Annotated in this window: 38 protein-coding genes and 2 pseudogenes; 23 read left to right on the top strand and 17 right to left on the bottom strand. The window is 70.2% G+C overall.

Annotated elements, in window-relative coordinates:
• Nucleotides 1-1,364 precede the first annotated feature (1,364 nt).
• Nucleotides 1,365-2,522, top strand: coding sequence for a lactonase family protein (locus DN069_RS02605; protein ID WP_111499110.1), 1,158 nt, complete (start codon nucleotides 1,365-1,367; stop codon nucleotides 2,520-2,522).
• Nucleotides 2,523-2,609: 87 nt separating this feature from the next.
• Here DN069_RS02605 and DN069_RS41230 read toward each other — a convergent pair.
• A pseudogene (locus DN069_RS41230) lies at nucleotides 2,610-2,723 on the bottom strand (flavodoxin family protein); the annotation flags it as partial.
• 435 nt (nucleotides 2,724-3,158) lie between these two features.
• Between DN069_RS41230 and DN069_RS02595 the strand changes: the two are divergent.
• From DN069_RS02595 to DN069_RS02580, 4 genes are all read left to right on the top strand, one after another.
• Nucleotides 3,159-5,816, top strand: coding sequence for a winged helix-turn-helix domain-containing protein (locus tag DN069_RS02595; protein WP_243638853.1), 2,658 nt, complete (start codon nucleotides 3,159-3,161; stop codon nucleotides 5,814-5,816).
• Between the two features lie 56 nt (nucleotides 5,817-5,872).
• Nucleotides 5,873-6,094 (top strand): hypothetical protein, encoded by a 222-nt coding sequence (locus DN069_RS02590; RefSeq protein ID WP_111499106.1) that lies wholly within the window; start codon nucleotides 5,873-5,875, stop codon nucleotides 6,092-6,094.
• 566 nt (nucleotides 6,095-6,660) lie between these two features.
• Nucleotides 6,661-8,385 (top strand): MFS transporter, encoded by a 1,725-nt coding sequence (locus DN069_RS02585; RefSeq protein WP_207892027.1) that lies wholly within the window; start codon nucleotides 6,661-6,663, stop codon nucleotides 8,383-8,385.
• A 118-nt stretch (nucleotides 8,386-8,503) separates the two neighbouring features.
• Nucleotides 8,504-9,427 carry an NADP-dependent oxidoreductase gene (locus DN069_RS02580; protein WP_111499104.1) on the top strand — a complete coding sequence of 308 codons (924 nt, stop codon included), beginning with the start codon at nucleotides 8,504-8,506 and terminating at the stop codon, nucleotides 9,425-9,427.
• A 71-nt stretch (nucleotides 9,428-9,498) separates the two neighbouring features.
• Here the strand turns inward: DN069_RS02580 and DN069_RS02575 are convergent, their stop codons facing one another.
• The 3 genes from DN069_RS02575 to DN069_RS02565 form a co-directional block, all read right to left on the bottom strand.
• Nucleotides 9,499-9,735, bottom strand: coding sequence for a hypothetical protein (locus tag DN069_RS02575; RefSeq protein WP_111499102.1), 237 nt, complete (start codon nucleotides 9,733-9,735; stop codon nucleotides 9,499-9,501).
• A 131-nt stretch (nucleotides 9,736-9,866) separates the two neighbouring features.
• Nucleotides 9,867-10,250, bottom strand: a complete 384-nt coding sequence (locus tag DN069_RS02570; protein ID WP_111499100.1) for a limonene-1,2-epoxide hydrolase family protein — start codon at nucleotides 10,248-10,250, stop codon at nucleotides 9,867-9,869.
• Nucleotides 10,251-10,296: 46 nt separating this feature from the next.
• A complete protein-coding gene (locus tag DN069_RS02565) occupies nucleotides 10,297-11,205 on the bottom strand; it encodes an alcohol dehydrogenase catalytic domain-containing protein (protein WP_111499098.1) in 909 nt (302 codons plus the stop codon).
• A 117-nt stretch (nucleotides 11,206-11,322) separates the two neighbouring features.
• On the opposite strand from DN069_RS02565, the gene DN069_RS02560 reads away from it, so the two are divergent.
• Nucleotides 11,323-11,835 carry a MarR family winged helix-turn-helix transcriptional regulator gene (locus tag DN069_RS02560; RefSeq protein WP_243638852.1) on the top strand — a complete coding sequence of 171 codons (513 nt, stop codon included), beginning with the start codon at nucleotides 11,323-11,325 and terminating at the stop codon, nucleotides 11,833-11,835.
• A gap of 318 nt (nucleotides 11,836-12,153) precedes the next feature.
• Here DN069_RS02560 and DN069_RS02550 read toward each other — a convergent pair whose 3' ends face one another.
• Complete coding sequence (locus DN069_RS02550; protein ID WP_111499095.1) at nucleotides 12,154-12,786, bottom strand: TetR/AcrR family transcriptional regulator; 633 nt, start codon at nucleotides 12,784-12,786, stop codon at nucleotides 12,154-12,156.
• 73 nt (nucleotides 12,787-12,859) lie between these two features.
• On the opposite strand from DN069_RS02550, the gene DN069_RS02545 reads away from it, so the two are divergent.
• Both DN069_RS02545 and DN069_RS02540 read left to right on the top strand, forming a co-directional pair.
• Nucleotides 12,860-13,639: an MBL fold metallo-hydrolase gene (locus DN069_RS02545; RefSeq protein ID WP_111499093.1), complete on the top strand. Its 780-nt coding sequence runs from the start codon at nucleotides 12,860-12,862 to the stop codon at nucleotides 13,637-13,639.
• A gap of 67 nt (nucleotides 13,640-13,706) precedes the next feature.
• Nucleotides 13,707-14,573, top strand: a complete 867-nt coding sequence (locus DN069_RS02540) for an oxidoreductase (RefSeq protein WP_111499092.1) — start codon at nucleotides 13,707-13,709, stop codon at nucleotides 14,571-14,573.
• 67 nt (nucleotides 14,574-14,640) lie between these two features.
• Here the strand turns inward: DN069_RS02540 and DN069_RS02535 are convergent.
• From DN069_RS02535 to DN069_RS02505, 7 genes and pseudogenes are all read right to left on the bottom strand, one after another.
• A pseudogene (locus DN069_RS02535) lies at nucleotides 14,641-15,025 on the bottom strand (aldehyde dehydrogenase family protein); the annotation flags it as partial.
• 301 nt (nucleotides 15,026-15,326) lie between these two features.
• Nucleotides 15,327-16,568, bottom strand: coding sequence for a MalY/PatB family protein (locus tag DN069_RS02530; RefSeq protein ID WP_424556240.1), 1,242 nt, complete (start codon nucleotides 16,566-16,568; stop codon nucleotides 15,327-15,329).
• Nucleotides 16,569-16,895: 327 nt separating this feature from the next.
• Nucleotides 16,896-17,165: a hypothetical protein gene (locus DN069_RS02525; protein WP_111499088.1), complete on the bottom strand. Its 270-nt coding sequence runs from the start codon at nucleotides 17,163-17,165 to the stop codon at nucleotides 16,896-16,898.
• An 81-nt stretch (nucleotides 17,166-17,246) separates the two neighbouring features.
• Complete coding sequence (locus DN069_RS02520; RefSeq protein WP_111499086.1) at nucleotides 17,247-18,065, bottom strand: SDR family NAD(P)-dependent oxidoreductase; 819 nt, start codon at nucleotides 18,063-18,065, stop codon at nucleotides 17,247-17,249.
• Nucleotides 18,066-18,263: 198 nt separating this feature from the next.
• On the bottom strand, nucleotides 18,264-18,734 hold the full coding sequence (locus DN069_RS02515; RefSeq protein WP_111499085.1) for a nuclear transport factor 2 family protein: 471 nt from the start codon (nucleotides 18,732-18,734) through the stop codon (nucleotides 18,264-18,266).
• Nucleotides 18,735-18,810: 76 nt separating this feature from the next.
• Nucleotides 18,811-19,731 (bottom strand): MBL fold metallo-hydrolase, encoded by a 921-nt coding sequence (locus tag DN069_RS02510; protein ID WP_111499083.1) that lies wholly within the window; start codon nucleotides 19,729-19,731, stop codon nucleotides 18,811-18,813.
• Nucleotides 19,732-19,802: 71 nt separating this feature from the next.
• The gene (locus DN069_RS02505) at nucleotides 19,803-19,943 is read right to left on the bottom strand and encodes a hypothetical protein (RefSeq protein WP_207892026.1); all 141 of its coding nucleotides are present in this window, start codon (nucleotides 19,941-19,943) and stop codon (nucleotides 19,803-19,805) included.
• Nucleotides 19,944-20,034: 91 nt separating this feature from the next.
• On the opposite strand from DN069_RS02505, the gene DN069_RS02500 reads away from it, so the two are divergent.
• The 14 genes from DN069_RS02500 (at nucleotide 20,035) to DN069_RS02435 (ending at nucleotide 35,372) form a co-directional block, all read left to right on the top strand.
• Nucleotides 20,035-20,601 (top strand): TetR family transcriptional regulator, encoded by a 567-nt coding sequence (locus DN069_RS02500; RefSeq protein ID WP_111499082.1) that lies wholly within the window; start codon nucleotides 20,035-20,037, stop codon nucleotides 20,599-20,601.
• Nucleotides 20,602-20,674: 73 nt separating this feature from the next.
• Nucleotides 20,675-21,364 (top strand): NAD(P)H-binding protein, encoded by a 690-nt coding sequence (locus tag DN069_RS02495; protein ID WP_111499080.1) that lies wholly within the window; start codon nucleotides 20,675-20,677, stop codon nucleotides 21,362-21,364.
• Nucleotides 21,365-21,763: 399 nt separating this feature from the next.
• Complete coding sequence (locus DN069_RS02490; protein WP_243638851.1) at nucleotides 21,764-23,734, top strand: DUF8189 domain-containing protein; 1,971 nt, start codon at nucleotides 21,764-21,766, stop codon at nucleotides 23,732-23,734.
• 110 nt (nucleotides 23,735-23,844) lie between these two features.
• Nucleotides 23,845-25,131, top strand: a complete 1,287-nt coding sequence (locus tag DN069_RS02485) for an ABC transporter substrate-binding protein (protein ID WP_111499077.1) — start codon at nucleotides 23,845-23,847, stop codon at nucleotides 25,129-25,131.
• Nucleotides 25,128-26,069, top strand: coding sequence for a carbohydrate ABC transporter permease (locus DN069_RS02480; protein WP_111499076.1), 942 nt, complete (start codon nucleotides 25,128-25,130; stop codon nucleotides 26,067-26,069). Before DN069_RS02485 ends, DN069_RS02480 begins: the two co-directional genes overlap by 4 nt.
• Nucleotides 26,069-26,911 carry a carbohydrate ABC transporter permease gene (locus tag DN069_RS02475; RefSeq protein WP_111499074.1) on the top strand — a complete coding sequence of 281 codons (843 nt, stop codon included), beginning with the start codon at nucleotides 26,069-26,071 and terminating at the stop codon, nucleotides 26,909-26,911. Before DN069_RS02480 ends, DN069_RS02475 begins: the two co-directional genes overlap by 1 nt.
• Nucleotides 26,908-29,043: an alpha-galactosidase gene (locus DN069_RS02470; RefSeq protein ID WP_111499072.1), complete on the top strand. Its 2,136-nt coding sequence runs from the start codon at nucleotides 26,908-26,910 to the stop codon at nucleotides 29,041-29,043. The genes DN069_RS02475 and DN069_RS02470 overlap by 4 nt, the downstream gene beginning before the upstream one ends.
• Before the next feature lie 93 nt (nucleotides 29,044-29,136).
• Nucleotides 29,137-29,910: an SDR family NAD(P)-dependent oxidoreductase gene (locus tag DN069_RS02465; protein WP_111499070.1), complete on the top strand. Its 774-nt coding sequence runs from the start codon at nucleotides 29,137-29,139 to the stop codon at nucleotides 29,908-29,910.
• A 41-nt stretch (nucleotides 29,911-29,951) separates the two neighbouring features.
• Nucleotides 29,952-30,662, top strand: coding sequence for a FadR/GntR family transcriptional regulator (locus tag DN069_RS02460; protein ID WP_111499069.1), 711 nt, complete (start codon nucleotides 29,952-29,954; stop codon nucleotides 30,660-30,662).
• The gene (gene dgoD, locus DN069_RS02455; RefSeq protein ID WP_111499067.1) at nucleotides 30,659-31,807 is read left to right on the top strand and encodes a galactonate dehydratase; all 1,149 of its coding nucleotides are present in this window, start codon (nucleotides 30,659-30,661) and stop codon (nucleotides 31,805-31,807) included. The genes DN069_RS02460 and dgoD overlap by 4 nt, the downstream gene beginning before the upstream one ends.
• 4 nt (nucleotides 31,808-31,811) lie before the next feature.
• Complete coding sequence (locus DN069_RS02450) at nucleotides 31,812-32,690, top strand: hypothetical protein (RefSeq protein ID WP_243638850.1); 879 nt, start codon at nucleotides 31,812-31,814, stop codon at nucleotides 32,688-32,690.
• Between the two features lie 5 nt (nucleotides 32,691-32,695).
• The gene (locus DN069_RS02445; protein WP_111499065.1) at nucleotides 32,696-33,328 is read left to right on the top strand and encodes a bifunctional 4-hydroxy-2-oxoglutarate aldolase/2-dehydro-3-deoxy-phosphogluconate aldolase; all 633 of its coding nucleotides are present in this window, start codon (nucleotides 32,696-32,698) and stop codon (nucleotides 33,326-33,328) included.
• The gene (locus tag DN069_RS02440; RefSeq protein WP_111499063.1) at nucleotides 33,325-34,257 is read left to right on the top strand and encodes an SMP-30/gluconolactonase/LRE family protein; all 933 of its coding nucleotides are present in this window, start codon (nucleotides 33,325-33,327) and stop codon (nucleotides 34,255-34,257) included. Before DN069_RS02445 ends, DN069_RS02440 begins: the two co-directional genes overlap by 4 nt.
• The gene (locus DN069_RS02435; RefSeq protein WP_111499062.1) at nucleotides 34,254-35,372 is read left to right on the top strand and encodes a sugar kinase; all 1,119 of its coding nucleotides are present in this window, start codon (nucleotides 34,254-34,256) and stop codon (nucleotides 35,370-35,372) included. The genes DN069_RS02440 and DN069_RS02435 overlap by 4 nt, the downstream gene beginning before the upstream one ends.
• A gap of 130 nt (nucleotides 35,373-35,502) precedes the next feature.
• Here the strand turns inward: DN069_RS02435 and DN069_RS02430 are convergent, their stop codons facing one another.
• Entirely contained in the window at nucleotides 35,503-35,829 is a 327-nt protein-coding gene (locus DN069_RS02430) for a putative quinol monooxygenase (RefSeq protein ID WP_111499060.1), read from the bottom strand.
• Between the two features lie 106 nt (nucleotides 35,830-35,935).
• Complete coding sequence (locus DN069_RS02425; protein WP_111499059.1) at nucleotides 35,936-36,319, bottom strand: nuclear transport factor 2 family protein; 384 nt, start codon at nucleotides 36,317-36,319, stop codon at nucleotides 35,936-35,938.
• A 130-nt stretch (nucleotides 36,320-36,449) separates the two neighbouring features.
• On the opposite strand from DN069_RS02425, the gene DN069_RS02420 reads away from it, so the two are divergent.
• Nucleotides 36,450-37,268: a MerR family transcriptional regulator gene (locus DN069_RS02420; protein WP_111499057.1), complete on the top strand. Its 819-nt coding sequence runs from the start codon at nucleotides 36,450-36,452 to the stop codon at nucleotides 37,266-37,268.
• Between the two features lie 720 nt (nucleotides 37,269-37,988).
• On the opposite strand, the gene DN069_RS02415 is transcribed toward DN069_RS02420, so the two are convergent.
• The 3 genes from DN069_RS02415 to DN069_RS02405 form a co-directional block, all read right to left on the bottom strand.
• Nucleotides 37,989-38,870, bottom strand: coding sequence for an NAD-dependent epimerase/dehydratase family protein (locus DN069_RS02415; protein WP_111499055.1), 882 nt, complete (start codon nucleotides 38,868-38,870; stop codon nucleotides 37,989-37,991).
• Nucleotides 38,871-39,326: 456 nt separating this feature from the next.
• Nucleotides 39,327-40,442 (bottom strand): DNA alkylation repair protein, encoded by a 1,116-nt coding sequence (locus DN069_RS02410; protein WP_111499053.1) that lies wholly within the window; start codon nucleotides 40,440-40,442, stop codon nucleotides 39,327-39,329.
• Nucleotides 40,443-40,672: 230 nt separating this feature from the next.
• Complete coding sequence (locus DN069_RS02405; protein WP_207892025.1) at nucleotides 40,673-41,134, bottom strand: hypothetical protein; 462 nt, start codon at nucleotides 41,132-41,134, stop codon at nucleotides 40,673-40,675.
• Nucleotides 41,135-41,246 lie beyond the last annotated feature (112 nt).

Here is a 41,246-nt window from a genome sequence, read left to right as displayed (position 1 = left end):
TGGGTGGGATGTCCGTCTGGGTTCGGTCCCCTGGTGGGGGTGTGGGTAGTGCCGGACGGCACTACCGGGACGGGTGGTGCTGCTACCGGGGGAAACGTGTCACTTCCGGGGGCGGGCGGCAGCCCGCCCCCACCCCTCATGCGCGCGGATGCGCGGCCCCACCATCATCGGGCGCCCGGCAGGGCGCGCGGGCCTCAACTCGCCTACCAATATGAGAAGTTGATGCGGCCGCCTCCGGATGGGGCCAGGTCACTGGCGGTCGTCGGGCAGGACGACGAAGGCAGGCGTGCCGTCGGCGTCCTCGGGGAAGTGTCGAAGGAGACGGTGTAGTCCCCGAGTTCGGCGTACCGACCCTGAATGAATGACAGGGGAGCCGACGAGGAGCGACGCCTCGTCCTTGCGTGTACGCGGCATGATGACCTCCGATGTGCGATTGATGCCGTCACGCATAAGGCGTTAAAGCGCGGCGTCACACCGGGATCGGCGTCCACACACTGGCGGCGCTGCCGCAACCATTCCGGACCGCCCACCACGGTGCCCGTCGACGTCCTCGCTCGCACGATCGCCCCGTCACAATGCCTCCGTGTGCCGACGCACCGAACCACCTCGGAACGTGTGGGACCTGTCGGACCTGTGGCCCACTCCGTCGGGCGAACCCTCACTTACGCCTCCGAGGTCGTCGAGCGCGGCTTGGACCGTATGGTGATGCGCACCGCGCATAATCCGTTCGCAGGGGGACTCCACACGCCCGGGAGCCTGTCGACGCGACCCACGCCCGAATGGCGCTCCCCGACCGGAGTGGGTCGGCCGCGTCGCGAAGATCGCGGTGCCGAGGATGGGCGCAGCGGGAGCTTGGCCCAAAACGAAGTATCTGGCCGGCCGCAAGCCATTGCTCGAATCGGGCCGGGGCTGCTGACCGCCTGCCAGTCGCACCAGGTGTCCCGTTCAGCGAAAGACAGCGGATGCACCCACTACTCCCCGCCCGAACGGCGAGTTCGGCAGTGCCGCTGCCCACTCTCCGAACTGAGAGCCGGGCGAATCATCCATCCGCGCCCGGCGACACCAGCGACTCGGCGCGCGGGACCGTCGTTCGCCTGACGTGCTCGGATGGCAGGGACGGCAAGCCAAGTGATGAGAGGTCACGGCGTGCCCATCGCGGCACGCCGAGGAGACAGTGTCCGAATATCACCATTCTATGACGTATCGTCACTGAACGTACGCCGACATTGACCCCTCGATCCGGTGACGACACCGGAGTATCTGCGATCGCAGCACTCAAGGTCCTCGCCACGACGCCAGAGCAGTAGGGAACACACGCCCACGAGGACCCTCCACCCCTGCAACGCCGCCTGGAGGCCCTCAGCATGCCCGTTCTCCCTCGCCGCCTCGCTCTGTCCCTCGCGACCACTCTGGCCACGGCGTCCGCCCTGGCCATGTCTGCTCCCAGCGCCCCTGCTGCCGGCAACTCGGCCACACGCCAGGCCGACGCCTGGCACGCAGTCTTCGCCCAGACCAACAGCCTGTCCGGCAACCAGATCATCGCCTACGACCGCGATGCGCGGGGGCGGCTCACCCAGGCGGGCACCTACGACACCCACGGCCTCGGTGGTCAGCTGACAGGATCCGTAGCCGACCACCTGGCCTCCCAGGGCTCGCTGACCTACGACCGCGAACACCGTCTGCTCTACGCGGTGAACGCCGGCAGCAACACCGTCTCGGTCTTCGCCGTCCGCGGTGACCGACTGAGGCTGCGCCAGGTCGTGGGCTCCGGTGGCCGTTTCCCCGTCAGCGTCGCCGTCCACGGCAACCTCGTCTACGTCCTCAACGCTCTCGACGGCGGCTCCATCCAGGGCTACACCGTGGACGGCGACCACCTGCACAAGCAGGACCGCTGGCACCGCTGCCTCGGTCTCGACCCGAACGCCGCCCCGCAGTTCACCAACACCCCTGGCCAGGTCGGCTTCGCCCGCGGTGGTTCTCAACTGGTCGTGACCACCAAGGCCAACGGCAACAACCTCGACGTGTTCGCGATCGACGACTCCGGTGCCCCGTCCGACTCCCCGGTGGTGACCAACCTCCCCGGCGCAGTCCCCTTCGGCTTCGTCCCCAACGACCGCCGCGGCATCTTCCTTACCGAAGCCGGCCCCAACGCCTTGACGACCATCGACATCCGCCGCGACGGGACAGCACAGCAGACGGCCTTCGCCGCGACCGGCCAAGCGGCCACCTGTTGGGTGGTCGCCATCGGCGACCTGCTCTACACCTCCAACGCCGGCAGCAACAGCGTCAGCGGCTTCCGCGCCTCCGACCGTGGCCGCCACCTCACCGCCCTGGGCTACGCCAGTACCGACCCGGGCACCATCGACGCGGCGGCCTCACCCAATGGGCGCTTCCTTTACGTCCAGACCGGAGTCAACGGCATCATCGACGAGTTCACCGTCAACCCTGACGGTACCCTGACCCAGTTCGGCTCCGTGAACATCCCGGGCGGCGCCGGCAGCGAGGGTATCGCCGCCACCTGAACCCCATGCGTGACGTGCTGATGGGCGGGACCGCCTACCAGCACGTTCGCGCTGTTCGCATCGACCTGCGTCTCCGATCCGCGCGGATCAGCGGTGTTCGGGGTTGTCGGAATCGAATCGGCAGCCGGCGTCCCACTCGGAGCGCTCGTTGCCGTGGGCGGGGATGCCGCCGGCGTCCTTCAGGAGGCGCGCAGCGCGAAGGCCATCGTCTGGCCTCGGGCCCATGAGCCGTCCCGCCGTGCCACCCCGCTGACCGAGGCAGACGTACCCGGCGTCGCAGCCGGCGAGGGACGCCGTCATGTCGGCCGGCTCGCCCAGCCTCGTTGCGGACGCGCCACGAAGCGCAGGTGCCGTGGGTTGCTTTTGGCGAGCGCGTAGCGGAGGAGCCGGTCGAGCTGTGGGAACGCGCTGAAGACCCGCACCGGCGCGGTCTCGTCTTGAATACCCCCCGGGGTGGACCCTGGCCAGGCGATCAGTGCGCCCATGCTTGTTACGATGCAGGTGAGAGGTCGTCACTGGGTCTCCATGGTGCACCGGGGCGGTGAGGCGCTGGCCGGAGGCCGAGGCGGAAGGCGCCGGGCCGCGGCCGGTACCGGGGTGTCGGGCACAGGCAGACATCAGGACAGGAGTGTGACGGTGGCTCCAACACCCCCACGGCTGATCGACCGGGGTGACCTTCTCGCGGCCCTGGACCGCGCGGTGGCGAGCAAGGTGACGATCATCTCGGCTCCGGCCGGCAGCGGGAAGACGTCACTGCTGCGCGCCTGGGCCGGCCGCCCAGGCCGCATGGACGGCCTCGCGCTTGTGCAGGTGCAACGCGACGCGCGCGACGCCCAGCAGTTCTGGCTGGCTGTGTTCGACGCGATCCGTCGTGCCACCGGCTCGAACAGCGGCGCGCAGGAGCCGACTACTGCGACGCCCGACTTCAACGGGCACGCGATGGTCGACCGGGTGCTGTCGGAACTCGCCGACGCTCCTGGCGGCGTTACGGTGGCCGTCGATGATCTCCACGAGCTGCACTCGCCAGAGGCGCTTGCTCAGCTCACTCGGCTGCTGACCGGCCTTCCCTCGAACGTACACGCGATCCTGACCACACGTCACGATGTGCGGCTGCGGCTTCACCAGCTGCGCCTGTCCGGCGAGCTGGCCGAGATCCGCGCGGCGGACCTGCGCTTTTCCGAGCGCGAAACCCGCGAATTGCTGGACGCCTCGGGCATCACGCTGTCCGCCGCAGGGGTGACGCTGCTGCACCAGCGGACCGAGGGATGGGCCGCGGGCCTTCGGCTCGCGGTGATCTCTCTGGTCGACCACCCCGACCCGGAGCGGTTCGTCACCGAGTTCTCCGGCAGCCACCGCACGGTCGCCGAGTACCTGCTGGCCGAGATGCTCGACCGCGAGCCCCCGGACGTCCAGGATCTGCTGCTGCGCAGCTCCCTGCTCGACCGCGTCAACGGCGAGCTGGCCGACCTGCTGACCGGCCGGCTTGGTTCGGAGCAGATCCTGCTGGACCTGGAGGACGCCAACGCGTTCGTCGAGTCGCTCGACCCCGGACGTGTCTGGTTCCGCTACCACCACTTGCTCTCCGATCTGCTCCGGCTGGAACTGCGCCGGACGCTTCCCGCAGAGATCCCCGCGATGCACCGCCGGGCCGCCGCATGGTTCACCCAGCACGGCGAGGTGGCCGAGGCAATCCGGTACACCCAGGCGGCGGGCGACTGGCGGGAGGCGGCCCAACTGCTCACCGACCACGCGTTCAGCCTGACCCTCGACGGCCAGGCGCAGACCATGCAGGCCCTGCTGCAGGCCTTCCCGCCCGGCGAGGACCACACCGAGCTGGCCCTGGTGCGCGCCACCGTCGACCTCCTCCGGGGACGCCTGGACCAGGCAGCCGCACATCTGACTGTGGCCGAGGCGCATGCGCAGAGCGCTCCGCCAGGCCGCCGGGGCCGCCTCCAGGTGGCGGTCGCGGCGCTCAACCTGTCGCTGGCCGGGCGGCGCGGCAACTTCGACAGTGTCGTCGATCAGGCCAGGTTCCTCGCCTCCCCGCTGACGGGGACGTCCGACGAGGCCATCGCCCTGGGCAGCGACCTGCGGGCGGTGGCGCTGATGAATCTGGGGACCGTGGAGGCCTGGTCGCAGGGACTGCCGGACGCCGAACGCCACCTGCAGGAGGGCGCCGAGCTGGCCCGGGAGATCGGTCGGCCGTACCTGGAGGTGGGCTGCCTCGCGCAGCTCGCCTTCGCCTACATCTTCCACAGCGCTGCCACGCCGAAGGCCGATGCCTTCGCCACCACCCAGCGGCGCTGCCGAGAAGCGATCGCGCTCGCCGAACGGTACGGCTGGGGCACGGAACCGGTGATCGCTCCGGCGCTGATGACCCTCGCCGGCACGATGGTGATGCTGGGGGAGCTCGACGAGGGCGAGCAGTGGTTGCAGCGCACCGAACAGGCGCTGCAAACGGACACCGGACCGGACATCAGGCTGCTGCTGCACCAGACGGCCGGGATGCTGTACGCCGGTCGCGGCCGCCGCCACGAGGCGCTCGAGGAGTTCGGGGTGGCGGAGGACCTGGCAGCGCGGCTGGAGGGATCGCAGGCGTTGGCGAGCCAGGTGACCGGCTGGCGGCTCGCCACGCAAGCCCGTCTCGGGCGGCTGGGCGAAGCCCGCGCCGACCTAGCGGCGCTCGACGACGAGCGGGCCGGCTCCGGTGAAGTGCGCAACGCCCTCGCTGCGATCTGCCTCGCTGAAGGCGATCCAGTCGCAGCCCTGGACGCGCTGCACGATGTGCTCGACGGCACGGCACCGGTCCTCGGCTACGCCACGCTGATTGAGGCGCACCTCCTCACCGGGCTCGCCCACCGCGAACTCGGCGACCAGAGTGCCGCGAACCAGGCGGCGGAACAGGCGCTGGCCCTGGCGGAGCCGGACCGGCTGGTCCTGCCGTTCGCGATGACCGGGTCAGCGGAGCTGCTTGATTCGCTGCCCCGGCACGAGACCGGGCACGCCGCACTGCTCGCCGACATCCTCGACCTCCTCCACGGCTCGTCCCCGGCGGCCGAAGAGCAGTCGTCGATGCCGCCGACGGAGGCGCTCAGTCCGACCGAACTCAGAGTGCTGCGCTTTTTGCCGACCAATCTGACCCGGCCCGAGATCGCCGGCGAACTCTCCGTCTCGCCGAACACCGTCAGTACGCACCTGCGCAGCATCTACGCCAAGCTCCAGGTCCGTGACCGGTCCTCGGCCGTGCAGCGTGCCCGCGAGCTGCGCTTGCTCGCCGACCGCCGCACGCGCTGACCGGTCACCGGATCCGGGTGAGGCGAGGTCACCTGCCTGCGCTCGACCATGGCGTCATGGACTCGGCACCCTCCCGGTACGTCATTCGGATCGACGGGCACCTCGGCACCACCGTGCTGTCCGCGTTCCCGGCGTTGACGCCGCAGCACTGTGGCCCGCACACCCTGCTCACCGGCCTGCTGGACCGCTCCGCGCTCTACGGCGTGCTGGCCGAGATCGAGGCACTCGGCCTGGACCTGCTCGAGATCCAGAAGCTCGGGCCCTCCAAGGACCGCTGACCGCCCACGGCGCCGTCGATGCCACGTCAGCCCAGTACGCGGTCGAGATGGAAGACGCTGGGCGCGTCGACGTGCGGGCTCCAGTGGGGACGAGGGCTTTCACCCGGCGATCCATCGCCGGCGCCCGGGTCGATGGGCTGCCAGGAGCCGGACCACCCGTTCAGGGCTCGGGGGGTAGGGGTAGCGCAGGCCGTGACCGTAGCCGTAGTGCGATCGGGGAAGTCGTTCGAGAATCACCCGAATCCGGTGATGGCGTCTCACCGTAGCCGACGTGAATGTGGGACTCGTTCCGATCCGGATCCAGGAGTTCAACTGTCATATCGGCATGACCACCATGTTCGCTCAGATGGGAGTGCTGCCGGACTTTTCGTCCGCATCCGCGGCCTTCGCGGCCGAAGGGTAGGGCCCGAGCGGCTTGGATGCGTCGGCGTCCGCGTCATCCGGCGTGACCGATCGCCGGACTCCGTGAGGCCCTCGCATCGTCCCGGCACCGAGCCCGAGCCGGGTCCCTGTCGCCAAGGCCCGCACGGCCGCCAGGAAGGTCCTCCGAGGCCCAGGGAGAAACCGTGACATCACCAACCTCCGGCGCGGACAGCACCGCTGATCGGTCTGACGACGCGACCACCTCTCATCCGACGTCGGTCCCGCACCCCACGAACGGGCGTGCAGCCTCACGCGGGACCAGGGCCGACGGCGGCAGCAGACGCCTCGACCTGGCTCTGCTCGTCATCGCCAGCGCCCAGCTCATGGTCGTGCTCGACTCCACCATCGTCAACGTGGCGCTGCCGCACGTGCAGCGCGCGCTCGGCTTCTCCGGCTCCGGCCTGGAGTGGGTGGTCAACGCCTACGCGGTCACCTTCGGTGGACTGCTCCTGCTCGGCGGCCGAGCCGGTGACATTCTCGGGCGGCGGCGGGTCTTCGTCTTCGGGCTGCTGCTCTTCTCTGCCGCGTCCCTCCTCGGCGGGTTCGCCACCAGCCAGTGGTGGCTGCTCACGGCGAGGGCGGTCCAGGGCGTCGGCGGCGCGGTGATCGCACCGACCGCACTCGCGCTGATCACCACCAACTTTCCCGAGGGCGGGCAGCGCAACAGGGCGTTCAGCGTGTATGCGGCCATGGCCGGCGCCGGTAGCGCGGTGGGCCTGCTGCTCGGCGGCATCCTGACCACCTACGTGTCGTGGCGGTGGGTGATGTTCGTCAACGTCCCGATCGGGATCCTGGTGGCGGCCGCGGCACCGCGGGTGCTGGCCGAATCGCCCCGCAGGCCGGGTCGGATCGACGTGGGTGGAGCTGTCACCGCCACCGGCGGAGTCGCGCTGCTCGTCTACGGTCTGTCCAAGGCCGCGACCGGGGCCGACGGAGTGTCGCACTGGGGTGACACCCAGGTACTGGCCGCGCTCGCCGCGTCCGTCGTGTTGCTGGTGTCGTTCGTCTGGATCGAGCGGCGCAGCACCCATCCGCTGCTGCCGATGCGGGTCCTGGCCGATCGTAACCGGTCGGGTACCTACCTGATCATGCTGTGCATCGCCACGGCGCTGTTCGGCCTGTTCTTCTTCCTCACCCTGTTCATGCAATCCGTGCTCGGCTACAGCGCGATCCAGTCGGGCATCGCCTACCTGCCCTTCGCCGTCGGGGTCGTGGCCGGCTCCGCGCTCGCCGCGCCGCTGGTGGCGCGCGTCGGCGCCAGGCCGCTGATCCTAGTCGGCGCCGCCGCGGTCGCGGGCGGCACGTTCTGGTTCTCCCGGCTGACCGAACACTCCGGCTACGCCGGCGACCTGCTCGGCCCGTTGCTCGCAACCTCGTTCGGGCTCGGCCTGGTCTTCGTCCCGCTGTCCCTCGTCTCCCTGCACAACGTGGCCGAGCGGGACTCCGGCGTCGCCTCCAGCCTGCTCAACACCGGCCAGCAGGTCGGCGGCGCGATCGGGCTTGCTGTGCTCGGCACCGTCGCGTGGACCGCTGTCGCGAACAGCGTCAGGGCTCAGACCGCACACGCGGCAGCCGTGAGACCTGGCACCCCACCGCCCACGTCCGTCTACGACCACGCCCTGGCGGTCGGATTCTCCCGTGGTTTCGAGGTCGCGGCGGGCGTCGCGCTGCTCGCCCTGCTCATCGCGATCGCCACCATCCGCGTCGGCCGCCAGGAACTGGCCGGAGCGGCGCCCCAGACTCAGCCGACCGCAGCCGCACCCCAGCCGAGGGCATCAACGCCCGTAACAGCGCCGACCGGGACCGTGCAGCGCGACGACGAACGAGTGGCTCGCGCCAAGGCGGTCAGTCCTTGCCGGTACTGCTAGGAGCTCCTGCGATTTCCCCGCCCGTCGTTGTGAATCACCTGATCCCGTGATGCTGCTTGAACTCCGGCGGGCGTAGCCCGCATTCCGGTCAATCTCAGCGAGTCGAAGGAGCGAGGCCATGCCCAAGGCGGTCAGGTACGACGAGTTCGGCGGGATCGACGTCTTGCGGGTCGGGGAGGTGGAACGCCCGGTGCCCGGGGACGGGCAGGCCTTGGTGCGGGTGATGGCGGCCGGCATCAACCCCAGTGAAGCGGTCATCCGTACGGGGGCGTTGGCGCAGATGTTCCCGTCGACCTTCCCCTCAGGGCAGGGCAGCGACCTGGCCGGCGTCATCGAGGAGGTCGGTGCCGGGGTCGGAGGATTCGCTCCAGGTGACGAGGTGATCGGCTTCAGTAACAAGCGGGCCTCGCAGGCGGAGCTGGTCCTGGTCGAGGCGGACGACCTCACGCGCAAACCGGACCGGGTCTCCTGGGAGGTGGCAGGCAGTCTGTATGTCGCCGGTGTCACCGCGTGGGGAGCGGTCCACGCCGTGGGGCCCGAGAAGGGGGAGACCGTCGTCATCTCCGGGGCCGCCGGCGGAGTCGGCTCACTCGCGGTCCAGCTGGCGCGCCGCACCGGGGCCACGGTGATCGGCCTGGCGAGCGAGCGCAACCACGCGTGGCTGAGGAGCTACGACGTGATCCCCGTCAGGTACGGGGAGGGCGTCCTTGACCGCATCAGAGCCGCTGCGCCGGGCGGCGTGGACGCCTTCATCGACACCTTCGGGGACGGGTACGTCGAACTCGCCCTGGCCCTCGGCGTCGCGACCGAGCGGATCGACACCATCACCGACTTCGTGGCCGCCGCGAGGTACGGGGTGAAGACCGATGGAGGGACCGCAGCCGGACCGGGGGCGAAGGTACTCGCCGAGCTCGCCGGCCTGATCGCCGACGGACACCTCGAGGTACCGATCGCGAGCGTCTACCCGCTCACGCAGGTCCGCGAGGCCTACGCCGAGCTCGAACGACGCCACACCCACGGCAAGATCGTCCTCATGCCGTAGCCGGTTGGAGCGGGCGCCAGGCCCGCTGACCTCCGACGCACTGACTGGACGCCCCCCTCCGGTACCGCAGGTCATTCCCATACGTCAGAGCCGCCGCCGATCCACTGCACCATGTCGTCGGCCTCAAGGTCGAGCTCGTCCAGGCCGGCGCGGCGGCAGAACTCGGCGACGTCCCGAAGGCTGTGGGCCCTGCCCACCTCAGTGCCGAGAATGTCCACGCGCCGGAACGGCGGGTTGGCGTCGACGACGTGGTGGACAACGACGTGAGCGTGGTGGTGCGGCGCGCCGGAGGGCGATGGCTCGGTCATGCGGCCCAGCCTGCGACGCCTCCACGGTGACCGCATCTGCGTTCGGCCATGCGTCACTCGAACGGACGACGCCGTCCTCGCGCACGAAGCTGCAGCACGGCAGAGCCGTGAGCCGTCCGGGCTCTGCGCGCTTATCCCATCCGGTTGGTGAACTGGTTCTGGTCGAAATAGTCGCGCCAGGCGTTGATCTTGCCGTCAGTGACCTCGAAGGTCCCCATGACCGGCAGCTCGAACGATTTGTCAGCGAGTCTGAAGACGTCCACCCGCTCGGTCATGACGACCGGTCCGTTGGCCGCAATGTTGATGACACGGAATTCGATGTGCTCGATACCTGGCGGGCCAGGGCGAATGAACGAGCTGATGGTGTCGGAGATGGCATCTCGACCGATGGTCGGCTCGAGCGGGATGTTGTGGTAGACGGCATCGTCGGTGAAGAACGCTGCCAGCTCGGCGGCCTCGGCGTTGTCCGACCACGCCGCGCAGAACCTGCGCACCACCTCGATCGGGCTCTCCATCTGGTTCCTTCCGCGGTTGGTGTGAACGGTGTCCTGCGACGGGCCGCTAGGCGGTGAGGACGAGCTTCTCGTGCGCTGTGCCCGCTTCGAGGAGGGCGTGTGCCTGCGCCGCGTCCCGCATCGGCAGCAGTCGCTGGGCACGCAGGCGGAGTTGCCCGGACGCGAGGAGTGGCATCATCTGCTCGACCGCGTCGGGGGCGCGGTCCGGGGTGGGGGCGGAGAGGGCGACGCCGAAGTCGGCCGCGTGCTCGTCCGCGAGGGTGATCACGCGCGCGGGGCCGCCCGCGAGTTCGACGGCGTCGCGCAGACCGCCCTTGCCTGCGGCGTCGAGGACAGCGTCCACCTTGCCGACGTGCGTGCGTACCTGCGCGAGGAGCGCCGATCCGTAGCGGACCGGGATCGCGCCGAGCTCCTTCGCGAACTGCTCGTCGCGAGGGCCGGTGGCGCTGAAGACCGTAAGTCCCTGGGACACGGCCAGCTGGGTGGCGATCACGCCGACCGAGCCTCCGCCGCCGAGGACGAGCAGGGTCTCGCCGGAGGTGACGCCGAGTTGGCGCAGGACGCCGACGGCGGCCTCGGCCGAGGCGGGCAGCGCTGCGGCGTCGGCCCAGCTCACGCCGGCCGGTTTGGCGGTCCAAGCCGAGGTGAGGGCGTATTCGCCGTACCCGCCGAGCGCGGGCAGTTGGGCGGCGACCTCGTCACCCACCGACACGCCGGTCACGCCCGCGCCGAGGGCGTCGACGGTGCCGGCGGCCTCGAAGCCGAGAACGGCGGGGTCGGGCAGCGGGAAGACTCCTCGCAGGTCGCCGCGCCGGATCTTCAGGTCGGTCGGGCCGACCCCTGCCGCGTGCACGCGCATCCTGATCTGGCCGGGTCCCGGTGCGGGCAGGGCGACTTCCGACCACACGAGCGTCTCGGGTGATCCGTATCCGGTGAGCACTGCTGCGTACGGCATGGGTACCTCCTGCTCCTGGCGGTCCCCGCGCGATGATGTGGGGGCGGCACGCCTTGACGGTGGTCCTTGACAGAAAGCTTAGGTGAAATGTCACGCAATTCCAACGGTGGCGCGCCGGTGCCCGAGGGCGGGTGGCTCGACAGCCAACAGCAACGGGCCTGGCTGGCGTACATCCGGGTGCAGCTGCGGCTGACCTACGAGATGAATCGCCAGCTCCAGTCCGACAGCGATCTGTCCCTGCCGGACTACGACGTCCTGACGGCCCTGAGCGTCGCCGACAGGGGCCTGATGCCGATCAAGGTGCTGGCCGCGCAGATCGGTTGGGAGCGCAGCCGGGTCTCGCACCACGTGCGGCGGATGGCCCAGCGGGACCTCGTGAGCTGCAGCCTGTCCACGAGCGACAGGCGCGTGACCGAGGTCAGGCTGACGCGGCACGGCCGGAGGGTGCTCGAGGACGCGGCCGTGGGACACGTGGAACTCGTGCGCCGCCTGTTCTTCGACGGCTTGCCGCGCGAGCTTGAAGGGCCGCTCAGCCAGGCGCTGGAGAGCGTCTACACGAACATCATCGCGCAGGGCACACTGCCGCCGCCGGTGGACTGGCGCCCGCACGGTGTGAGTGACCGGCCCTGACAGGTCCGACTGAGACCGACCGGCCGGCCCGGCTCAAGGCTCAAGGGTCCCGGCTCGGCCGTGCACTGTGGCAGGAGGGCGGCTGGGACTTCGAGTGGTCCCTCCTCACCATCAACGGAGATACCGCAGCGATCGAGGGCACCGGCCGCTACAAGGAACTTGGCACCTTCGCCAATCTGTGGACCGTGTCGTTCGACAAGAACAGCAAGTGCACCATGTTCCGCATGTGGAACAACCCGGTCTGAGGCCCAGCCGTGCATCCGCGGATGCGTGCCCGGGGTTCAGCGCCCCGCCGCCGGGCGGCGCGGACCGGCGCGATCACAGCAGTGTGGCGGTGAGCATGTCGGTGAGCCAGCGCTGGTAGGCGTCGCCGTCCCAGCCGGCCTCCACGGTGAGTTTGGCGAAGAGTGCGGTCGTCGTGAGAGCCCAGCAGGCGTCCGTGACGTGGACGGGGTCGGCGCCCGGGCGCAGCACGCCGCGGTCGGCGAGATGGTCGACGAAGGCGCGGACCGACACGCGCCGCTCCTGCTCGCCCGTCGCCAGTACGGCGGCGCCCTCCGGGCCCGCCTGGGCCAGCAGTGTCGCCAGCGGCGTCACTCGCTCATGGATGGCCCGGACGGCGCGGGCGTACAGCCACATCTTCGTCGCGGGCTCGTCGGCGGCGCGCACCTCGCGTGCCTGCTCGCGGTCGATCATGGCCACCGGCTCGTCGTCGCCCGCCAGCGTGACGTCCCACAGCGCCTTGACCAGTCCCTCCTTGCCGCCGAACGTCTTGTAGACGGTCTCGGCCGAGACGCCGGCGCGGTCGGCGACCGCGCGGATCGTGGCGGCCTTGAAGCCGTCGGCGACGAGCAGCTCGCCGAACGCCCTCAGCACCGCCGCGCGGGTACGCCGCGCGGCGGCGGCGCGCCGGGTGGAGTCGTACGGCTTGCGGCCCGGTGTCGACGACATGGAGCATGCCCTCCAGGGATTAGATACAGTTGACTGTAGTCAAATATTTGACGCGCGCAGCAGTGAGGGAATCATGTCTCGTCGCACGCAGCCCGATCGAGTCCAGCAGGTCGCCCCAGCTGTCGAACGCCTCGGCGACGACATGGTCAACTTCTACCTGGTCGACCACCCCGACGGCCTGGTTCTGGTCGACGCCGGGCTCCCCGGCCACCTGGGACAACTGCGGGAACACCTGGCTCGCTCCGGCAGGTCCCTGCACGACATCAAGGCGGTCCTGCTCACCCATGGCCACCCGGACCACACCGGACTGGTGACCGCCGCCCAGCGGGCCGGCGCGGACATCTGGATTCACGAGGCCGACGCGGCGATCCTCACCGACGGACCCCGCAGTGCCATGCGCCACGCGAAGCCCGAACGCTCCATGCTCCCGTACCTGCTGCGCCGTCCCGCAGCGATCAGCGGCCCGCTGCACCTGGCCCGCATGGGCGGCTTCAGCGGCAAACCGGTGCACGGCGCGCACACCTTCCAAGGCGACCACCACTTCGACGAGTTCCCCGGCCGGCCGCAGGCCGTCGCCCTGCCCGGCCACACCCAGGGCACCGTCGCCTACCACTTCCCGGCGCTCGGGGTGCTGTTCACCGGCGACGCCCTGGTCACCCGCGAAGACATGACCGGACACACCGGCCCGTCCCTGGTCTCCCGCGGCTTCACCCACGACGGCGCCGCAGCACTCGCCTCTCTCGACCGGCTGGCCGAGCTACCACTCGTGCTGCTCCTGCCCGGCCACGGCCCCGCCTTCGCCGACGGACCGCAGGCCGCCGCCACCCAGGCCCGCCACAACGGACTCCACTGAGCTCCGTGACACCCCCGACGACGGCACGGACAAGAAACGGACAAGAAACGGACAGGAAGGGCACACCATGACCAGCACCGCTCCCGGCGGCACCCTGACCCTCGCCGACGACCTCACCCTGAGCCGGATGGGCTACGGCGCGATGCAGTTGGCCGGCCCAGGGGTCTTCGGACCGCCCAAGGACCGTGACCAGGCTCTGACGGTGCTGCGCGAGGCCGTCGAACGGGGCATCACCCACATCGACACCAGCGACTACTACGGTCCCTACGTCGTCAACGAGCTCATCAGGGAAGCCCTGCACCCGTACCCGGCGGACCTGCACGTCGTCACCAAGGTCGGGGCCAGGCGCGACGAGACCGGCGCCTGGTTCCCGGCACAGCGACCCGCAGAACTCACCGCCCAGGTCCACGACAACCTCCGGCACCTCGGCCTCGACACCCTGGACGTCGTCAACCTGCGCATCGCCTCCTTCGACGGCCCATCCGACGACTCCATCGCCGAGCAGTTCGGCACCCTGGCCGACCTGCGCCGCCAGGGCTTGATCCGCCATCTCGGGCTCAGCGGAACCACGGACACCCAGCTCACCGAGGCACAGGCCATCGCCCCGGTGGTCACCGTGCAGAACCTCTACAACCTCGCCAACCGCAAGGACGACGCACTCGTGGACCGCTGCGCCGCCGAGAACATCGCCTTCGCCCCGTTCTTCCCCCTCGGCGGCTTCCAGCCGCTTCAGTTCCAGGCGCTCACCGACATCGCCACGGAACTCGAAGCTTCTCCGAAGCAGGTCGCCCTGGCCTGGCTGCTCCAGCGCTCGCTCACCACCATGCTGATCCCGGGCACCTCCTCCCGGGCTCATCTGCGCGAGAACATCGCCGCCGCCGACCTGTCGTTGCCCGCCGACGCGGTCGCCCGACTCGACGCCATGAGCCGGTAGCGCGCGGTTTCTCCACGGCGCGAAGCTGTGAACGTGGAGTGGGCCACCGACGCTGTTCGACGGGTGATCAGAGGGTGACGGTCTTGTACTCGAGGTAGGTGTTCAGGCCGGCGAAGCCGTACTCGCGCCCGATTCCGCTGGCTTTGAACCCCGCCGAACGGGCCGTCGAAGCCGACCGGCGCGCCGTTGATCGTGACGGTTGCCGGTCCGGATGCGGCGGGCGATGGCCAGGGCGTGCTGTTCGTCGGCGGACCACACCCCGCCGGACAGGCCGTACTCGGAGTCGTTGGCGATGCGCACGGCGTCGTCCTCGTCCTCGTAGGGGATGACGACCAGCATCGGGCCGAAGACCTCCTCCTGGGCGATGCGCATGGCGTTGTCGACGTCGCGAAGACGTAGTAGCCCTGCTCCAGGCCGCCCGGTACCTGCGGGCCTCCGGTGACCAGGCGGGCGCGTGGCAGACCGCCCTGTGGGGCACGCGGCGTTCACCAGGCTGACCGTCCAGCGGTTCCGCGCGCCCAACTGGCCGCCGCCGCGGCGCTGCTGATCCGGCTCCCCGCCGCCCGACACCTGCCGGCCCTGGCAGAGCTCGCCCTCATCACCGCCGCGCTCGTCGCGCTGAGCGCATCCCGTCAGGCGGACGATGCCACCCCTTGGTTGACCCCGGAGGATGCGACGCGTCCCTGAGCTGGGAGGCGACTGCCTCCACTCTGCCGTATCCGGCGCGTCCGGCGGGGTGCCTGACGGGGTGTGTCACAGGTCGGCGATCGCTCGTCCCATGCGTTCCACAGCCTCGCGCAGCACCGCCGGGGAGGTGGCGAAGTTGAGACGCACGCAGCCCGCACCGCCGGTGCCGAAGACGTGGCCCGAGCTGAGTGCCACCCGGGCCCGGTCGTGGAACATCCGCGCCGGACCGGCCAGGTCGCTGACCACGCCGGGTCCGTCGGCGCGGTCGTCGTGCAGGTCCAGCGCGGTGCAGTCGAGCCAGGCCAGGTACGTCGCCTCGGGGCGCCGGTACGTGACGCCCGGAAGGTGCCGCTCGACCAGGCGTCCGAGCAGGCGTCGGTTGGCATCGAGTCCCGTCAGCAGGTCGTCGAGCCAGTCGCGGCCGGAGCGCAGGGCCGCGGTGTGGGCGATGATGCCGAGGTGGCTCGGTCCGTGACTGACCTCCTCAGGCATGCGCCGCAGGTCGGCCGCGGCTTCCGGCCCTGCGAAGGTGACCGCGGCCTTGAGCCCGGCGAGGTTCCACGCCTTGGACGCGGAGGTCACGGCCAGGCCGTTCTCCGCGCCGGGGACACTGAGGAAGGGCGTGAAGGCGGCCCCCGGGAGCACCAGAGGCCCGTGGATCTCGTCCGACACGACCCGCACCCCGTGCGCGCGGGCGAGTTCCGCCACAGCTCGCAGTTCCTCGCGGGTGTGCACGACTCCGGTGGGGTTGTGCGGATTGCTCATCAGGAACGCCGCGCCGCGGCGGCCGTCGTCGCGTGCCCGGACGAACGCCCCTTCGAGGGTGTCCAGGTCGATGCGCAGGTCGGCGCCCAGGGGAGCTTCGACGATCTCCCTGCCATCGTGGCTGACGAAGGCGTAGAAGGGCGGGTAGACCGGGGAGCACACGACGACGGCGTCACCCGGGTCCGTGACCAGTCGCAGCAGTTCGACCACGCCCAGCATGACGTCTGGCACGATCGCAGTGTCCTCGACGCGCAGACCGTCCCAGTGCCAGCGCTCGCGCGCAAAGTCCGCGAGCGCCTCAGCGTAGGCACGGCCGTAGGGGTAGCCCGTGTCGCCGAGGTCGATCGCCTCGTGCAGGGCGGCCACGACGGCGGGGGCGAGGGGGACATCCATCTCCGCGACCCACAGCGGGAGCACGTCAGCGGGGTAGGCGCGCCATTTCATGCTGGTGCGCTGCCGCAACCGGTCGAGGCTCAGCTGGACCAGGGGGTCGTTCCTGGCGGTGTCTGCTGTGGTGCGACCTTCACTGTCCATACGGTCCATCACACTGCACCCGTGCGTCCGACCGGAAGCGGACCGCGCGCCCGGGACCACACCTGCCGGAGATCTCATCCGACCAGCTCAGGGCCGGGCGTGGTGGGCGGTGCGCCGCCGCGTCCGGGCCCGAGTGAGGCGGGACTCCTCCGCGGCCGAGCCACCGAGCCACCGAGCCACTGAGCCACCGACGAAGGCCCGCTCCTCCCGTGCATTCTGCTAACCCTGGAGGGTGGCCGAGACCCTGGCGGCCCGACGTCGAGCGACCGAGGCTCAAGTGCCTTGGGACGACAGCGTTGTCGTGTCCACCGCATCTGGACGGGGCGTGACAGCGGTCTATCGAGCGGCCTGCGATCCGGTGACGGCCGCGAGGGTGTGCTGACGGGCGACGGGATTGGGTGGGTGTTCGCGCCAGCGGGTTGCGATGTGGCCGTCCGGTCGAACCAGGAGGGCGCCGCCGACCAGGTCGTAGAACAGTTCGCGCGGGCCGACGACGCGTTCGCGTGGTGACGCGCCGTGGGGGCTCGGTGGCTGCCACAGCCCGCGACGCACCCTCCGCCACAGGGTCGGTTGCCCGGTCGCGGAGGCGACGCCTTCGTCCCTCATCAGATGTCGGGTCCCCAGTAGCGGTGTTCGCGCGGCGCTCGGCCCCGCCGCCGGGTGGTGCGTCGAGGAGGCGTACGGCCGTCAGGTGCCGTCCGCGGAGTAGGAGACGGCCTCCCACCGCTTCCAGGCCTGCAGCCGCTGGCGGTAGACCTCCGTGACGATCTCGTAGGCGAAGCCGGACAGCGGCAGGCGCAGCGGCGGCTCGGCGGCGTCGACGGCCGCGAAGACCGCGGGGACGGTGACCTCGGGCCCTGGCTGCGGGACGGAGCTGAAGTGCGCGGCGATGGCGTCGCGCTGCGGCTGGTAGACCGGGTTGGGCTCGGAGTGGGATGCGGAGTCGCCACCCCAGTCGGTGGCGTAGCCGCCGGGCTCGATGAGGGTGACCTTGATGCCGAACGGCGCCAGCTCCTGGAGCAGGGCGTCAGAGAAGCCCTCCAGGCCCCATTTGGAGGCGTGGTAGGCGCCGAGGCCGGGGAAGGCGGCCACGCCGCCGACACTGGAGACCTGCAGGAAATGGCCGCTGCCTTGCTCGCGCAGGAGCGGGATGGCGGCCTGGGTCACCCACAGGGCGCCGAACAGGTTGGTCTCCAGTTGTGCGCGGACCTCCTGCTCCGTCAGTTCCTCGATGAAGCCGAAGTGGCCGTAGCCCGCGTTGTTGACCACCACGTCTACGCGGCCGAAGTGGCGGTGCGCCTCCTGGACGGCGGCGAAGGCGGAGGCGCGGTCGGTGACGTCGAGCGCGAGGAGCAGCAGGGCGTCGCCGTAACGTTCGGCGAGGTCCTTGAGGGAGTCGGTGTTGCGGGCCGTGGCAGCGACCTTGTCGCCGCGGGCGAGAGCGGCCTCCGTCCAGGCACGGCCGAAGCCGCGGGAGGTCCCGGTGATGAACCAGGTCTTGCTCATGGGGATGTGTCCTTCACTGTTGTGCGAGTCGGCGCCTTTGCCCGCGACGCCTGCTGGTCCCGCGGCCCGGGGACAGATCCACGCAGTGCCGATGCCGTCTCCCGGAGGGCGGCCCCAGCCGAGGGGACGGACTCCGGACTCGGGTCTCCCGCCCGCTCGTGGACGGCTGGGCGGGGATGGCGTCCCGGGGATTGGTGCTCAGGGGGAGCAGGGGCGGGTCTCGGTCCAGTCGACCATGAGGCGGCGTTCGGCGAAGTACCAGTTGCCGTCGGCCTGCTTGACGAACTGGTCGAGGTAGCGGATGGAGGCGATCATGATGGTGCGCTGCGGGGGCTCGTCGCGGGAGATGTGGTGGGCGAGGCAGTAGCTTTCGCCGGTGGCGCGGTCGCCGTCGAGAGTGACGGTGCTCTGGCCGTTGAAGTGGGTGGTGGCCTGGTAGGTGTTCAGGTTGTCGAACACCGGGGCCAGGGATTCGCGGCCGGTCAGTTCCTGGGTGGGTTCGGCGGCGGTGGCGTCCATGTACACGAGGAAGCGTGTGTCCTCGGTGAACAGGGCCATCTGACCTTTCGCGTCGCGGCGGTCGGCGCAGTGGGCGTAGGCGTCGACGAGCTCGCGGATGGCCAGCCGGTCGGCGGCTTCCTGCGGCGCGAGGGGCGCGTGGGGGGACATGGTTTCTCCATTCGTATTCGGGTGCTTCAAACCGGGTATCAGTGGTCAGGGCTTGGTAATCCGTACGGTATGAGGCTCAGTCAGAGCCGCTGGGCAGACGCGCGGGTTGGTCGTGCGGTGGCGGTACGGGGCGGATGGGGGTCCAGGTGTAGCCGGTGCCGGCCTCGGTGACGCGGCCGAAGACGCCATCGGTGAAGTGGCCGGCGGCGATGACGGTGTCGGGGCGCTTGAGGATGCAGTTGCGCACCTTCCGAGCCTGGGCCGGGTCGACGTCGGTGGAGAAGACGCAGGTCGGCTCGGCCATCTCCACCGGTGCGTGGAAGATGTCTCCCGCGATCAGCACCGACTCGGCGCTCGCGCCGGAGGGGTCGCGGACGACGACGGCCAGGTGTCCGGGGGTGTGTCCGGCGGTGTCCTCGACGGTGACGCCCAGTGCGACGGTGTCACCGCCCTGGACGAAGTCGACGGCGCCAAGCAGTGGCCCCAGCGTGGCCACGGGGTCGGGCCCGCCCACCTCATGGGCTCCTTCGCCGGTGGTCCAGTACTGCCACTCCGGCTCGGCCATCAGGTGCCGGGCACCGGCGAACGTGAGACCCCTGGGCGTATTCGCGCCCTGCCCGTGCAACGTCGGTGCGACGTCGCTGGTCCAGCCGATGTGGTCCAGGTGCAGATGGGTGTACACCACGGTGTCGATGTCCTCGGGGGAAAGCCCTTCCGCGGCGAGGCTCTCCAACAGGCGGCCTCCCTTGACGTGGGCCAGGCCAGGGATGTCCATGTCCAGGTCGCCGATGCCGAGGTCGACCAGGATGTTCCGGTCCCCGGTTTGCACGAGGAAGGCGCCGAAGGTGAGGACCAGGTGGCCGTCCGTCAGGGAGCCGGGGTGGGCCGCCCAGTCCAGGCCCGGCAGCATGGTGTCCGGGTTGTGCTCGCCCGACCCGTCGACGAGGTAGGTGATCGTGGTCTCGCCGAGGGTGAGGCGGTCGGCCGCTTGCGGCATTGCAGTGTCCTTTGTGTGATCCAAGAAGTGTTGGCCCGGCGTGCGCGGCCACAAGCCCGGGTGGTGTCGGGTCAGCCGTCGAGGGTGCCCAGGTGCTCGGGGGCGAGCGACTCCGCTTCGTCGGTCGTCCCGTAGAAGGCGCTCATGCCCATGCGGCCGAGCGTCTGCGCCCCCACGGTCAGGCCCTCATTGCCCAGCGTGCGCTGTTCCATCACGATCCTCCGAACTAACCGGATAGATACCAACGTAGATCCGCCTCTTCTGGGAGTCAACCAACTGGATAGTTAGTTGTAGGGTTGGTTCATGCCGCCACGCGATGCCAACGCCACCAAGACCCGACTGCTCGACGCCGCCTTCGCCGAGTTCGCCGCCTACGGCATCGCGGGCGCCCGCGTGGACCGCATCGCCGAGAACGCCGGGGCGAACAAGCGGATGATCTACATCTACTTCGGCAACAAGGAGCAGTTGTTCGACGAGGTGCTGCGGCGGGCGGTCGAGGCCGGTATCGCGGCCGTGCCGTTCGACGTCGAGGACCTGCCCGGCTATGCGGGAGCTATCTTCGACCACCTGGTTGCCCGGCGGGACCTCATGCGCCTGCGCCTCTGGAAGCTCCTGGAACGCCCCGACGCCGACGGGCTCGAAGCGGAGGCCTTCGAGGGCAAGGCCGCCAGCCTGGCCGAGGCGCAGCAGCGCGGCGACCTCGCCCAGGAGATGCTGCCCGACGACCTGCTGACCATGGTCCTGGCCGCGGCCCAGGCATGGTTCTGGGCCGACGAGGGTGGCCAGCTCCAAAAGCCGGAACGCCTGGCACAGCACCGCGCGGCGGTCGTCGAGGCCGCCCGCCGAATCATTGAACCCGCCGCCGACTGACGACCGATCAGCCGCCGCGCTGACCAAGCACAACCACCACCCGGAACCGAACGAGAACAGAAGGAGGGTCACGGTGAAGGTCATCCTGTTTGGCGCATCGGGCATGGTCGGACAGGGAGTGCTCCGCGCCTGCCTGGAAGACCCCCAGGTGACGGAGATCATCGCCGTCGTCCGCCGGCCACTGGGCCGGAACGAACCCAAACTCCGCGAGGTCGTCCACTCGGACTTCGCCGACCTGTCCTCGCTGGAGCAGGACCTGGCAGGGGCCGACGCCTGCTTCTATACCCTCGGCGTCTCCGTGGCGGGGCGAAGCCACGCCGAATACGAGCTGATCACTTACACCTACACCGTGGAGGCCGCCCGCGTGGTGGCCGCCGGCAACCCGCACCTGACGTTCGTCTACGTGTCGGGAGAGGGAACCGACAGCTCGGAACAGGGCCGCACCTACTGGGCCCGGGTGAAGGGGAAAACGGAGAACACCCTGCTGGCCATGGACATGCGCGCCTACATGTTCCGCCCCGGAATGATCCAGCCCCTCCACGGGGAGACGTCCGGCACCACCTGGTACCGGCTCTTCTACAAGATCACGTCCCCGCTCTACCCGCTGCTGCGTCGCGTGGTACCCCGCTACGTGACCAGCACCGAGCAGCTGGGGCGCGCGATGATCGCCACCACCCGCCTGGACGGCGCCGGACCGCACATCCTCTCCACCGTGCAGATCAATCACCTCGGGACTGAACATATCGGGCGAATGACCTCATAAGACAGGCCGCCGGCCTGGGATGACGCCGCATCAAATCGTTAATTACGAATTTATTCTTGACGTGAGGATGGGTGTCCGGCACTGTCTCTCTCACTCCCCGGACCCGCTCGGAAGGGGAGCTCCTTCAGTCGACGACGACGGAGATTCGAGGGCATGTCAGATACGTTCCGCGCAGAGAGTCGGCGCCTGCCTGGCGCGCGCCGGTGGGCTACTGCGGCCTTGGCCGTAGGAATGGTTGTCGCGACGGCGGTACAGGCCGAGGCCGCAGGCCACGGCACCGCAAGGTCCGCTTCGGCTTCCTCGCCCGCACGACGCTCGGCGGCCTTGGTCCACCACTCGGCCAGTGCCGCCCAGAGCTCACCCGCTTCCTACGACAGCGGTCTTGATCCGACGCCCTACATGGGCTGGAACACGTACTACGCCATCGGCGGCAGTCCGACCGAGAGCTCCGTGGAGAGCGTTGCGAACTCTCTGGTCAGCACCGGCCTGGCCGCGGCCGGTTACAACTACGTCTGGCTCGACGGAGGCTGGCAGGCATCCACGCCCCGCAACGCACAGGGACAGCTGGTCGCGAACCCGGCCGAGTTCCCCGACGGGATCGCCGCGCTGGCGAGCTGGCTGCACGCCCGCGGCCTCAAGCTCGGCATCTACACCGACGCCGGCGTCTACAACAGCGCCGACTGCGGCCTCGGGAGCGGCAACTACTACCAGCAGGACGCCGACCAGTTCGCCTCCTGGGGCGTCGACGCGATCAAGGTCGACTTCCTGTGCGGCATCGCCGAGGACATGAACCCGGGCCCGGCCTTCACCCAGTTCAGCCAGGCGATCGCGAAGTCCGGCCGGCAGATGCTGCTGGCCGTGTGCAACCCGCTGACCTCGGCCTGGGGCACGTCGAACCCCTCGGCCTACTACGCCTGGAACAACTACACCTTCGGCCCGACGATCGCCGACTCCTGGCGCACCGACACGGACATCGCCTACGGGACCCCGACCGCCGGCGAGTTCGCGAACGTCCTGCGCAACCTCGACGACAACCAGGCCCATCCGGAGGCCACCGGACCCGGCCACTACAACGACCCCGACAACCTGATCCCGATGCGCCCGCTCTCCGGCGGGGGATACGAACTCGACCAGACCCAGTCCACCGCGCAGTTCGAGATGTGGGCCGAGATGGCCTCACCCCTCGTGCTCGGCTCCGACCCGCGCACCCTGCCGCAGGCCATGCTGAACACCCTGGCCAATCCCGAGATCATCGCGGTCGACCAGGACCCGCTGGACGTCCAGGGCGTGGCGATCGCGTCCAGTTCCACCGGCACCGTGTACAGCAAGGTCCTGTCGGGCACCGGGCGGCGGGCGGTCGTGCTGCTCAACCGGTCGAGCACCGCGCAGAGCATGAGCGTCCAGTTCGCCCAGGCCGGGCTCAGCGGGAACGTCGATGTCCGCGACCTGACGGCGCGGGCGGACCTCGGCTCGTCCACGACGTCCTACACCACCACCGTTCCGGCCGACGGCACCGCGATGCTGCTCCTGAGCGGAACCGACGCACTGCCGGGGACCGCTCTGGGCGGCCAGGCGAGCGCCGATCCGGCCCTGGTGCACGTCAGCGACGTGAACTCCGCGGCATTCGTCCGCGGCGCGAACGGAGCGCTGCAGGAGCAGACCACCACGAGCTCGGGAGCATGGTCCGGCACCTGGACCTCTCTGGGGGGCCCGGTCGGTGGGCAGATCGTCGGACAGCCCGCGGCGTACGCGGCGTCCAACGGATCCCTCGACGTGTTCGTTCTGGGCACCGACTCCCACGCCTACCGCAACACCTACGCGAACGGCTCGTGGAGCGGCTGGACCTCTCTCGGCGGCAGCCTCGCCGACGCGCCGACCGTCGCCTACACCGGCCCGACCACCTGGACCCTGACCGGCACCGGCACCGACGGCCAGATCTGGACCCTCCCCGCCGGCGGCAGTTGGAGTGCCGTCGCCGCGCCGACCGGCCTGTCCGTCTACGGCCGGCCTTCCGCGGTGACCGACGGCACCACCACCTACATGGCGGTGCGCACCAACGACGACGCCGTCTGGATCGACACCTCCACCGCCGCCGGCCAGTGGTCGGGGTGGACGAGCCTGGGCGGCACGGTCAGCGCCAGCCCCACGCTGCTGGAGACCCAGGGCCGCGTCTACCTGTTCGCGCGCGCGTCGGACTACACGACCTGGGAGGACAACCTGACCTCCGGCTCGTGGAGCGGATGGTTCCAGCGAAGCGAGTTCACCAGCGACAACTACAACGGCTCCTTCGGCGCCGCCGCCGGTGACAACGGCTACGCGTGGATCACCTACCGCGGCATCGACGGACAGGTCCACCTCATCGAGCTGTGACGCGCCGCCCGGGCCGCTGCTCGCGCACGCGGCGTGGCCCGGGACCCGCGCGGCCTCACACAACCAGCCCCGCCTGAACCTCCCACCCTCACCCCCACCCGGGAGCACTCATGTCCAGCCACACCATTTCCCGTCGCGGCCTGCTGGCCGGGGCGGGCGCCATCGGCGCCGGTCTCGCGCTCAGCGGCTGCGCCACGACCACCTCGAGAGCCGGCTCGGCCCAGCAGGGCGGCGCGATCACCCTTCAGTCCGACCTGTCCTCACCGCTCGCCGAGAAGGCGATGCAGGCACTCGTCGCCGCCTACAACAAGCAGAGCAAGTACACCGTCAACCTCAACACGGTGGCGGCCACCACCTACCAGCCGCTGCTGCCGACCTACCTGACCTCGGCGAACCCGCCGGACATCTACACCTGGTACGCCGGCCACGACGCCGCCCACTACGCCTCCAAGGGCCTGCTGCTGGACGTGGGCGGCGCCTGGTCGACGATGGGCAACTACCAGCCCGCCCTGAAGGCCCTCAGCACCGACGCGACCGGCAAGAAGATCTTCGTACCCACCGACTACTACTGGTGGGGCGTGTTCTACCGCAAGTCCCAGTTCGCCAAGTGGGGCCTGAGCGAGCCCAAGACCTGGTCGGACTTCCTCAACGCGTGCGCGACCATCAAGTCCAAGGGCGTGACCCCGATCGGCCTGGGCGCCGGGACTGGCAATGCCTGGGTGGCCGCCGCCTGGTTCGACTACTTCGACATCCGGCTCAACGGCGCCGACTTCCACCGCGCGCTGCTGCAAGGGCAGCACAGCTTCACCGACCGCAGGGTCGTCGACGTGTTCACGACCTGGAAGCAGGTGCTGCCCTACTTCGACCCCAACGGTACGGCGGTCACCTGGCAGGAGGCGTCGAACCAGTTGCTCCAGGGCCAGACCGCCATGCTGCTGACCGGTACGTTCTTCGCCGATGCCGTGCCGAAGGGCTCGATCGACGACCTGGACTTCTTCAAGTTCCCGGTGATCGACCCCTCCGTCCCGGATGCCGAGGAGGCGCCGACCGACGGCCTCTTCGCGAGTTCCAAGACGCACAACGCCGCAGCCGTGCTCGACTTCATGACCTGGATGGCGACGCCCGCCGCGCAGAACCTGTGGACGGCGACCTCCTCCGGCACGGTCATCCCGGCGAACCCGCAGGCCACCGCCCCGTCGACGCCCCTGGTCCAGAAGGGCAAGGCGATGCTCGACGCAGCCGACCAGCTGACCCAGTTCTTCAACCGGGACTCGTCCGACGCCCTGCAGAACACGGCGAACACCGCGTTGATCAACTTCATCCAGAACCCCGGCCAGCTCACCTCGATCCTCTCCACCTGGCAGTCGCAGGCGGAACAGGTCTGGAAGACCGCATGACTCTCCTGCACACCCAGGCGCCTGTCGCGCCCGCGGCCGCCCCGCTTCGGCGCGGGCGGCTCCGCCGCGGCGGGCCCGCCCGCACGTCCCCGCTCATCCTCGCGTTCGTCCTGGTGCCGCTGCTCGTGGAGTCGGTCAGCGTGTTCTGGCCGGCGATCCAGGGCGTCTACATCTCGCTGACGAACTGGAACGGCGTGGACGCGCCGAGCTTCGCGGGCCTTGGCAACTACAGCCGGATGCTTCACGACCCGGTGTTCCTGAAGGCGCTGGGGAACACCGCGATCTGGCTGCTGCTCTTCGGAGGCCTGTCCGCCGCCGGCGGCCTGGGCTGCGCGATGTTCCTGCAGCGCGAGCGACGCGGCATCGCCGTCTACCGTGCCGTGCTGTTCCTTCCGGTGGTCTTCTCGCTGACGGCCACCGCGCTGATGTGGCAGACGCTCTACCAACCGACCGGCATGGCCAACGGTCTGCTGTCGGCGATCGGCCTCGGCGGCTGGCAGCACGCGTGGCTGGCGAACCCGAACACCGCGCTCTACGCCCAGATCCTGCCGGCCCTGTGGCGCGAGATCGGCTACGTCATGGTGCTGTACCTGGCCGGCCTCAAGGGGATCGACCCCGCCCTGTACGAGGCCGCAAAGATGGACGGCGCCTCGGCCTGGCAGCAGTTCCGTCACGTGACACTGCCTCAGCTGCGCGGCGTCAACGCGGTGGTGGTATCGGTGATCATCATCGACTCGCTGCGGTCCTTCGACGTGGTCTGGTCGCTGACCCAGGGCGGTCCGTTCAACTCATCGCAGCTGCTCAGTACTTACATGTATCAGACCGCTTTCGTGAACACCGACTTCGGTTACGGTTGCGCTCTGGCCGTCGCGATCTTCGTGCTCGCCTTCGGCGTCATCGTCAGCTATCTGGTCCGCGCGTTCAAGGAGAGCGACTGATGGCCGCCACCGCCACACTGGGCAAGCGGATGCGCACCATCGGCTTCCACACCGGAGCCAGTGCGCTCTCGCTGCTGTGGTTCCTGCCGATCGCACTGATCCTGGTGATCAGCTTCCGTTCCACCGACGACGTGCTGGGCAACGGTCTCAACGCCCTGCCGCACTCGTTCGCCCCGGGCAACTACTCGGCTGCCTGGTCCGGGGGCGGGATGCAGCAGGCGCTGATCAACAGTGCGATCGTGAGTGTCCCGGCCGTCGTGGTGACGCTGCTGCTGGCCTCGATGGCGGCCTTCGCCCTCAGCCGGTACGAGATACCGCTGCGTCGGACGCTGATCCTGGTGATGCTCGGCGGCAACCTGCTGCCCCCTCAGATCCTCCTGGTGCCCGTGGCCAAACTCAGCCAGGTGTTCGGTCTGTACGACTCCCTGCCCACACTGATCGCGGTGGAGGTGGGCTTCGGCCTCGGCTTCTACGTGTTCGTCCTGCAGGGCTTCATGCGCACGATCCCCGCCGAGATCCAGCAGGCCGCACTGATCGACGGCGCGGGGCCCTTCCAGATCTACTGGCGGATCGTGCTGCCGCTGACCCGCCCGGCGCTGGCCGCGCTCGCTGCCCTGTCGTTCACCTGGGTCTTCAACGACCTGCTGTGGCCGATCACGGTTCTAGTCACCCAGTCCAAGATGCCGGTGACGCCGGCGCTGCTGAGCCTGCAGGGCCAGTACGTGTCCTACTGGAACGTGATCGCCGCGGGCTCGGTCATCGCCGCCATCCCGACCGTCGCCGTCTTCCTGCGCTTCCAGCGCCACTTCATCGCCGGCCTGAACCTTGGAGCCGTCAAATGACCCACCTGACAGCACCCGACGAGACGAGCGCGGACACCGCGCGACGCTGGACGCTGCGCGCCGCGACGACCTCCTACACCGTCGAGATCGCGGAAAGCGGCGCGTGGGCCGAGCTGTCCTCGTGGGGGCCCATCGGCGTCGAGGACGGCCCCTCCCCGCTCGCCGGACACGGCCGCACCCCGTTCCGCACCGCGGCCGACGCCGCACCCGCCGAGTACCTGCCCACCGGGCAGCGGCCCTTCGGTGGCGCGGAACTGGACGTGCGTCGGCCGGGGGGCGAACGCGGCTGCTGGTGGTCCTTCGCGGGCGAGCGGGCGGGGGCGGACGGGGAGCTGCGGCTGGCGTTCGCCGACGAACAGCTCGGGCTCGAGGCCGTGCTGTGTTACGGCACCGTACCCGGCACCGATGTGATCCGGCGCTGGGTCGAGCTCGCGAACACCGGCGACGGTGACCTGCTGATCGGCCGGCTGGACTCGGCCGCAGTGAACGTCGCCGTGCCGGGCGGCGCCCGGCTGACCTATCTTGTCGGCCAGTGGGTCCAGGAGTTCCAGCTCGAACAGATCGACCTCGCCCGCGGCGGGTTCGCCATCGGCAGCACCCAGGGCGTCTCCGGCCAGGACTACGCGCCGTGGATGGCCGTGCAGGACGCCTCGGATCCTGACGGCCCGACAACGCCGACCTGGGGCGTGGCCCTGGCCTGGTCCGGGTCCTGGCACATCGACGCGCAGGTGGACGCGGGCCGGCTGCTGCGGCTGCGCGTCGGCCGCGAGCCACACGAGGGCGAGGTGCTGCTGCCCGCCGGCGCCACCTTGGCCACGCCGCAGGTCCTGCTCGCGTTCAGCCCGCAGGGACTGGGCGGCCTGGCGCGGGTCTGGCACGCGCACGAGCGGCTGGAGAGCAGGCCGCGCAGCCTACGACCGCGGCCGGTGCTCTACAACTCCTGGGAGGCCACCGGCTTCGACGTCGAGCAGGACGGGCAGCTGGAGCTCGCCCGGATCGCGGCCTCGATCGGCGCGGAACTGTTCGTGGTGGACGACGGCTGGTTCAGCGACCGCCCCGACGACACGGCCGGGCTCGGGGACTGGGAGCCGGACCCTGCGGCGTTCCCCGACGGTTTCGGTGCCTTCGTCGACAAGGTGCGCGGCCTCGGGCTCGGCTTCGGGCTCTGGGTCGAACCGGAGGCCGTCAGCCCGGGCTCCCGGTTGCTGGCCGAGCACCCCGACTGGATCTACGCCGTCGAGGGCCGCCCTGCCACACTGATCCGCAACCAGCTCGTCCTCGACCTCGGCCGCGACGAAGTGCGCGCGCATGTCCTGGCCTGGCTGCGCAAGCTGCTGACCGACCATCCGATCAGCTACCTGAAGTGGGACATGAACCGTCCGCCGACCGAGCGCGGACGCCCCGGTGACCCGCTCCCGCGCGCGGCCGACCTCGACGCCGCCCATGTGGCCAACTACCACCACATCCTGAGCACGCTGCGCCGCGAGCACCCAGACGTCCTGATCGAGGGCTGCGCGGGCGGCGGAGGGCGTGCGGATGCCGCTGCCGTCGCCGCGACCGACGTCGTGTGGCCCAGCGACAACACCGGTCCGCAGGACCGGCTCTCCATCCAGCACGGCTTCCTGCACGCCCACGCGCCCCACGTGATGAGCTCCTGGGTGACCGACTCCGCCGGGTATTTCGACACCCGGCCGCGCTCCCTGCGGTTCCGCTTCGTGACCGCCATGGCCGGCGCCCTCGGCATCGGCGCCGACATCAGGAAGTGGACGCCCACCGAGCGCGACGAGGCCGCCGAGTGGATCGCCCGGTACAAGCGGTGGCGCGAGACCCTGCACCAGGGTGAGGTCCACCTTCTCGGTGCTCCCCGGGACGCCACCAGCGGCGTGCAGTACTCCGCCCCCGACGGCTCGCACGAGATCGTGCTGGCCTGGAACAGCGGGACGCTCAAGGGGCTGCCGCTGCTACCCGGGCGCCCGGACCGACTGCGGCTGGGCGGGCTCGATCCCGCCGCACGCTACCGCGAGGAGGCCTCCGGCGTGGAGTACGGCGCGGTGCATCTGATGTCGGTGGGGCTCCCCTGTCCCTGGCGCCCCGATTTCGACGCCGATGCGGTTGTGCTGCGGCGATGCTGAACGTGCGCGCCGTCGTCGAGCAGGCTGGTACCGATCCGTCGTGCCGTCGTTTCAGGACGAGCCCAGTCTCCAGCAATGAGGAGTCAGCAGCAGATGAGTGAGCCGCACAGTGCCGCTCCCACGGACCGACACGTCACCAGGGTCGCCGTCGTCACCGGCGCGGCGTCGGGGATCGGCGCGGCCGCAGCCGAGAGACTCGCGGCCGACAGCGCGGCCGTCGTCCTCGCCGACGTCTCGGCGAAGGGCGAGGAGGTTGCCGAGCGGATCACAGCCGGCGGGGGACAGGCGACCTTCGTGCAGGCCGACGTCGCGACCGAGGACGACTGGATTCGCGTCGTCAAGGCCGCCCACGTCTTCGGCCCCGTGGATGTCCTGGTCAGCAACGCATTCACCGTGGACGTCACGGCCGCGCACGAGACCTCGCGCGACTCGTGGGACCGGCAGCTGGGGGTCAACCTCACCGGTGCCTTCCTCGGCGTGCGCGCGGTCCTGCCCGATCTGCGCGAACGTGGCGGCAGCGTGGTCCTGGTCTCCTCCGTGCACGCCCGCTTCGGCCTGCCCGGCCACCCGGCCTACGCCGCGACCAAGGGCGCGCTGCTCGCGCTGTGCGGCCAGCTCGCCGTCGAGTACGCCCCGGGCATCCGGGTCAACGCGGTCCTGCCCGGACCGGTCATGACCGGGGCCTGGGACCGGGTCGCGGAAGCCGACCGGGAGCTGAGTATCCGCTCGACGCCGGCCGGCCGCTTCGGCACCCCCGCCGAGGTGGCTGCGGCCATCGCGTTCCTGGCCGGCCCCGAAGCATCGTTCATCACGGGGGCGAGCCTTGTCGTCGACGGTGGCTGGTCCGTCGCCAAGGCCTCGGCCTGAGACCTCAGTCCTGGCACCCGAAGGAAGTAAGGACGCAGCACATGTCGCTCTATGGAAACCGCGGGGTGCACGGCCAGACCGTGGACGCCATCGCCCGCCGCGTGCTCAGTGGTGAGCTGCCGGAAGGAACCACTCTCGACGTCCCCGCGCTCCGCGAGGAACTGGACGTCAGCATGACCGTCCTGCGGGAGTCGCTGAAGGTGCTGGCGGCCAAGGGCCTGGTGGACGCCCGACAGAAGCGCGGCACCTTCGTGCGCCCGCGCGCGGACTGGAACCTGCTCGATCCGGACGTGCTGCGCTGGCAGTTCAGCGCGGAACCGGACCTTTCGCTGTTGCGCAGCCTCGACGAGGTGCGCGGCATCATCGAGCCCGCCGCGGTCCGACTGGCCTCCGCACGAAGGACCGATGAGGACCTCGCCCGCCTTGACCAGGCCCTTACGGCGATGGCCGAAGCCGACCACGCGGTCGCCGAGGTCGCCGCCGACCTCTCCTTCCACCGCGCCCTGCTCGGCGCGACCCACAATGAGCTGCTCGAACGCATGCAGACCGTGCTCGAATCGGCGCTCGCCGCCCGCGACCAGCTGGTGCACAGCACCGAACACGCCACAGGCGACCCGGTGCCCAGCCACCGCGCGGTACTCGACGCGGTGCGCAGCCAGGACGCCGATGCCGCCGAGTTCGCGATGCGCGCGCTGCTGGAAAAGGCGGCCAGCGACGAACAGCGGGCACACCCCGGAACGGATGCCGAGTGAAGATCACGAGGATAGAGACCTTCCTGGTCCCGCCACGCTGGCTGTTCTGCCGCGTGGAGACCGACGAGGGCATCGTCGGATGGGGCGAGCCCGTGGTCGAGGGGCGCGCCGAAGTGGTGCGCACCGCCGTGGAGGTGCTCGCTGAGTACCTCATCGGCCAGGACCCGCTGCGGATCCAGGACCACTGGCAGGTCCTGACCAGAGGCGGCTTCTACCGGGACGGACCGGTGCTCTCCAGCGCCGTCGCGGGTCTGGACCAAGCGCTGTGGGACATCGCCGGCAAGGCGTACGACGCGCCCGTGCACGCGCTGCTCGGCGGTCCGGTGCGTGACCGCGTCCGGGTGTACGCCTGGGTGGGCGGCGACGAGCCGGCCGAGCTGGCGGACGCGATCACCGCGCAGGTCGAGGCGGGGTTCACGGCCGTGAAGATGAACGCCAGCGGCAGGATGTCGCCGATCGCAAGCTCGGGAGAGGTCGACGCCGTCGTCGCCCGAGCCGCTGTGGCACGCGACGTCCTCGGCCCGGACCGGGACCTGGCCATCGACTGCCACGGCCGGTTCACCCCGGCCACCGCCCGGCGGGTGCTACCCGAACTCGCGCCGTTCCGGCCTCTGTTCGTGGAGGAGCCGGTTCTGCCCGAGCATCAGCACGCGCTGGCGTCGCTGGTGGAGGCGAGCCCGGTGCCCCTGGCCACCGGTGAGCGGCTGTACGGCAGGGCGAGCTTCCTGCCCGTGCTGCAGTCCGGGGTGGCCGTGGTCCAGCCGGACCCGTCCCACGCGGGCGGCATCAGCGAGGTCACCCGGATCGCCTCACTCGCCGACACCTTCGGCGCGTTGCTCGCCCCGCACTGCCCCCTCGGCCCGATTGCGCTGGCCGCCAGCCTGCAGGTCGGCTTCGCCACCCCCAATTTGCTGATCCAGGAGCAGAGCCTTGGCATCCACTACAACAAGGATGCCGATCTGCTCTCGTACGTGGTCGACCCCGAGCCGTTCCGCTTCGTCGAGGGCCATGCCCTGCGCGGGCTGCAGCCCGGGCTCGGCGTGACGGTGGACGAGAGTGCCGTGCGGGCCGCCGACCGTGACTCGGCGCACAAGTGGCGCAACCCCGTCTGGCGCCACCGCGACGGATCTCTGGCCGAGTGGTGACCTCGTGAGCGAGAACTATCCCGGCAGCGAGGCTGTCCCGCTGTCCGTACGGGTCGATGCCACCCACGGCGGGCGGTGGACCCAACTGAGCGGCGCCGGGCGGGAATGGCTCTGGCAGCGCGACGAACCGCTGCGCGCACAGGTCGTCCCCGGCGACCGCTTCGTGGACGCCGGCGGACTGGAGGAGTGCATCCCGACGGTGCGTGGCACGCCTGACCATGGCGATGCGTGGAGCCGGGCATGGACCGCTGGCGACCCGGAAGGGTCCGAGCACGTCGTGCGTTGCCGCGACTTCGAGCTCAGGCGGCGCATCGATGCGGGCGGGGGAGTCGTCGTCGCCGACTACGCGCTCGTCGCTCGACCTGGCTATCGGTTCATCTGGGCCGGACACGCTCTGCTCGACCTCAGTGGCGACGCCGTGTTGGAGATCGACGGGAGCCCGCGAGCGCGCCTCTTCCCCGAGGCGGCACCGTACCTCGGCCGCCCCTGGCCTGAGGGCGCCGCCTGGGTCGAGGAGCAGTGGCCCGAACCTGCCGGAATCCCCCTGCACATCCTGGGACCCGGCGACGGAAGCGCCACGGGCGCCGTGATGTACCAACGCGGCGAGACGTCCTCGACAGCGACTGCTCGGGTGCGTGACGGCGCCGACAGCCTGAGCCTGCGCGTGCAGTGCGACGGACAACCGACCGGCATCGCACTGTGGCGCAACCTCGGCGGTTTCCCACCCGAAGGCCCGTACCGCAGCATCGGGGTCGAGCCGATGCTGGGCCGGGTCTTCGACCTGGCCGACGCCGCCGAAGGGGACTGCGCCGTCACCCCGGCATCCGGGGTGGTCAATTGGCGGCTGACCATCGCCGCTCACCGGAACGAGAACGGAGCCTGAGAACCATGGATCTCCCAGCGCTGCTGCGCGAACGGCGCCTGCTCGCCATCGTGCGCGGCCGGCACACCGAATCCGTGCTCCACACTGTGCTCGCCCTCGCGAGCGAGGGCGTCGACCTGATCGAGGTCTCGCTCACCTCGGCGAACGCCCTCGACGTCATCTCCCGTGCCCGCGCGGACCTGCCCAGCACCACGGTCCTTGGTGCGGGCACAGTCGTCACCGCCACGGACGCGCGGAACGCACACGCGGCGGGCGCCGGGTTCGTGGTGACCCCAGGACTCGGTGACGGTGTCCCGGAAGCCCGCGATCTCGGCATGCCCACGGTCGTCGGCGCGCTGACCCCTACCGAGGTGATCGCGGCGCGCGCCGCCGGCGCCGACGCGGTCAAGCTCTTCCCCGCCGCCTCGATGGGCGGACCTGATTATCTGCGGGCTCTGCGGGCCCCCTTTCCTGATGTGCCGTTCGTTCCCGTCGGAGGCGTGGACGCCGACGCGTTCCGGCGCTACCTGGACCTCGGCGCGCTCGCCGTCGGCGTGGGCAGCCCGTTGACCGGTGACGCAGCGGACGGCGGCAGCCTGGACGAACTGCGCGCCAGGATCCGCGCCTTCCTCGACACCGTCGCCGAGACCGCCGCATGACACAGCCCACGACACCGCAAAAGCCGGCCTCGCCGTGGACCGACCGGCTCGAACTGGGTGAGGGAGCACGCTGGATCGACGACCGGCTGGTCCTGGTCGACCTGCTGCGCGGACGCCTCCTTGCTCCGAACCCGACCGATCCGGCGATGGAAGTCCTGGCCGAACTCGGCACGCCGCTCGGCGCGGTGGCGCCCATCCACGCCAATCCGAACGCACTGATCGCGGCAGCCGGAACGGGCGTCTGCATCCTGACCGGCATCGGCACGGACGAACTGGACGTCGCCTGGATCGCCCGGACCACGACCGGGCCGACCGAGAACGGCTCGGACACCTTCGAGACCGCCGCGATGCGCGTGAACGACTGCACGGCCGACTCTGCCGGCCGATTCTGGTTCGGGACCATGGCCTACGACGCCGCCGAGGACGCGGGCTCGCTGTACCGGGTTGACCGCGACGGCACTCTCACCCGGGTCCTGGACCGGATCTCGATCCCGAACGGTCCGGCCTTCACCGAGGACGGCACGACCATGTACCTCGCCGACAGCGCGCGCCGCCTCGTACAGCGCTACAGCGTCGACGTCGGAACCGGCGCCCTGGGCGAGCCCGAGGTGTTCGCCGACTTCGCCGACTGCGGCGGCGGTCCCGACGGCATGACCGTCGACCTCGAAGGCGGGGTGTGGATCGCCTGCTGGGGCGCCGGAGCCGTGCACAGATATCTCCCGGACGGCACGCTGGATCGCATGGTCGAACTGCCCGCCGCACAGCCGGCGAGCGTGTGCCTCGGTGGCTCGGACGGGCGGCTGCTGCACATCACGACGGCTCACTACGGCATCGAATGTCCGGGTGAAGCCGACGGCGCAGTCTTCACCCTCCGGGTCGATGTACCCGGCTTCCCGGCGGCGTCCTTCCGGAACAAGGTGGAGCGATGACATCGCAGCAGCAGGAGGGGCCCACCTGGCGGCCTACCACGCGCGACGGCAGACACAGCGTGGCCTGCGTCGGCGAGACCATGGTCTCGTTCATCCCACCCCATGAGGCCACGCTGGAGGCTACCGACACCGTCGTCCTCGACACCGCGGGTGCCGAGTCGAACGTGGCGATGTACCTCGCCCGCCACGGCGTCGACGCACGATGGGTGTCCAGGATCGGAGATGACCCGTTCGGCCGTAGGGTGATCGGCCGCGTGAGCGCGGCCGGAGTCGACGTCTCGGGTGTGCCTACCGACTCGACACGCCCGACCGGACTGCTGTTCAAGAACCCCAGGAACGCCGCAGAGTCAGGCGGCACGCGGGTCTCCTACTACCGGCAGGGCTCAGCGGCGTCCGCCATGGGTCCCGAGGTGCTCGAAGAGAAGGCGCTGCGCACCGCGAGCTTGTGGCACTTCACCGGGATCACACCGGCACTCTCCCCGAGCTGCAGGCAGCTGGTGGAGACCGCGCTCGGCCAGGCCGACCGACCCCCCGTCAGCTTCGATGTCAACTACCGACCCGCCCTGTGGAACGAATCACCCGCGGACCTACTGAGCCACCTGGCGCAAGCCGCCGACATCGTGTTCGTCGGACTCGACGAGGCCCAGGAGCTGTGGGGAACCGCCATCAGCGACCCCGGCGACGTACGAAGTCTGCTTCCCTCACCGAAAATCGTGGTGGTGAAGGTCGCCTCGCACTTCGCCACGGCCTTCCTCGGTGACAAGCAGGCCACCGTCCCCGCACTGGCCGTCGACGTCGTCGAACCCGTCGGCGCGGGCGACGCTTTCGCCGCAGGATTCCTCGCCGCGCTGCTGCGCGCCGAGCCTGTCCACCGCTGCCTCCGCCTCGGACACATCACAGCCGCCTCGGCTCTCTCCGTGACCGGTGACCACGGTCCCCTCCCGGACGCCACGAAGATCGAACGGTTGCTCGAGGTCTCCCCGCAGGGATGGAGCGCGCTCCAGGTGCGCAATTCGCACCATCGTCTGCCAATCGAAGGAGAAGACCTCAGGGCGTCGGAAGAGATGAGCCCCTTCCGTGTCGACGACGGACCGCTCTTCGAGTACGCGGAGTAGGTCGAAGGATCAACTACCTCGGGACCTGACCACCCTCGTGTGGCGGGCCTGTCGAGGACCTCATCAGTGCAGGTGAGGCCGCATCTCGGTCGTTCAGGACGGCAAGCGGGCTGCGACGGTCATCCGACTCTCAGGCCTGCTCGTTGCGCGCTGCGACGCCTTGTCCGTGGTAGAGCTCGTCGTAGTAGTGGAGCACCAGCGGGCGGGTGAGCATGGCCTCGAAGGTCGCGGTGAAGCCGCGTTCGGTGCGCCAGGCGAGGTAGTCGGTGTAGTGGTGGGCCTCGGTCCACTGGGTCAGGCCGGTGACGTGATCGGGGTCGTTCTGGTCGCGCAGGATGCGGATGTCCTCGCAGCCCTCGTGCTTGAGGCTCTCGCCCAGGATGTCCAGCAACAGTTGCGCGACGTCGTCGCCGCGGCCGGGTTGGGCGAACAACTCGGCGGTGACCAGCGTGCTCATTCGGATGTTCCTTCTACGACGGTGACGGGCTCGGCCCGCCGCCGGGGAAGGTGCCGGCAGGGGCCTCGGTGGTGTGGCGGCGCGGCGCTGCCGGCGGGGCCTGCCTTCAGTAGGGCGAGGGCTGGTTGTGGACGATGACCAGCGAGGTGATCTTGCCGCCGGCGTCGGTGAGGTAGTTGGTGAGGACCAGTTCGTCGGGCAGGTTGGTCTTGTCGTAGGTACCGTCGTAGCGCGCCCGCACGATCGTCAGGTTGCCGTGGCGCGCGAGCTCCGTGACGTCCATGGTGACCTTGTCGCCGACGATCTCGCGGTCCAGCCAGGCGCGGATCGAGGCAGGGTCGGCGAACTCGCGGCTGGCGTCGTTGACCACGGCGTCGTCGGCGAAGGTCGCCATGATGGCGTCCGCGTCGAAGGCGTTGACCGCCTCGATGTAGGCGGCGACGACATCGGGCAGAACTGCGGGCTGGGCGTTGGTGTCGGTGGTGTTCATGGGGAATCTCCTCGTAAAGCCTCGGCGCGGTGCGGCGCCTACCACCGACCCTGGGCCCTACCCCCACGGGAGGGTCAACCGGGGACTGCCCGCTGGACCCTCCGGCTGGGGGAGGGTTGACACTGGTGCCATGCACACGGGCATGACGGTCGGCGAGTTCTCCCGCGCGACCCATCTGAGCGTCAAGACGCTGCGGCACTACCACGACGTGGGGCTGCTCGCGCCGGCCGACGTGGACCAGGGCACCGGCTACCGGTACTACTCCGTGGACCAGGTGCCCACCGCGCAGGTGATCGTGCGCCTGCGGGACCTGGACATGCCGGTGGCGGATGTGAAGGCGGTGCTGGCCGCTAAGGACGTGGGGACCCGCAACGAGCTGATCGCCGCGCATCTCGCCCGGCTGGAGGACCGGCTGGCGCAGGCGCAGAGCGCCGTCGAATCATTGCGTGACCTGCTGGCCAGGCCCGCGCACGGGTCGCACATCGAGTACCGCACCGTCCGTGAGCAGGTGGCGATCGGGATCCGCGAGGTCGTCGACCGCCAGGACCTGGCGGGCTGGTGGCAGGGGGCGCTGGGGGAGCTGCACGGGTTCACCACTGCCCGTCGACTGCGCGCCACCGGCCCGATGGGCGGGCTGTTCGCGACCGGGCTGGTCGAGGACGAGCGTGGCGAGGCGCTGGTGTTCGTCCCCGTCGACGGCGAGGTGCGCCCGGTCGGGCGGATCGACGCCGTGGTCGTGCCCGGCGCCGAGCTTGCGGTCGCGGTCCACCGGGGGACCCTGCAGACCATCGACCTCACCTACGGCGACCTGGGCACTCACGCCGCCCGCCACGAGATCGGCGTCGACGGACCGCTGCGCGAGTTCTACCTGCGCAGCCCGCTCGACGTGACCGGCGAGGACGAACTGGTCACCGAGGTCGGCTGGCCCATCTTCCGGGCGAACGGCTGATGGACCCGTTGGATTGGCGCCGCAGGACACGCCTCCTCCGGATGCAGGGCGCGGACGCCAAGTAGAGGATCTTGACGGCGTTTCTCCGGTCCCACGTTCCGCTGAACCACTCGGTGCCGCGCTGCGTATGCCTGTTCGAGGCCGACGACTGTCATTCAAGCCGGACCTCGACGCGTCCGGCGGTCGCGGTGTGTCGCCTGACCGGCCGCGACAGGAAGACTGGGCTCACGCCCGGAAGGGAGCCGCGCGATGGTCCTCGATGTGCGAGAGCAAGTCAGTTCCGGTGCAGCCGGAACCGACCGGAGGCGGCGACAGGAGAAGGGGTGGGCGGCCCTCCTGGTCGTCGTTTCGACCGTCGACCTCATCGTCCTGACGGCCGGGATGTGGTACGCCTCCATGCCGCTGTTGGGCTGTGTGGAGCTGATCTTGATGATCGGGTTGGGCACGGGCGTCGCCCTGCTGCGTCGGAAGGACGGCGACAGGACGGTACCTCCCTCCCCCCCAGGCCGCCGAGATCCTCGGCGGTGGCCACGAAAGCGGGACAAGTGCGCCCCGCCGGAGACAGACCAGCGCCCGCGGTTGCTAAGGGATAGGGCGGCTCGGTCAGGCTCCAGCCCCTGGTTGAGCGCCGGCCGCTGCGCCGCCGGAGCAGGCTCTGGCGACGCAGTCATTGATGCTCAGCTCCGACTGGTGTTCACGGTGGTTGGGCGCTGGGTCATCTCAGTGGCGGTAGCTGCCCTGGCGGAACTCCTCCATCAGGGAGGGGCGTGTGGGGCGCCAGCCGAGGTCGGTGCGTGCCTTTTCGGCCGTCGTGGCCTGGTCCAGGAGCAGGACTTCGGCGAACCAGTCACCGAAGCGGGCGCGGGCCTCCTGCTCGGAGCCCGGCACGGCGCCCGGCGCCCCCACGGCGACGGCGGCTGCCTCCGTCAGCTCGGTGACCGTCGGGTTCACCCCGTCGCCGACGAGGTAGTAGCCGCTGGCCGACTCGTTTTCGAGGACGGCCCGGAAGAACGCGGCGAGGTCCGCGACGTGGACGGTCGACCAGTGCTGCCGGCCGTCGCCGATGGTGATCAGGTTCCCGGACTCGTCACGGGGCGACCCGAGCAGGGCGCCGGGAAGCCCGCCGCCGCCGTCGCCGTAGGCGACGCTGGACACGACGACCGTCGAGCGGACGTCCTTCGCCGCCAGCGCCCGGGCCTCGATCGGCTCGCGCCACGCCACCAACGCGGGCGAGTGGAAGGGCGAATGCTCGGTGATCGCCAGGTTGGAGCCGTAAACCCAGAGCCCGCCGATCTGGGCGTAGGCCTTTCCGGTGCCGACGTACGCCTCCAGGACCGCGTCGACGACGGCGGAGTCCAGCTCCGCGCTGGTGGCGTCGCCCGGGCTCGCGGTGTGCACGGCCGCATCCGCAGCGGCGAAGGCGCGCACGGCTGCCGCCGTGTCTGTCAGGTCGAGCTGGACGGGCGCGGCGCCGAGCGCCTCGGCTGCCTTCGCGCTGCCGTCGTCGCGCACCAGCGCGGTCACCTGGTGGCCGTGCTGGACAAGTTCGGTGAGGATGTGCGATCCGACGAAGCCGGTCGCGCCGGTCAGTGCGATCTTCATCGCGCCTGCTCTCTGTACTGGACGCGCCGGAGGTGGCGAGCGTCGTGGACGGGGGATGCCTTCTGTTTCACGGCCGGGCCGGCTGCACGCCCGGTGGCCTCGGGGGCGACGGTGGCCGCGCCGAGGTTGACCACGGGAGGCCGACAGCGATCAGTGGGCGGGTCCCATCAACCGGGGCGCGCACTGCGAGGCGGCTGGTCCGGTCGAGGGGCGGCGTCGCGGTGTAGGTGCGCCCCATGCACGTGACGACGGTGGCGTGGCGGGTCGCCTCGCCGATGCCCAGGCTCCCGGCCACCGGGTTCCCCGGCCACGTCCGCGGGATCGGGCTCCACCTGTTGCGTTCCGTGACTCATCAAACTCACACAGTCACCCTAGCGAGTCGGATGGAGGCGGGCTCGTCCAGCTAGCCCCAGGGCGCATCCTTGACGAGCGACCGGTGCAGTAGGCAGTCGGGGGTCACGGCTCTTGCAGGTGGAACGCGGTGTAGCCGTAGCGGGTGCCGTTGACCTGCAATTCGAGGGCGTGGCCACCCGGATGGAGTCGGCGCGTGCTCAGCGGCACGAACTTTTGGCCGCGGGTCAGGGCCAGCTTCCCGCCAGGGGCGAGGTTGCGGGTGGTGAGCTTGTACACCCTGGGCACGAGCTGGCTGTTGGCCTTGCGGTAGTGCACCACGTAGTCGACAGCGATCTTGACCGGTGCGGCAGCGGTGTTTGTGATCGTCGCGTCGAAGGTCAGGGTCTCGCCGATGGTGACGCGCTCGCTGTGCAGGTGCGGGCCGTCCACGCTCAGATGGTCCGCCGCGCCGTAGCCGAGCAGTGCGAGCGCGTCGGGATGTGCTTGCTTGATCAGGGTGCGAAGCCCGTGGCGCACCACACCCGCCACTGCGTCGGCCGTGCCCGGCGTCGCGGTGCCGGTCCAGCGGCGGGCGGTGGTGACGGCCAGGGCGGGGTCGGAGCGGCTGAGGTCGTTGAGGTGGTTGGCCACGGAACGCCGCACGTAGTCGGACGGGTCGGCGTGCAGGGCGTCGAGGACCCCCTGGGTGGCGGCGGGGCGGGCCAGTAGCGCGGGCACACGCTTGGCCCAGGGCAGGCGGGGCCGGGTGCCCTCACTGGCCAGACGGCGTACCTGTGCGTCGTCGTGCCGCGTCCAGGTTTGTGCCATGGCGAGCGTGCGGTCCAGGTCGGTGTTGAGGAAGGTGCGCAACGCGAACTCGCCGGTCAGACGGGGCGTCAACCGTGCCAGCAGCGCCAGGCCCGCGTCGAAGGCCGCCTCCGAGCCGTCCGCGGTCGCGAGACTGGCCACGGCCTCGGTCACAGGCCAGATCATCCACCCGGTGAACGCCGGATCGTCCAAAGCCCGGGTGATGATCTTCTCGCTGGCCGACCACCCGGCGGGAAGGTCATCGAGTAGAGCGTCCCGCACCGCCCGGGCACGCTCGGACAGCGCCATGCCCGGCAGGCTCGCGGCGACCGCCCGGGTGCCCGTCCATCCACGCCGTGGCGCGACGCCAGTGAAGACCTCCGCCAGCGCTTCGACACACTCCACGCTGATCAACTGATCGGCGAACGGCACGCCGCTCTCATCTCCCTCATCGCCGACACCTCGGACACGCTCACGGTAGGGGCTCCCCTTACCGGAGAGTCAAAGCCACAGGCCGCGCGGAGGCCCGGTGGCGCCCTCGGTGGGCGATGACCATTGGAATAGGGACCAGACAATCCAGCGGGAGCGGCGATGCCGAGCACGAGCGGCCACGTCATCGCCTACGTGGGGGCATCCCGGTCTCAGGGCAGGCTCGGCGGACCCTAAGCGCCCACCTGCACCTTTCCGCGCCGTACGGTGACGTATCCGGCGGTGAGGAGCGCCAGCACGGTCGCGGCCTCGGCGAGGATGCTCACCAGTGCCTGGGGCGCGGGTTGCAGGCCGCGTTCGGTGAAACCGAAGACCCCGACGGTGCGGGAGGCGGCGAAGCCGGCGAGCGCGCCAAGCGCCGTACCGGTGGCCGCCAGGTGGACGAGTGCGGGAGGCCGCAGGAACCCTCCTGCCAGCAGCAGCGCCGCGAGACCGAAAGAGGCCGCTGCCTGGACCACGAACAGCACACCGACCACGTGCACATAGCGGTACCCGTCGACGTAGAGCTGGGCGTGGACGACGCCGCTCGCGGCAAGCAGCACTCCGGCTGCGCCCGTGAGCACCCGCACCGCGGGCGGTCGTCCCGCGCCCGCTGTGGGGGAGTGCCCGGCTGCGACCGCCTGCTCGTCGTTCATGCCAGCTCCTGGTCGGTGATGGCCAGCGCCGTGGTGCCCTGCCGGTAGGCGACGGTGCGGATGCCGAGGGCGGTGTGCAACTGCCGGGCGGGGAGGACCTGCGGGGTGGGTG

It is taken from the genome of Streptacidiphilus pinicola (assembly GCF_003258295.1).
Classification (GTDB): domain Bacteria; phylum Actinomycetota; class Actinomycetes; order Streptomycetales; family Streptomycetaceae; genus Streptacidiphilus; species Streptacidiphilus pinicola.
This window is presented reverse-complemented; position numbering and strand designations above follow the sequence as displayed.

Excerpts from the sequence above, each read along its gene's own strand:
- DN069_RS02605 (WP_111499110.1), top strand. The coding sequence starts at position 1,365 with ATGCCCGTTCTCCCTCGCCGCCTCGCTCTGTCCCTCGCGACCACTCTG.
- DN069_RS02590 (WP_111499106.1), top strand. The coding sequence starts at position 5,873 with ATGGACTCGGCACCCTCCCGGTACGTCATTCGGATCGACGGGCACCTC.
- DN069_RS02580 (WP_111499104.1), top strand. The coding sequence starts at position 8,504 with ATGCCCAAGGCGGTCAGGTACGACGAGTTCGGCGGGATCGACGTCTTG.
- DN069_RS02575 (WP_111499102.1), bottom strand. The coding sequence starts at position 9,735 with ATGACCGAGCCATCGCCCTCCGGCGCGCCGCACCACCACGCTCACGTC.
- DN069_RS02570 (WP_111499100.1), bottom strand. The coding sequence starts at position 10,250 with ATGGAGAGCCCGATCGAGGTGGTGCGCAGGTTCTGCGCGGCGTGGTCG.
- DN069_RS02565 (WP_111499098.1), bottom strand. The coding sequence starts at position 11,205 with ATGCCGTACGCAGCAGTGCTCACCGGATACGGATCACCCGAGACGCTC.
- DN069_RS02550 (WP_111499095.1), bottom strand. The coding sequence starts at position 12,786 with ATGTCGTCGACACCGGGCCGCAAGCCGTACGACTCCACCCGGCGCGCC.
- DN069_RS02545 (WP_111499093.1), top strand. The coding sequence starts at position 12,860 with ATGTCTCGTCGCACGCAGCCCGATCGAGTCCAGCAGGTCGCCCCAGCT.
- DN069_RS02540 (WP_111499092.1), top strand. The coding sequence starts at position 13,707 with ATGACCAGCACCGCTCCCGGCGGCACCCTGACCCTCGCCGACGACCTC.
- DN069_RS02530 (WP_424556240.1), bottom strand. The coding sequence starts at position 16,568 with ATGGACCGTATGGACAGTGAAGGTCGCACCACAGCAGACACCGCCAGG.
- DN069_RS02525 (WP_111499088.1), bottom strand. The coding sequence starts at position 17,165 with ATGAGGGACGAAGGCGTCGCCTCCGCGACCGGGCAACCGACCCTGTGG.
- DN069_RS02520 (WP_111499086.1), bottom strand. The coding sequence starts at position 18,065 with ATGAGCAAGACCTGGTTCATCACCGGGACCTCCCGCGGCTTCGGCCGT.
- DN069_RS02515 (WP_111499085.1), bottom strand. The coding sequence starts at position 18,734 with ATGTCCCCCCACGCGCCCCTCGCGCCGCAGGAAGCCGCCGACCGGCTG.
- DN069_RS02510 (WP_111499083.1), bottom strand. The coding sequence starts at position 19,731 with ATGCCGCAAGCGGCCGACCGCCTCACCCTCGGCGAGACCACGATCACC.
- DN069_RS02505 (WP_207892026.1), bottom strand. The coding sequence starts at position 19,943 with ATGGAACAGCGCACGCTGGGCAATGAGGGCCTGACCGTGGGGGCGCAG.
- DN069_RS02500 (WP_111499082.1), top strand. The coding sequence starts at position 20,035 with ATGCCGCCACGCGATGCCAACGCCACCAAGACCCGACTGCTCGACGCC.
- DN069_RS02490 (WP_243638851.1), top strand. The coding sequence starts at position 21,764 with ATGGGCTGGAACACGTACTACGCCATCGGCGGCAGTCCGACCGAGAGC.
- DN069_RS02485 (WP_111499077.1), top strand. The coding sequence starts at position 23,845 with ATGTCCAGCCACACCATTTCCCGTCGCGGCCTGCTGGCCGGGGCGGGC.
- DN069_RS02480 (WP_111499076.1), top strand. The coding sequence starts at position 25,128 with ATGACTCTCCTGCACACCCAGGCGCCTGTCGCGCCCGCGGCCGCCCCG.
- DN069_RS02475 (WP_111499074.1), top strand. The coding sequence starts at position 26,069 with ATGGCCGCCACCGCCACACTGGGCAAGCGGATGCGCACCATCGGCTTC.
- DN069_RS02470 (WP_111499072.1), top strand. The coding sequence starts at position 26,908 with ATGACCCACCTGACAGCACCCGACGAGACGAGCGCGGACACCGCGCGA.
- DN069_RS02465 (WP_111499070.1), top strand. The coding sequence starts at position 29,137 with ATGAGTGAGCCGCACAGTGCCGCTCCCACGGACCGACACGTCACCAGG.
- DN069_RS02460 (WP_111499069.1), top strand. The coding sequence starts at position 29,952 with ATGTCGCTCTATGGAAACCGCGGGGTGCACGGCCAGACCGTGGACGCC.
- DN069_RS02445 (WP_111499065.1), top strand. The coding sequence starts at position 32,696 with ATGGATCTCCCAGCGCTGCTGCGCGAACGGCGCCTGCTCGCCATCGTG.
- DN069_RS02440 (WP_111499063.1), top strand. The coding sequence starts at position 33,325 with ATGACACAGCCCACGACACCGCAAAAGCCGGCCTCGCCGTGGACCGAC.
- DN069_RS02435 (WP_111499062.1), top strand. The coding sequence starts at position 34,254 with ATGACATCGCAGCAGCAGGAGGGGCCCACCTGGCGGCCTACCACGCGC.
- DN069_RS02430 (WP_111499060.1), bottom strand. The coding sequence starts at position 35,829 with ATGAGCACGCTGGTCACCGCCGAGTTGTTCGCCCAACCCGGCCGCGGC.
- DN069_RS02425 (WP_111499059.1), bottom strand. The coding sequence starts at position 36,319 with ATGAACACCACCGACACCAACGCCCAGCCCGCAGTTCTGCCCGATGTC.
- DN069_RS02420 (WP_111499057.1), top strand. The coding sequence starts at position 36,450 with ATGCACACGGGCATGACGGTCGGCGAGTTCTCCCGCGCGACCCATCTG.
- DN069_RS02415 (WP_111499055.1), bottom strand. The coding sequence starts at position 38,870 with ATGAAGATCGCACTGACCGGCGCGACCGGCTTCGTCGGATCGCACATC.
- DN069_RS02405 (WP_207892025.1), bottom strand. The coding sequence starts at position 41,134 with ATGAACGACGAGCAGGCGGTCGCAGCCGGGCACTCCCCCACAGCGGGC.